The 52,169-nt window shown below is 37.8% G+C and carries 37 protein-coding genes and 1 pseudogene; 24 read left to right on the plus strand and 14 right to left on the minus strand.

The genetic code is table 11. The features are described 5' to 3' along the window. Positions 1-243: 243 nt before the first annotated feature. Positions 244-1,848 (plus strand): aminopeptidase P family protein, encoded by a 1,605-nt coding sequence (locus Q0X66_RS10365; RefSeq protein WP_297706095.1) that lies wholly within the window; start codon positions 244-246, stop codon positions 1,846-1,848. A 108-nt stretch (positions 1,849-1,956) separates the two neighbouring features. Here the strand turns inward: Q0X66_RS10365 and thrC are convergent, their stop codons facing one another. From thrC to thrA, 3 genes are read right to left on the minus strand one after another with little or no spacing between them, the layout of a single operon-like run. Next, positions 1,957-3,252 (minus strand): threonine synthase, encoded by a 1,296-nt coding sequence (thrC, locus tag Q0X66_RS10370; RefSeq protein ID WP_297706051.1) that lies wholly within the window; start codon positions 3,250-3,252, stop codon positions 1,957-1,959. Positions 3,253-3,282: 30 nt separating this feature from the next. Further along, the gene (locus Q0X66_RS10375) at positions 3,283-4,203 is read right to left on the minus strand and encodes a homoserine kinase (RefSeq protein WP_297706053.1); all 921 of its coding nucleotides are present in this window, start codon (positions 4,201-4,203) and stop codon (positions 3,283-3,285) included. A 4-nt stretch (positions 4,204-4,207) separates the two neighbouring features. Continuing rightward, a complete protein-coding gene (thrA, locus tag Q0X66_RS10380) occupies positions 4,208-6,652 on the minus strand; it encodes a bifunctional aspartate kinase/homoserine dehydrogenase I (RefSeq protein WP_297706055.1) in 2,445 nt (814 codons plus the stop codon). A 388-nt stretch (positions 6,653-7,040) separates the two neighbouring features. Here thrA and Q0X66_RS10385 point away from each other — a divergent pair, with 388 nt between their 5' ends. Continuing rightward, on the plus strand, positions 7,041-8,585 hold the full coding sequence (locus Q0X66_RS10385) for an NAD(P)H-hydrate dehydratase (protein ID WP_297706057.1): 1,545 nt from the start codon (positions 7,041-7,043) through the stop codon (positions 8,583-8,585). Between the two features lie 4 nt (positions 8,586-8,589). Here Q0X66_RS10385 and Q0X66_RS10390 read toward each other — a convergent pair whose 3' ends face one another. Together Q0X66_RS10390 and Q0X66_RS10395 are read right to left on the minus strand one after the other, a co-directional pair. After that, the gene (locus tag Q0X66_RS10390; protein ID WP_297706059.1) at positions 8,590-8,991 is read right to left on the minus strand and encodes an STAS/SEC14 domain-containing protein; all 402 of its coding nucleotides are present in this window, start codon (positions 8,989-8,991) and stop codon (positions 8,590-8,592) included. Positions 8,992-9,192: 201 nt separating this feature from the next. Continuing rightward, positions 9,193-11,727, minus strand: coding sequence for an ATP-dependent Clp protease ATP-binding subunit (locus Q0X66_RS10395; RefSeq protein ID WP_297706061.1), 2,535 nt, complete (start codon positions 11,725-11,727; stop codon positions 9,193-9,195). 260 nt (positions 11,728-11,987) lie between these two features. Between Q0X66_RS10395 and gyrA the strand changes: the two genes are divergently transcribed. Then, positions 11,988-14,501 (plus strand): DNA gyrase subunit A, encoded by a 2,514-nt coding sequence (gene gyrA / locus Q0X66_RS10400; RefSeq protein WP_297706063.1) that lies wholly within the window; start codon positions 11,988-11,990, stop codon positions 14,499-14,501. A gap of 33 nt (positions 14,502-14,534) precedes the next feature. After that, complete coding sequence (locus tag Q0X66_RS10405; RefSeq protein ID WP_297706065.1) at positions 14,535-15,791, plus strand: tetratricopeptide repeat protein; 1,257 nt, start codon at positions 14,535-14,537, stop codon at positions 15,789-15,791. Positions 15,792-15,843: 52 nt separating this feature from the next. On the opposite strand, the gene Q0X66_RS10410 is transcribed toward Q0X66_RS10405, so the two are convergent. Together Q0X66_RS10410 and Q0X66_RS10415 are read right to left on the minus strand one after the other, a co-directional pair. Then, positions 15,844-16,596: a C40 family peptidase gene (locus tag Q0X66_RS10410; RefSeq protein WP_297706067.1), complete on the minus strand. Its 753-nt coding sequence runs from the start codon at positions 16,594-16,596 to the stop codon at positions 15,844-15,846. A 21-nt stretch (positions 16,597-16,617) separates the two neighbouring features. Continuing rightward, positions 16,618-17,793, minus strand: coding sequence for an acetyl-CoA C-acyltransferase (locus Q0X66_RS10415; RefSeq protein WP_297706070.1), 1,176 nt, complete (start codon positions 17,791-17,793; stop codon positions 16,618-16,620). Between the two features lie 119 nt (positions 17,794-17,912). On the opposite strand from Q0X66_RS10415, the gene Q0X66_RS10420 reads away from it, so the two are divergent. After that, the gene (locus tag Q0X66_RS10420; protein ID WP_297706098.1) at positions 17,913-19,961 is read left to right on the plus strand and encodes an HDIG domain-containing metalloprotein; all 2,049 of its coding nucleotides are present in this window, start codon (positions 17,913-17,915) and stop codon (positions 19,959-19,961) included. Positions 19,962-20,028: 67 nt separating this feature from the next. Here Q0X66_RS10420 and Q0X66_RS10425 read toward each other — a convergent pair whose 3' ends face one another. The 4 genes from Q0X66_RS10425 to Q0X66_RS10440 all read right to left on the minus strand — a co-directional run bounded on the left by Q0X66_RS10425 (position 20,029) and on the right by Q0X66_RS10440 (position 23,631). After that, positions 20,029-20,682, minus strand: coding sequence for a tetratricopeptide repeat protein (locus Q0X66_RS10425; protein ID WP_297706072.1), 654 nt, complete (start codon positions 20,680-20,682; stop codon positions 20,029-20,031). Between the two features lie 344 nt (positions 20,683-21,026). Then, complete coding sequence (locus Q0X66_RS10430) at positions 21,027-21,743, minus strand: ribonuclease activity regulator RraA (RefSeq protein WP_297692915.1); 717 nt, start codon at positions 21,741-21,743, stop codon at positions 21,027-21,029. Positions 21,744-21,803: 60 nt separating this feature from the next. Then, positions 21,804-22,775 carry a TIM barrel protein gene (locus Q0X66_RS10435; RefSeq protein WP_297692914.1) on the minus strand — a complete coding sequence of 324 codons (972 nt, stop codon included), beginning with the start codon at positions 22,773-22,775 and terminating at the stop codon, positions 21,804-21,806. A gap of 37 nt (positions 22,776-22,812) precedes the next feature. Further along, entirely contained in the window at positions 22,813-23,631 is an 819-nt protein-coding gene (locus Q0X66_RS10440) for a hypothetical protein (protein ID WP_297706074.1), read from the minus strand. 197 nt (positions 23,632-23,828) lie between these two features. Between Q0X66_RS10440 and Q0X66_RS10445 the strand changes: the two genes are divergently transcribed. The 19 genes and pseudogenes from Q0X66_RS10445 (at position 23,829) to Q0X66_RS10540 (ending at position 49,595) form a co-directional block, all read left to right on the plus strand. Next, complete coding sequence (locus tag Q0X66_RS10445; RefSeq protein WP_297706076.1) at positions 23,829-26,135, plus strand: chondroitinase-B domain-containing protein; 2,307 nt, start codon at positions 23,829-23,831, stop codon at positions 26,133-26,135. A gap of 5 nt (positions 26,136-26,140) precedes the next feature. After that, the gene (locus Q0X66_RS10450) at positions 26,141-27,142 is read left to right on the plus strand and encodes a sugar kinase (protein ID WP_297692908.1); all 1,002 of its coding nucleotides are present in this window, start codon (positions 26,141-26,143) and stop codon (positions 27,140-27,142) included. A gap of 63 nt (positions 27,143-27,205) precedes the next feature. Then, on the plus strand, positions 27,206-28,243 hold the full coding sequence (locus tag Q0X66_RS10455) for a polysaccharide lyase family 7 protein (protein ID WP_297706078.1): 1,038 nt from the start codon (positions 27,206-27,208) through the stop codon (positions 28,241-28,243). 65 nt (positions 28,244-28,308) lie between these two features. Beyond that, positions 28,309-29,526 carry a D-mannonate dehydratase ManD gene (gene manD / locus Q0X66_RS10460; protein ID WP_297692904.1) on the plus strand — a complete coding sequence of 406 codons (1,218 nt, stop codon included), beginning with the start codon at positions 28,309-28,311 and terminating at the stop codon, positions 29,524-29,526. A gap of 42 nt (positions 29,527-29,568) precedes the next feature. Then, the gene (locus Q0X66_RS10465; RefSeq protein WP_297706081.1) at positions 29,569-30,708 is read left to right on the plus strand and encodes a Gfo/Idh/MocA family oxidoreductase; all 1,140 of its coding nucleotides are present in this window, start codon (positions 29,569-29,571) and stop codon (positions 30,706-30,708) included. Between the two features lie 12 nt (positions 30,709-30,720). Then, positions 30,721-32,481: a hypothetical protein gene (locus Q0X66_RS10470; protein ID WP_297692899.1), complete on the plus strand. Its 1,761-nt coding sequence runs from the start codon at positions 30,721-30,723 to the stop codon at positions 32,479-32,481. 293 nt (positions 32,482-32,774) lie between these two features. Next, the gene (locus tag Q0X66_RS15935; protein ID WP_366938685.1) at positions 32,775-34,829 is read left to right on the plus strand and encodes a polysaccharide lyase family 7 protein; all 2,055 of its coding nucleotides are present in this window, start codon (positions 32,775-32,777) and stop codon (positions 34,827-34,829) included. Between the two features lie 190 nt (positions 34,830-35,019). Further along, the gene (locus tag Q0X66_RS10485) at positions 35,020-35,391 is read left to right on the plus strand and encodes a cupin domain-containing protein (RefSeq protein WP_297692897.1); all 372 of its coding nucleotides are present in this window, start codon (positions 35,020-35,022) and stop codon (positions 35,389-35,391) included. Positions 35,392-35,481: 90 nt separating this feature from the next. Continuing rightward, positions 35,482-36,246 (plus strand): glucose 1-dehydrogenase, encoded by a 765-nt coding sequence (locus Q0X66_RS10490; RefSeq protein ID WP_297706084.1) that lies wholly within the window; start codon positions 35,482-35,484, stop codon positions 36,244-36,246. Positions 36,247-36,700: 454 nt separating this feature from the next. Continuing rightward, positions 36,701-39,880 carry a TonB-dependent receptor gene (locus tag Q0X66_RS10495; RefSeq protein WP_297706086.1) on the plus strand — a complete coding sequence of 1,060 codons (3,180 nt, stop codon included), beginning with the start codon at positions 36,701-36,703 and terminating at the stop codon, positions 39,878-39,880. A gap of 9 nt (positions 39,881-39,889) precedes the next feature. After that, on the plus strand, positions 39,890-41,221 hold the full coding sequence (locus Q0X66_RS10500; protein WP_297692891.1) for a RagB/SusD family nutrient uptake outer membrane protein: 1,332 nt from the start codon (positions 39,890-39,892) through the stop codon (positions 41,219-41,221). A gap of 239 nt (positions 41,222-41,460) precedes the next feature. Then, positions 41,461-42,168 (plus strand): FadR/GntR family transcriptional regulator, encoded by a 708-nt coding sequence (locus Q0X66_RS10505; RefSeq protein WP_297706088.1) that lies wholly within the window; start codon positions 41,461-41,463, stop codon positions 42,166-42,168. Positions 42,169-42,406: 238 nt separating this feature from the next. Continuing rightward, positions 42,407-43,693 carry an MFS transporter gene (locus Q0X66_RS10510; RefSeq protein ID WP_297692887.1) on the plus strand — a complete coding sequence of 429 codons (1,287 nt, stop codon included), beginning with the start codon at positions 42,407-42,409 and terminating at the stop codon, positions 43,691-43,693. A 42-nt stretch (positions 43,694-43,735) separates the two neighbouring features. Further along, a complete protein-coding gene (locus Q0X66_RS10515; RefSeq protein WP_297692884.1) occupies positions 43,736-44,500 on the plus strand; it encodes an SDR family NAD(P)-dependent oxidoreductase in 765 nt (254 codons plus the stop codon). Between the two features lie 14 nt (positions 44,501-44,514). Next, positions 44,515-45,270 (plus strand): glucose 1-dehydrogenase, encoded by a 756-nt coding sequence (locus Q0X66_RS10520; protein WP_297692883.1) that lies wholly within the window; start codon positions 44,515-44,517, stop codon positions 45,268-45,270. Positions 45,271-45,290: 20 nt separating this feature from the next. Beyond that, a pseudogene (locus Q0X66_RS10525) lies at positions 45,291-46,293 on the plus strand (sugar kinase). A 47-nt stretch (positions 46,294-46,340) separates the two neighbouring features. After that, entirely contained in the window at positions 46,341-47,558 is a 1,218-nt protein-coding gene (locus Q0X66_RS10530; RefSeq protein ID WP_297706090.1) for a 6-phosphofructokinase, read from the plus strand. Positions 47,559-47,570: 12 nt separating this feature from the next. After that, a complete protein-coding gene (locus tag Q0X66_RS10535; protein WP_297706091.1) occupies positions 47,571-48,239 on the plus strand; it encodes a bifunctional 4-hydroxy-2-oxoglutarate aldolase/2-dehydro-3-deoxy-phosphogluconate aldolase in 669 nt (222 codons plus the stop codon). Between the two features lie 81 nt (positions 48,240-48,320). After that, positions 48,321-49,595, plus strand: coding sequence for an Nramp family divalent metal transporter (locus Q0X66_RS10540; RefSeq protein ID WP_297692875.1), 1,275 nt, complete (start codon positions 48,321-48,323; stop codon positions 49,593-49,595). Between the two features lie 95 nt (positions 49,596-49,690). On the opposite strand, the gene Q0X66_RS10545 is transcribed toward Q0X66_RS10540, so the two are convergent. The 3 genes from Q0X66_RS10545 to Q0X66_RS10555 all read right to left on the minus strand — a co-directional run. Then, positions 49,691-49,885 (minus strand): cold-shock protein, encoded by a 195-nt coding sequence (locus Q0X66_RS10545; RefSeq protein ID WP_297692873.1) that lies wholly within the window; start codon positions 49,883-49,885, stop codon positions 49,691-49,693. Between the two features lie 54 nt (positions 49,886-49,939). Further along, positions 49,940-50,914 (minus strand): acyl-CoA desaturase, encoded by a 975-nt coding sequence (locus Q0X66_RS10550; RefSeq protein WP_297692871.1) that lies wholly within the window; start codon positions 50,912-50,914, stop codon positions 49,940-49,942. A 670-nt stretch (positions 50,915-51,584) separates the two neighbouring features. Continuing rightward, on the minus strand, positions 51,585-52,169 hold a 585-nt coding region (locus tag Q0X66_RS10555), incomplete at its 5' end, for an adenylate/guanylate cyclase domain-containing protein (protein ID WP_297706093.1).

Consider the following 52,169-nt stretch of genomic DNA (forward strand, 5'->3'; position numbering starts at 1 on the left):
AACCATTTTGGCTCCAAGTGCTTCATGGGTCATAGTTAGGGCTGTATTCTTCATATTTCGTCAATTTTAGCTGCGCAAATTTATAGAAAATTAATAACTAGGCTAGAGTGGTTTTTCATTGTTTTATATAAAATACTGTTAATATAAAGATTCGGGGCTAAAGGGTCTTGTTTTACGACTTTTCAGGCTAAGAAACCAAATAAATTATTTAATTTAAAGCCTTTAAAATTGCATCAAATGAAAATGACAACCTTCTTTCTTCTTTGTTTTTCTTTAATAGTGCTATCTGCACAAGATAAGCCTACTGATTATTTGTCGGCTGATTTTCACAAAGAGAGAAGGGCTAAGGCGCGTAGTTTGATGCCACCCAACAGCGTGGCTGTATTTTTCTCTAATGCAGAAAGGAACAGGTCTAATGACGTGGATTATATCTATCATCAAGATCCGGATTTTTATTATTTAACCGGGTATAAAGAACCCAATGCTGTACTGGTTCTTTTTTCGGAAGACCACAAAACAGCTGAAGGAAAAGTCTATAATGAAATTATTTATGTCCAGGAAAAAAATCGAAGGGCGGAGCAATGGAACGGGAAACGCTTAGGGGTGGAAGGTACAAAGGAACAATTGGGGTTTGAAATGGTCTTTAATGGAAGTGAATTTCAAAAATCCAATATTGATTTTGAGGGTTTTGACAAAATTTTATTCTTTGATTTCAAGAATGATTACAGGGATACCAGGAATAATGCCGATTTATTTGATTTGATTAAAACATTTAAAATTAAAATAGATTATCCTTCGGATTATAACGCAACCAGGCAGCAGATCTATAGTATGATTACTTCCACAGAAATTGAAAATAGTGCCAATGTAGCTCAAACATTGGGGAGGTACCTGAATTATTATGAAGATTTAAAATCTGATAATTTATTAGCGGGATATGTTGATGCAAAAGACAATGACAAACGTAAAGAGATACAGGACAAGGTTTCGCTGGAAATGAAATCCAATAATTTAAATTCCTTTCTTTTGGCTGAAATTATGAATAGCCTTAGGGAAACCAAGACTGCTGAGGAAATGGTTTTATTAAAAAAGGCAGTTGAAATATCTGCAGTTGGCCAATTGGAAGTGATGAAGGCAATGCGTCCTAATATGAGTGAAACAGAAATACAGGGGATTCATGAATACGTCTACAAAAAGTATGGGGCCGAATATGAGGGCTACCCTTCCATTGTTGGAGGAGGCAATAACGGTTGTATTCTGCATTACATTGAAAATAACAAACAGAAAGTGGGTAATGAGCTTGTGTTAATGGACCTCGGTGCAGAATATCATGGATATACGGCAGATGTTACCCGAACAATTCCCGCCAATGGGAAATTCACAAAAGAACAGAAATTAATTTATGATATCGTCTACAATGCTCAAGAGGCTGGAATAAAGGCTAGTGTCGTTGGAGCACCCTTTCAGGCGCCAAATGAGGCCGCTTCAGAAGTGGTGGCTGAAGGTTTGGTTGAACTGGGTCTCATTTCATCTCCAAGCGAGATCAAGACCTATTTTCCCCATGGGACTTCACATTATTTAGGATTGGATGTGCATGATAAAGGTACTTATGGTCCATTCCAAGAAAATACTGTTATAACGGTTGAACCCGGAATATATATTCCTGAAGGCAGTAATTGTGATAAAAAATGGTGGGGAATAGCCGTACGGATCGAGGATGATATTCTGATCACCAAAAATGGACCAATAAATCTTTCAGGTATGGCACCGCGTACTACACAGGATATAGAAAAGACCATGGCAATGCCAAGTGTATTGGATAGTTTTACTTTACCCGGGTTGGATTGAGTAATATTTTATTGATGTTTTTGCTAGTAGCGAATAGTATGTTATGCTTGTAGTCAAATTCTCAGCCCCTACCACATGAAAGAAAATAATATTACAAAAAAGAATTTTTTAGGTAGCCAAAAGATATTTCTTCAGTTCTTCATAAGTTGAAATCTGAATTTTATTTTTCTTTTTGGTCATCATTTTGGCAATCTTTTCAGGAAGATCAATTTTTTTCCCGATGGTTTCTTCCACGACATCCAAAAATTTTACGGGATGTGCTGTCTCCAGGAAAACACCATAAATATCGGAATTGGTTTTTTGATACTTCTTTAAACCCAAATAGCCTACTGCTCCATGCGGGTCAGCCACATATGAGTAATCATTGTATATTTTCAATAAGGCCTCCCTTGTCTCCTTATCAGTAAAGGAGTAGGAGGAAATATTTTTGGATAAGTTTTCAAAATCATTCTCGAATAAATGACGGATCCTGATAAAATTACTTGGATCTCCTACATCCATTGCATTAGATATGGTAGCTTTGGAAATTTTAGGAGAATACTCTTGCGTGAGCATATATTGTGGTACCGTATCATTTACATTTGTTGAAGCAATAAAATGTGCAACCGGCAAGCCTAGTTTTTGTGCAATCATTCCGGCACAGATATTCCCAAAATTGCCACTTGGAACAGAGAAAACAATAGACCGACCCTTATTTTTAAGTTTTTTATACGTAAACAAAAAATAGAACATTTGGGGTAGCCATCTGGCCACATTTATTGAATTGGCAGAAGTTAATTGCATTTCTGATTTCAATTCCGAATCTAAAAAGGCAGTTTTTACCATATTCTGGCAATCATCAAAGTTCCCATTAACCTCAAGGGCGGTTATATTCTGCCCCAAAGTGGTTAATTGCCGTTCCTGGATATCACTGACTTTACCACCTGGATATAAAATAACCACCTTAACGCCTTTAACACCTAAAAAACCGTTAGCTACTGCGCCACCCGTATCTCCGGAAGTGGCTACAAGAACAGTTACTTCACTACTGTGATCCTCTGAGAAATATTCAAGGCAATGTGCCATAAATCTGGCTCCTACATCCTTGAATGCCATGGTGGGCCCATGAAAAAGTTCTAAAGTTGCTACATTATTTTCCAATTCAATTACCGGAAAAGGAAAATCAAGCACGCTATTGATGATCTCTTTTAGTTTATTTTCCGGAATGCTTTCACTTACAAATTGTTCTATTGCCTTAAAAGCGATTTCATGATCTGTCAGATCTTCAATATTTTCAAAAAAAGAAGCAGATAGCGGTTTTATTTCCCGTGGAAAATATAATCCCTTATCGGGAGCTATTCCCTTAATTACAGCTTCTTTAAAGGAAACATCCGCAGCTTCTTTATTTAGACTAAAAAATTTCATTTGCCGGTTTTATGGAAGTAAAAGTCAAAATTATAATTTATGCATTCCTCTGGTATTTATTTTAGAGACATATACATCATAGTCCACACCAATATTTATATATACATCTCTCATAGCATTCGCCACATTTTCTGCAGTTTCCTTACCTTTACTCAAAGCGAAAATGGAAGGACCGGAACCCGAAATACCACTGCCAAGAGCCCCCGCTTTAATGGTTGCTGATTTTACTTCACTGAAACCGGGTATTAACATCGAGCGGATTGGTTCTACGATATGGTCTACTAAAGACCTGCCAATTAGTTCATAATCTTCAAGGAAAAGTCCGGATATAAGCCCGCCAACATTCCCCCATTGTTTTATCCCGTCTTTTAAAGAAATTGAGGTCTTGAGTATTTTCCTTGAATCTGATGTCTTTACTTCAATCTGTGGATGGATAACCGTAGCATACAGATCAGGAGGAGTGTTTATTTTAATAATATCCAGAGGTTCATAACTGCGCACAAGGGTAAATCCACCAAATAATGCGGGTGCTACATTATCCGCATGCGCTACGCCGCTGGCTAATGCCTCGCCTTGCATAGCAAATTTTACCAGCTCAATTGGTGAAAATGGTTTCTCAAGAAGTTCATTCATAGCCCATACAGCTCCTGCCGCACTTGCCGCACTACTTCCAATACCACTTCCGGCCTTTATCTTTTTATGTATTTCTATCTCAAATCCACCAGAATATTCACTTTCTTCCAATAAGGCTAATCCGGCAACACCGGCTACGTTATTCATAGTTTCTAAGGGGAGCGACTCACCAGTTATTTTAGAAATTTTAATACCCGGTTGTTTTGTCTTATGTACTATCATTTCATCCCCGATTGCATCTAATGCTAAACCAAGGACGTCAAATCCACACGAGATATTAGCTATTGTAGCCGGACAAAAGACTTTAATACTATTCATTTGATTAAAAATTTCCTATTCTAATAATATCTGCAAAAATTCCGGATGCAGTAACCTCGGCCCCGGCCCCGGCTCCTTTTATGATCATTGGCTGGTTGGGGTATCTTTCTGTATAAAAAAGAACAATATTGTCGCTTCCTTCCAAATTATAAAAGTCATGACCTTTGGGAATCAGTTCTAAGCCAACACTTGCTTTACCATTCTCAAATTCCGCAACATATTTAAGCTTACTTTCAGAAGATACTGCATTTTCATATAATTGCTGAAACGACTTCTCGTGGGCAGTTAGTGAAGCGTAAAATTCATCATTGTTGATTGTAGCCAGACTTTCTTCCGGTAAAAATGAGTTGTTCTTTATGTCTTCAATGTCAAGTACATAACCACTTTCTCTTGCCAATATTAAAATCTTACGCATAACATCAACACCACTGAGATCTATTTTAGGGTCCGGTTCGGTATAACCTTCTTCCTGTGCCCTTTTTACAACATCATGAAAGGTGGTCTTGTCATTAAAATTATTAAAGACAAAGTTAAGGCTGCCGGAAAGTACGGCTTGTATTTTATTAATTTTATCTCCCGAAGCTATCAAATGTTTTAAAGTATCTATTATCGGTAATCCTGCTCCCACATTCGTTTCAAACAGAAAAGGTGCATTGTATTCCCTTGAAAGTTCTTTCAGGTCATTATATTTTTCGTAGTTGGAAGAACATGCAATTTTATTACAGGTAACTATTGAAATACTCTGCTTTAAATAATCGGCATAAGAATTAGCTATAGTTTCACTAGCTGTATTATCAACAAAAATACTATTGCGATGGTTATTCTCCAGAATGGTATTAAAAAACACTTTTCTATCGGCTTTTTTGCCTTTTGCTAAAAGCTCATCCCAATTTTCCAATGGAATACCATCTTCATCAAAGATCATAGTCCTGGAATTAGATAATCCAATTACCCTTGGATTTAATTTTAGGATTTCTTTGAGGTATTTTTTCTGGTTTTGGATTTGTTTGATAAATCTGGAGCCCACATTTCCAACACCCATTACATAGATGTTCAATTGCTTAATATTTTCCTCGAAAAACTCTTCGTGTAAAGTATTAAGGGCTTTTTTTACATCATCTTTTTTTATGACTGCGGAAATATTCCTTTCTGAAGCCCCTTGTGCTATGGCTCTGATATTTACATTGTTTTTACCTAAAGCACTAAACATTTTACCGCTTAACCCTTGATGGCTTTTCATGTTATCTCCTACCAAAGCAATTATGGCGAGCTCACTTTCCACCAAAACCGGTTTTATTTTATGTGAGCTTATTTCATATTCAAAAGCTTTATTTACGAGTGATTCGGCAATAGCTGCATCTGCATCCGATATGCCAACACAAATTGAATGTTCTGAGGATGCCTGGGTAATAAGTACAACACTAATACCCGCCTGGGAAAGGACTTCAAAAAATCGTTTTGAGATACCGGGAATTCCTATCATTCCAGGTCCTTCCAGAGATAACAGTGTAATTTGTCCAACATTACTGATACCCCTAACAGATTTACCCGGGACATTTTCACTTTTGGCTATTAAGGTACCAGCCTCTTCAGGAGCAAAAGTATTTTTAATAAGAATGGGTATGTTTTTGGAAAGTACAGGATGTATTGTAGGTGGATACAGTACTTTGGCTCCAAAATGGGATAATTCCATAGCCTCTTCATAAGAGATTAGCGGAATTGCTTTGGCCTGTTTAACGATCCTTGGATTAGCCGTGTACATTCCACTAACATCGGTCCATATCTGTAATTCTTCTGCATCTATTGCCCCGGCCACTACAGCCGCAGAATAATCAGAACCGCCTCTGCCTAAGGTAGTGGGATTACCTTTGGCTGATGAAGAAATAAATCCGGGAATGACAGTTATTTTGTTTTTTGTATTTGAAAAATAAGCTTTGCATTTTTTATTAGTATTTTCAAAATCCACTACAGCCTTTCCATAGGTGTCGTCAGTTTGGATGAGCTCTCTGCTATCCTTAAAAGTCGCATTCATGCCTTCTGAGATAAAGAATTCACTAATAATGTAGGACGATAAAAGTTCACCGAAACTCACAATCTTGTCCGATAACTGAGGGGTCTTTTCTGCAATTAGGAATGCTCCCTCTGCCAGCGTTTCCAGTGTGTTCAGTTCACTTTTTACCTTACTCAAAATAGCACTTTGTAATTGAATTGGAATGAGTTCTTTGATCGTTTTAATATGCCGGTCTTCTATTTCCCTGAGACAGTCTTTATAGGTTTCATCATGATTTGATGCCAGATCAACTGTTTTTAAGAGTAAATCTGTAATACCGCCCAGAGCCGAAACCACAACCACAATCTTATTTGCATCTAAATTTTTGACAATATTCTGAACCTGCTTTATATGTTGAGCATTGGCTACTGAAGTACCTCCAAATTTTAATACTTTCATTATACTATTTTGTTAATTGCTTGATTTATACAGGTGTTGTTACTGAATATAAATGGATACGGACGTATATGTAGAATCTTACCCCTATGGGGTAGTAGTGTTGATGCTAGCAGCAAAATGGTGCCGGTTAGTAAGGGATGAGGCCCTTTTATTTATGTCCGATATGCTTTTCATAATGTCTATGATGACGATTCAAAAGTAGGACTTTTGAACCCCTTATCAAATAATTCATGCTATTTTTACGAAGTCGTTAATTTTTTTCAAATATTTTTACAAAAAACAGCACGATTTAGGGTGATTCATTGATATACAGTAGAATTTGAAATTAGCAGCAAGAATAGATGTCACTAAATAATAGAATCCTAAAAATCTAACCTTTAATAGGGAAATGAAGATATTTACAGCCAAACAAATATACGCAGCCGACCAATTCACAATTGAAGATCAGAATATCACTAGTGACGCGCTTATGGAAAGGGCGTCCGTGCAGCTTTTTAACTGGCTACATCACAGGTTACAGGGTGCTCAGGTTAAAATTAAGTTGTTCTGTGGGATTGGAAATAACGGAGGCGATGGATTAGCTCTGGCCAGGCATTTAAGGGAACATGGTTACAATTTTGAGGTATTTGTTGTAAATTATAGCGAGAAAAGGTCTCATGATTTTTTGACCAATTTAGAACGGTTAAAGGACCGTAAGATTTGGCCAAACTTTGTTAACCAGGATACTGAACTCCCTTCATTAGATCCTGAAGATATTATTATTGATGCTATTTTCGGGATTGGGTTAAACAGATCACCGGCTCAATGGGTTGAAAGGATTATACAGCATCTTAATAATTCAGCCGCTTTTGTCGTTTCAGTTGATGTCCCGTCGGGTTTGTTTTTAGATCAGGCCATCAAAAATTCAAAAGCGGTGGTGAGAGCTAATTATGTTCTGAGTTTTCAGTTTCCTAAACTTATTTTTTTCTTACCGGAAACCGGAATATTCTCCAATCAATGGGAAATTTTGAATATTGGTTTGTCTCAAAAATATATTGAACAAACCGAGGCCACCTTTGAACTTATTAGCAAAAACGAGGTTTTAAAATATTACCTTCCAAGGGAAAAATTTTCACATAAAGGTACATATGGGCATGCATTGATTCTTGGCGGCAGCTATGGTAAAATTGGTGCTGTTTCCCTTACTTCCAGGGCCTGCATAACCTCTGGGAGTGGATTGGTTTCGGCTTATGTACCGCAATGCGGATATATACCAATACAAAGTTCATTACCTGAGGTTATGGTTATTACAGACCAAGGCGAAAAAGAAATCACGAATATTTCTCTGAACATAGAGCCCAATGTAATAGGCGTGGGAATTGGAATGGGAACTGCAAAAAATACACTGGAAGCGTTCACAAAGTTTTTAGGAATAACTAAATGTCCAATGGTCATTGATGCTGATGGCATTAATATGATTGCCATGAATAAATCGCTATTAAAAAAGCTTCCTCCAAAAACGATACTTACTCCCCATCCGGGAGAATTGAAGCGCTTACTGGGAAGTTGGGAGGATGATTTTGATAAACTTCAAAAAGCCAGGGAATTCTCTAAAAAATACGACTGCATCCTGGTACTTAAAGATGCTCATACTATAGTGATCTATAATAAAAAAGGATATGTAAATACTACGGGAAATCCAGGCATGGCTACAGCAGGAAGCGGCGATGTACTAACAGGTGTGATAACATCATTAATTGCGCAGAAATATGAACCTTTGAAAGCAGCTATTTTTGGAGTATACCTCCACGGAAGGGCAGGAGATATAGCAATTGAAAACTTAGGATATCAGGCGCTAACAGCAACAGCTATAATTAATGGTATTGGCCCGGCTTATATTGATCTCTTTGATGTACCACCTGCAGATGATGAAAAAGAAACCAATGAGAAGTAGTTCCCTACTTCCTTTTAACTCTTCTTTGCACCCAGGCAAGTGCATTATTATAATCAATGTAAAATTTCATTGGTTTTTTGTAGAAGAGTTTTTCAATTTTAAAGTTATGCATATCAACTTCCTTAACGGAAACAATAGCAAATGCTTTAAGATTTTTTAACTCCCTTAAATAGCTGTAAATAGTGGGATCAACGGCATAAGAATTTTTTCTGAGACTAATAATGCCAAAGTTTGTATCTCTGAAATGTATCTCTGAAATTCCTATAATTTGATAAGCCCTTTCCAGGGTAAGTGTTGCCCCTTCGTCAAAGATTACAACCATATGATTTTTGAAAACCTGAACGGTCCCAATGTCTAAGTTGTATTCTTTAACTATAATTTTTTTCTTAGCCGGTCCGACTTTCATTTCATATAGTTTAGTGTGTCTAAGACGAAAGTATTCGCTTGGTCAAGGTTTCCGAAAAATATTAGATCAAAAGCGTATTTATCGTTTATATGGTTTACACCAGGTTGAAACTGTATTCTTATTCTTACTTGTTGTAACCTAGGGAAATAAAAAAAGGAATCAAATTACTTGATTCCTTTATAACTAAATTCTTACATTTTGTTATGCTTTGGAGCCCTTCTTGGATTTTTTTATCTTAATAGTCAGTTCATCTTTCTTTTCATCCAAATCCATATAAATACTATCCCCTTCTTCCAGTTTTGAATTTACAATTTCTTCCGCCAGGGCATCTTCAATATATTTCTGGATTGCTCTTTTTAAAGGTCGGGCACCGTATTGCTTATCAAAACCTTTATCTGCTATGTAATCTTTTGCTTTATCAGTTAAATTCAGTACGTATCCAATATCCTTTATTCTTTCATAAAGCTTATCTAATTCAATATCGATAATCTTATGAATATGTTTACGCTCCAATGGATTAAATACAACAACATCATCAATTCTGTTCAGAAACTCCGGTGCAAAAGCTTTTTTAAGCGCATTTTCAATCACACTCTTATGGTGATTATGCTCCTGCGATTTTTTTGCAGCTGTTCCGAAACCAACACCTTGTCCAAAGTCCTTAAGTTGGCGGGCACCAATATTCGATGTCATTATAATGATCGTATTTCTAAAATCAATTTTACGACCTAAACTATCTGTTAAAAAACCATCATCCAATACCTGAAGTAACATGTTAAAAACATCGGGATGTGCTTTTTCAATTTCATCCAAAAGAATTACAGAATAAGGTTTGCGCCTAACTTTTTCAGTCAATTGCCCACCTTCCTCGTAACCGACATAACCAGGAGGGGCACCTACCAATCTGGATATGGCAAATTTTTCCATATACTCACTCATATCAACGCGAATCAAGGCATCTTCAGAATCAAAAAGTTCCTGTGCTAATACCTTGGCTAATTGGGTTTTACCAACCCCTGTCTGTCCGAGGAAAATGAATGAACCTATAGGTTTATTTGGATCTTTCAGACCAGCCCTGTTTCGTTGAATGGCTTTGGCGACTTTGGCAACAGCTTCATCCTGTCCAACTACATTCCCTTTAATGAGATTTGGCAACTCAGCAAGTTTATTGCTTTCTGTCTGCGCTATTTTATTTACAGGGATTCCGCTCATCATAGACACCACATCAGCTACACTTTCTTCGCTAACGGTTTCGCGATGAAGTTTACTGTCTTCTTCCCACTTTTCCTGTGCAATAGACAGTTCCTTTTCCAGCCTTTTTTCATCATCCCTAAGCTTAGCGGCTTCCTCATAGCGCTGCTTCTTAACCACGCTATTCTTCAATTCACGCACATCTTCCAATTGATTTTCCAATTCAAGAATTTGTTTTGGAACATCCATGTTTATAATATGTACCCGCGAACCAGATTCGTCCAAAGCATCTATGGCCTTATCCGGTAAAAACCTGTCCGTCATATACCTGTTAGTCAGCTTGACACAGGCGATTATGGCTTCATCGGTATAATTTACATTGTGATGATCTTCGTATTTCCCTTTAATATTCATTAATATTTCTATGGTTTCCTCTACTGTGGTTGGCTCCACCATTACTTTTTGGAAACGTCTTTCCAGTGCACCGTCTTTTTCGATATACTGTCTGTATTCATCCAGTGTAGTTGCTCCAATACATTGAATTTCTCCCCTTGCCAAAGCCGGCTTAAACATATTTGAAGCATCCAAACTACCTGTTGCGCCTCCTGCTCCGACAATAGTATGGATCTCATCTATAAACAGAATTACTTCATCATTCTTTTCCAACTCGTTCATAACGGCTTTCATCCGTTCTTCAAACTGTCCACGATATTTTGTACCCGCAACCAGTGAAGCCAGATCCAAAGTAACTACTCTCTTATTATAAAGGATACGCGATACCTTCTTGTTAATAATTCTCAGTGCCAATCCTTCGGCAATTGCACTTTTACCAACACCGGGTTCTCCTATGAGAAGTGGATTATTTTTCTTTCTTCTGCTTAGTATCTGAGAAACACGTTCAATTTCTTTCTCCCGTCCAACAACAGGATCTAATTTGTTATCTTCTGCGAGCCGGGTTAAATCTCTTCCAAAATTATCCAAAACAGGTGTTTTGGATTTTTTACTTCCTTTTTGACCGGAAGCTGTTCCAAAAGATCCTTCCTTACCTTCTGCAGGTTCATCGGAATCACTGGGAAAGGATTCTGACGTAGGAGTATCAATATAATCATCTTCACTGGTGATCATTGATTTAAACTGATCTTTCACTCCATCATAATCAAGTAATTTTGTAGTTGGATCGTTTTCGTTTCTTAGGATACACAATAATAAATGTGCAGTATTTATTGAAGAGCTTTGAAATAATTTCGCTTCCAGGAAGGTGGTTTTTAATGCACGTTCTGCCTGTCTTGTTAGATGAAGGTTTTTTTTATCTTTTTGTGCACCTCCCGAATTTGGATTGGCCGGACTCAAAATTTCCACTTTGCGCCTTAAGTGATCCAGATCCACATCGAGTGCATCCAGAATACTAATTGCTTTTCCATTTCCATCGCGCAGCAATCCCAGCATTAAATGCTCGGTACCAATAAAATCATGGCCAAGTCTTAATGCTTCTTCCTTACTGTAAGCAATTACATCTTTTACTCTAGGTGAAAAATTATCATCCATAAAATTTTCTTATTCGGTAATAAAATTAGTAAATCTATTCTTAAGAACGACAAATACCGTACCTATATTCGACAAACTTGGACTAAATGACGAAAAAAACCCGGATTTACAAAAAAATTAACATGCTAATTATTAACGAAATCGCTATCCGGTTGTGTTAATAAATTCTTTAATAAACTGCTTTGAACTTGCTTTGTAAGCTATGATTTTGCGTATATTGGCCTGATATTTTAATTACAATAAAGCAATAAGATTTTTATATGGCTGAAGGAGAAAAATTGATCCCTATCAACATTGAAGATGAAATGAAATCAGCCTACATTGACTACTCAATGTCGGTCATTGTGTCACGTGGTCTAAAGCCGGTTCACAGGAGAGTTTTATACGGAATGCACGACTTAGGCGTTCGGTCTTCAAGTTCCCACAAAAAATCTGCAAGGATTGTTGGGGAAGTATTAGGTAAATATCACCCTCATGGTGATACCTCTGTTTATGATAGTATGGTGAGGATGGCTCAGGAATGGAGTCTGAGATACATGTTAATTGACGGACAGGGTAATTTTGGATCTGTAGACGGCGATAGTCCTGCTGCAATGAGATATACTGAGGCCCGCATGCGCAAGATTGCGGATGAGATGTTGGCAGATATTGATAAAGACACCGTGGATCATCAACTTAATTTTGATGATTCACTTAAAGAACCAACAGTTCTTCCTACCAGGATACCAAATTTATTGATAAATGGAGCCTCGGGTATTGCAGTAGGAATGGCAACTAATATGGCTCCACACAACCTTTCAGAGGTGGTAGATGGAACCATCGCTTATATTGAGAATAATGATATAGAGATTGATGAGTTAATAACACATATTAAAGCTCCCGACTTTCCTACCGGAGGAATCATATATGGTTACGATGGTGTAAAAGAAGCTTTTCATACTGGTCGTGGCAGGGTTGTTATGAGAGCTAAGGCCACTTTTGAAGAAGTTCAGGGAAGGGAATGTATCATTGTTACGGAGATTCCGTATCAGGTCAATAAGGCAGACATGATTAAAAAAACTGCCGATTTGGTTAATGATAAAAAGATAGAAGGTATATCATCTATTAGGGATGAGTCTGATAGAAAGGGGATGCGCATTGTATATATCCTTAAAAGGGATGCCATTCCAAATATTGTCCTTAATACATTATACAAATATTCGGCACTTCAGTCGTCCTTCAGCGTAAATAATATTGCTCTGGTAAAGGGAAGGCCAAAAATGCTTAATGTAAAAGAGATCATTCATTATTTTGTTGAGCACCGTCATGAAGTGGTTGTAAGACGTACCACTTTTGATTTGAAAAAAGCTGAAGACAGGGCTCATATATTGGAAGGACTTATTATTGCCTCCGATAATATTGATGAAGTTATCGCTATCATTAGAGCGTCTTCAAATGCAGAAGATGCCAGAGATAACCTCATTAAAAGATTTAAATTATCTGAAGTTCAGGCCAAGGCGATTGTAGAGATGCGTCTGAGACAGCTTACAGGTCTTGAACAAGATAAATTGCGATCTGAATACGATGAGATTATTAAGACAATTGCCGACTTAAAGGACATTCTTGCTAATAAAGATCGCAGAATGCAGATCATAAAGGATGAACTTCTTGATGTAAAAGAACGCTATGGGGATGCAAGAAGGTCAGAAATAAACTTTGCCGGGGGCGACCTGAGTATAGAGGATATGATACCTGACGAACAGGTAGTAATTACAATTTCGCATGCAGGTTACATAAAAAGGACTCCGTTAAGTGAATATAAAACACAGAACAGGGGAGGAGTAGGGCAAAAAGCCTCATCCACAAGGACTGAGGATTTCCTGGAGCATCTTTTTGTTGGTACAAACCATCAATACATGCTGTTCTTTACTCAAAAGGGAAAGTGTTTCTGGATGCGGGTTTATGAAATTCCCGAAGGTAGCCGAACATCAAAAGGCAGGGCCATACAAAACCTGATAAATATTGAACAGGATGATAAGGTTAAAGCATTCATTTGTACCAGGGATTTAAAAGATGAAGAATATGTGAATGGCCATTATGTAATTATGGCTACCAAAAAAGGTACAGTTAAAAAAACCTCATTGGAACAGTATTCCAGGCCACGCCAAAATGGTATTATTGCTATTAGTATAAGAGAGGATGATGAATTATTAGAAGCCAAACTAACCACTGGTACAAGTCAGATTTTACTTGGGCTTAAATCCGGTAAGGCTATCAGGTTTGAAGAAAGCAAGACCAGACCTATGGGCCGTAATGCTTCTGGTGTCCGTGGCATAAGATTGGCCGATGAAAAAGATGAGGTAATAGGCATGTTGTCTGTAAATAATTTTGATGACGAAATATTGGTAGTCTCGGAGAATGGATTTGGTAAAAGATCGAGCATCGATGATTACAGAATTACCAATAGAGGAGGTAAAGGTGTGAAGACCATCTCCATAACCGATAAAACCGGCGGTCTGGTGGCTATTAAAAATGTTTCTGATTCTGATGACTTAATGATTATAAATAAATCTGGTATAGCTATTAGGATGAGTGTTGATGACCTGCGGACTATGGGCAGGGCCACTCAAGGTGTAAAATTGATCAACCTGAAAGACACCGACTCCATAGCAGCCGTAGCCAAAGTAATGAAGGATGAAGATAGTCTGGAGGAGGTTGATATAATGGATATTGAGGTAAAAACAGAGGATGGCACGGCTCTTGATACTGATGATCCGGAAACCGATAAGGATTAATAAATAAACACTAATAATTAATACAATTTTAAAATGAAGACGAAACTTTTAATTATAGCAGCTATGTGCTATGCACTAGCCGGATTTTCACAGAAAACAGAAATGAAATCGGCTGAAAAAGCCTTAAAATCAGGTGATGCAGCCAGTGCGCAGGCAACATTAGACGGAATTCAGGGAATGATCAGCGGGGCTGATGAAAAAACCCAGGCAAACTATTATTTTCTTAGAGGAAAAACCTACGCTGATCTTGGCAAAAAAGGTAATAATGAGGCTTATAATGAAGCAATTACATCTTTTAAGAAGGTCTTAAGCCTTGAAGGTGACAAAGGAAAACATGCCGCTGAAACAAATCAGCAACTGACATCAATAACAGCCGATTTGGTTAATTCTGCTGTGGAGGATAACACCAATAAAGATTTCAAAGGAGCCTCTGAAAAGCTCTATTTAAGTTATACACTAAGCCCAAAAGACACTATTTATTTGTATTATGCTGCAAGTAGTGCCGTAAGTGGGGGTGATTACGAAGAAGCTCTTGGTTATTATGAGGAATTGCGAAAAATCGATTATGATGGCAGTGGTATGGTTTATAAAGCTACCAATGTTGAATCGGGCGAGGTTGAAGAAATGGAAAAGACACAAAGAGATTTGATGGTTAAATCAGGAACATATAACAGTCCTAAAGATGAAAAAACACCTTCAAAGAAATCCGAAATAGTTAAAAATATGGCTTTGATTTATTCTCAATTAGGTGACGACGATAAAGCACTTGCTGCTTTTTCTGATGCAAGAGCAAACAACCCTGACGATGTAAACCTGGTCTTGAATCAAGCTAACTTATATTACAAATTGGGTGATAAGGATAAGTTTAAAGAACTTATGGCAGAAGCGGCTAAAATGGCACCGGATAATGCGGATTTGCAATATAATATAGGTGTAATTAATATGGAACAGGGGAATATTGAAGCGGCCAGGGAAGCATATAGTAGGGCATTGGAGATAGATCCGAATTATGTAAATGCTCAGTTGAATCTCTCTACGACCTATGTAGATCAGGGAAATGGTTTAATAGATGAAATGAATACTTTAGGAAATTCTAAGGCAGATATAGCACGTTATGAGGAATTAAAAAGTGAAAAGGATGCCATGTTCAGAACAGCGGCCATAATCCTGGAACAATCTCTGAAAGTAAATCCTGACAATCAAAGCGTAATGACACAATTAAAGAATATTTATGGCGCTTTGGGAGATACTGAAAGTTTTATGAGAATGAAGAAATTACTTGGAGAATAATTTAGTTTATATTTCCAATAAAAAACCCTGGCAATCAATTTGTCAGGGTTTTTTATAAAATCTTTTTTATAACCCTTAATTTATGGGTATATTTTCTCTGTTCTGTATTGAAGATACCAGTGTGGTCCAATCTGTCAATTCTTACTTTACCATGTACATGGATGATAAAATTATCCTTCATAATAATACCTACATGATTTATATTACCTTCATTATTATCAAAAAAAGCAAGGTCTCCAGGTTCACTTTCTTCAATAAAACTAAGGGCTTCACCCTGAGTAGCTTGTTCTTCTTCGCGCCTTAATAATGTATAGCCATTTATCTTGTATACCATTTGTGTAAAGCCCGAAGCATCTATTCCAAAAGGCGATTTTCCTCCCCATAAATAGGGTGCATTTAAATAGTAAAGTGCAGTAACAATCAAATTGGATTTTCCCTTCTTGCCATTTATTGAGGCCCCGTCAAATTGATGTGAAAGTAAATATACACTCTTAACAGAGGAGCCAAGCACTATAGGAATCATTGCCTTCTTCTCATCATTAACATAAGATAACAGATCTGATGAAAATTTATTTTCACCTGAATTTTTCAGGGATTGGTAATCGGATTTTTCAATAGTAACAAATTGATTGTTGCGAATCCATCCTTCAGTGCCATCATAGGCATCGCGAATTTTACTCCAAAACTTTCTTTTTTCCAGAATTTTAAAATGATCACCATAAAGCAGTTGGGTCACCATTTCACTGGAATCTTCTGCAAGAATTCTAATTGATACAATATTAAGGTGACAAATACCGTGATGCATAGGCTACTGTTGCAGCGAAAATTAATTTCTTTCCAAAATAATAGCCGAAGCACCACCACCACCATTGCAGATAGCCGCAGCTCCTATTTTGCCATCATTTTGTTTTAAAACACTTAATAAGGTAATAATTATCCGGGCCCCGGAGCATCCTAAGGGATGTCCAAGGGAGACTGCGCCACCATTCACATTTACTTTGCCGTCATCAAGTTTTAATAGCTTCATATTAGCCAGACCTACAACCGCAAATGCCTCATTAAACTCAAAATAATCAACATCGTCTAAGGAAATTCCCGCTTTGGCAATAGCTATCGGAAGTGCTTTGGCCGGTGCAGTCGTAAACCACTTTGGTTCCTGAGCTGCATCTGCATAACTTTTTATAGTCGCTATGGGCTTTAAACCCATTTCTTTGGCCTTTTCAGCACTCATTAATACCATGGCTGCAGCGCCATCGTTAATAGTTGATGCATTAGCAGCGGTAACCGAGCCATCTTTAGTGAAGGCAGGACGTAATGCTGGTATCTTATCTAATTTTACATTCTTATATTCTTCATCTTCGCTAACGATAATTGGTTCACCCCTTCGCTGAGGTACTTCAACCGGAACAACTTCATCTGTAAATTTTCCCGATTTCCAGGCCTCGGCAGATCGTTTATAGGATTGTATAGCAAAGTTATCCTGATCCTCCCTGCTGAAATCGTGTTCAACTGCACAGGCATCTGCACACACTCCCATGGCATTCTGGTCATAAACGTCAACCAAACCATCTTTTTGCATGCCATCTACCAGTGTTGAGGGCCCAAATTTCTGACCCGTTCTCATATGAACATAATGTGGAATCAGGCTCATATTCTCCATCCCTCCGGCAATAACCACAGAGGTGTCTCCCAGCGCAATAGATTGTGCTGCCTGCATTACGGCTTTCATTCCCGATGCACAGACTTTATTTATAGTAGTACAAGGAACAGTGTCAGGGATGCCGGCAAATATAGCGGCCTGTCTTGCTGGAGCCTGTCCGGTTCCCGCCTGTACAACATTACCCATGAGTACTTCATCAACCTCATTAGGGCTCAGATTTATTTTATCCAGGGCACCTTTTATGGCTATAGCCCCTAACTTTGGAGCCGGAATAGTAGATAAAGAACCCATAAAACTTCCAATAGGTGTTCTGGCTACAGATACGATAACAACCTCTTTCATATGAAAAATCTATTAATTACGCGAAATTAATAAATTAAAGTGCAATGCATTGTGTTTAGTCTCTAAAAGGCAAGCGATGATGCTATTATTTTCTATTTTTGAAGAAGATACTTTCTGCAATGGGCAAAACCTTAGACGGCGTTTATAAAAACCAATCACTTATCTACAAATACATTCTCTATGTTATAACCATAGCCTGTATTGTATTTTTCTTTCCCAGAGGAGGTAAGTTCAAATATGAATTTCAAAAAGGAAAACCATGGCAGTATGAAAACCTTTACGCCCCCTTCGACTTTTCCATTAAGAAAACAGCCGAGGAAATTACCGAAGAAAGAAATGCGATTGAAAGTGATCAGGTAGAATATTATAGTTATGACTTAATAGTGGCTACGGAAGCCTACCAGGTTTTTGCAGATAAATTTCCGCTTGTTTTTAGTGCTGAAAAATTTAGTAACAGATCAAGGCGTATTTTAGAAGAAGTGGGGAAAGAGTTTCTTGATAAAGTATATACTTACGGAATTGTACAAAATGTTGATGACCATATTACCAAAAACAGCCTGTACCTTTTAAAAGATAACGAAGCAAGGCTCCTGCAATCTGATGTCCTTTACAGAATGGGAACTTTGGATGACTCAATTTCCAGGATGCTAATAGACAAGAGGCTTGGAAGTTATGACTCTGACTTCAAAACACTTTTTTTCGATGTATTACAGCCCAATGTTTCTTATGACGAAGAACTTACCAGAAGGGAGCTGGAGGAAGCTATTTCTGAAATCTCTCTAACAAGGGGTAATGTAGATGAAGGTAAACTTATTATTGCAAGGGGAGAGGTAGTAGAGGCTGAGAATTTGAAAATACTGGAGTCCTTAAAAGCGGAATATGAATCGGAACTATGGACTGAAAACAACTACTATTTTATCCTCTTCGGGTATACTATACTAGTTGCACTCGTGCTTATGATGCTGTTTTTGTTTCTCAAAAAATACAGGCCTGAAGTTTTTAGGAATAACGTAAAAGTGACCTTTATTTTCTTTAATATTTTACTCATGGTATTTATAACCACCCTCGTGGTAAAATACAATGAGGCTTATGTTTTTGTAGTACCGCTGTGTATAATGCCCTTAATTCTGAAAACCTTTTTTGATGCCCGCCTGGGACTTTTTGTACATGTACTAACCGTACTTATTTTAGGTTTTGTTGTTCCCAACAGCTTTGAATATATATTTCTACAGATCATTGCCGGGATCGTCACCATTCTAACGGTATCTGAACTCTATAAACGGGCAAATTTGTTTATTTCTGTTGGGCAAATAACCCTTATATACATTATTGGTTATTTTGCTTTTCATATTATTCATGAGGGCAACCTGGACAATGTGAACTGGTATACATTTGGCTTTTTCGTTTTAAATGGTATGTTGACTCTTTTTGCACAACCACTTATCTATATCTATGAAAAAATGTTTGGCATGGTCTCAGATGTTTCTTTGCTGGAATTGTCCGATACGAATTCTAAATTACTGAAGGAGCTCTCAAATAAGGCGCCGGGGACCTTTCATCATTCTCTGCAGGTTGCGAATCTTGCCGAAGCTTCGGCAAATGAAATTGGCGCAAATGCCATGCTCGTTAGGGTAGGGGCCTTATACCACGATATTGGTAAAATGAACAATCCCACCTATTTTACGGAAAACCAGGTAACCAGTATTAACCCGCACGATGATCTGGATCCTAAGGAAAGCGCCAGAATAATCATCAATCATGTAATTGAAGGAATAGAACTTGCCCGAAAGTACAATTTACCGGACCGGGTAATAGATTTTATTAGAACGCATCATGGAACCAGCTTTGTCTATTACTTCTATAAAAAACAAGAGGAATTGGATCAACCATTCAAGGAATCAGATTTCAGGTACCCGGGCCCCATCCCATTTTCTAAAGAGACTGCGATTTTAATGATGGCAGATTCAGTAGAGGCAGCCTCTAAAAGTTTAAATAACCCTACATATCAGATTATAGACCAATTTGTGGAGAAGATCATAAGCGGACAAATGAATGGGAATCAATTTTTAAATGCCAATATTACATTTAAAGAGATTCAAATGATAAAGAAGGTACTTAAGCAAAAATTGACTAATATCTATCATCTTAGAGTAGAGTATCCTGAATAGCCAGGGGAATATTTCAAATACTTCAGTTTAAGGGATCTTGTTGCTATTTCTTCTCGGTACTATTCTCTTATTTTGTCAAATACTTGTCCAACGGTACCAGCAGGTTTTTTGCAGTACTTAATTCTTCAGCGAGGGCCTGGGCTTCGCCGATCATCTCAGTCGATAAGCCGCGAGTAGCCGAAATATTTTGTTTAGCATGGTTTTGTGGTGAGGGATCCATTGTAGCCGAAACCAGAAGCAGCGCAACGCCTGCGACCTTATTTTCTTTCACACCCTGAGCCCGCACATACAGCATGCCTAAATTACCAATAGCCAGTGGATCTCCCTGCACGGATGCCTTGCGATACCACTCATTAGCTTTTGCAAAATCAATTGCAGTGCCCCGACCATTTTCATACAGTACCCCAAGATTAAACTGCGCTGCAGGATTCCCCTGAGAAGCCGATTTATCATACCAAACAACCGCTTCCTTCTCATTTTTGGCAATCCCTATGCCTTGCTCATACATCAAAGCCACATTGAATTGAGAGTCGGCGTGGCCGTCCTTAGCAGCAGTGAGAAACTCTTTGTAGGCGAGAGGCAGGTCGTTGGCCTGATAAGCTGCGATACCCGCTTCGAAATTGGCATTTTCTGCAGCTTGAGCGTGGGCCTCAACCATAAATGACATGGAGGCAATAAGGCACACTCTTAGAGCAAGATTTTTGAAGTTGAATGGTTTCATTTTGTATTGTTTCAAATACCGACGAATTTACGAATTAAAAAGCAATTTTTTGGTCAAACTAGGAGACGTTGGAAGTTAGAAACATCGATAGTTTCACTTTTCAGATAAGTGGCAATGGATTGTTGTAAGTCCTGCTCATCTTTGCAATCAACACTTTCATACCATAAATTGTGCCTTTAAAAATAAAGCTACATTCTAAGGTAAATTTAAAGCAAAATAGATTTCAGACTTCGACTAAAATTCTTTACCGGAGAAATTGTGAGTTTAAATCTAAATTCCGGTTACCTCCGTGATTGGCTGTAAATCAATTTCCATGAGTGGTCTGTAAAGCAGGCCTTGAAAACTTATTTCTTGTCTTTTAACCAGATCTCAAATTCTTTTTTGGATCGTTCATTGGTAAGCGGATAGAGACCAATTATTTCCTGCCCTTCCAATACTTTTTCCATAACAAATTCTTCATACAGAGTCATTTTAAGGCACTCATCTGCTACTTCATCTGCAAGATTAAAAGGAATAATTATGACGCCGTCATCATCGCCAACAACGACATCCCCGGGAAAAACAGCAACATCTCCACAACCTATAGGTATATTTATGTCAATTGCCTGGTGCAATGTCAGGTTTGTTGGTGCAGAAGGCATATTATGATAAGATGGTAGGGGCAAGGAAGCGATTTCAGCGGAGTCCCTGAATCCGCCATCAGTTACGATTCCTGCGGCCCCTCTTACCATTAAACGAGTAGCCAAAATAGATCCGGCAGAGGCCGCTCTTGGATTCTTTCTACTGTCAATAATTAGTACAGCACCCTCCGGGCACTCCTCAACTGCCACACGTTGCGGATGTTTAGGATCTTTAAACACCTCAATAGGGTTCAAGTCTTCTCTGGCCGGAATGTATCTAAGAGTATAGGCTTCCCCAACCATGGTTGCCTTACCCGGCTGGAGTGGTTTTACGCCTTGTATAAACTGATTCTTTAAACCTTTTTTAAACAGGCAGGTGGCAATAGTCGCCGTACTCACTTTCTTTAGTTTTTCTCTGGTTGATATAGTTAATTTTGACATGAATTCATTTTTATAATTGTTTTTCATAAATGACACTTGGTCAATGATAAAAAATTGACTCTAGGATGCTCTTTTCCAAACTTCTCTTAAATAATGGAGATCCTTTTTCATTTGCTTAAATACTTCTTTTTTGTCCATTGACAACTTCGTGCTTCCATGTTCGGCCCCACCCAAATCGTATTCTAAATGAAGCGAAACGGGAACGTTAATCTGATTTTTCTTAAGCAAAGAGAAGTAGCGTTCAAAATCCACCATGCCTTCCCCTAGAGGGGTATTGACAGGTTTCCACTTTCCATCTACCTTGCCCCATTTAAAGTCTTTAATAACGATAGTTTTGATAAACGGTTTAATTATCCTTAACCCAAGCTCCCAACTACTCCCACCTTCTACCACAGCATGTCTGATATCATATTGGCAACCCAAATTTTCGTTATCGGTAGTCGACAGTATTGGTGGCAAATCCCAAATCGGCGCACCTACATGATTACCAGCGTGATTTTGATAGCATCCGATTAGTCCTAATTTTTTGTTGAGTACTTCTAAGTTTTTGAACTTTTCCTTATATATTGCCTGACTTTCACTTATGGTCCTATCCTCAGGATAGGTCAACCAACCTGTGCGGTAATGTGTAAAACCTAACTTACTTGCCGTTTCCAATACGATTTTGTCCTCTTGGTTTTCGGAATCAAGAACGTTCGTAGTAATCATCTTCGGATTTAGGCCGTATGATTTCATTGCGGCCACTGCTTTGGGTAAATCAACTGTTACCCTTTCTGGCAATACATGACCTTTTGGTCTTACCGTAAGGTCTAGACCATCAAAACCCATTTCAGCAGCGGCTTCAGACATATCAGTATAATTAAGGAATTGTAAGTGTTTTGAAAACAAATGTACTTTTAAACCATTGTCTACTGAGTTTTTAGATCCAAATAAACCATTAGGCATGCTATTTATTGGGAAAATAAGAGCCGAACCGGCAATAGTCGATTGCTTAATAAAATTTCGTCTTGTTCTTAGTGTCGATTTTTTCATTTCAGTCGATGCTTTACTTTTAACTATTAATACATGATCATTGGTCTTGCAAGGATCTTAGTCCATCAATATTCTGAAATAAAACCTTTTTTACATCTGAGTTTTCAACATGTCCCAATATTCCCCAAGGTCCCCTAAATCCTGATTTTATAAATATCTTAATCATCTCTTTTTCATAATCTCCCTTACCAATGGCTAAGATTTTGTTTCCATTCTTTTCCATACCATTAAGATTCACAGCTTTTAGATAAGGTATGACGGCATTCGCTATCTGAGGAATATCTTCAATACTGCCATGCGCGTGATGAAAATTATAGACCATACCCAATTCATGCTGTGGCAGGGCTTTGATTACCTCTAATTGGTAATATGGATTTCCGAACCATCCGCTATGGTTATATAAAGCAACCTTGCAATCAAGTTCGGCCGCTCTCATGGCTATAACATCAATTATTTTAACAGCCTTTGATAGCGATTGTTGGTGGTTGAGGTCCTTGAAGAAATTTTCACTAAGACTTACCCAAAATGTAGTTTTAAGGTTTAATTGTTCTATAATTTTGAACAATCTTTCGTTTGCATGGCTTAGCTGCTCAATACCGTCCCTCTTGGCATTTAACCAAATCCAGACAGATAAAATTTCGATATCGTTATCCATGGCAAGTTGAAGTTCTAAAGATGTATCCTCAAGGTGCCTATCCCGCCAATCATATGCGTACTTGTTAAATCCTATTTCTTTTATCAATGCGATTCTTTCTTTTGGGGAACGCTCCAAAGAATCATATGCGACTATACACCATGGGTAAGTATCTTTTAACTCAATTTTATAAAAATCCTGGGCACTGGAGCATTGGACCATTAAGAACAAGAAAGACAGAAAAAAGTTCAGTAAATTTAGGTTTATTATGCTATAATGCGTTTTTACCATTTTGATTTTTCCGAATTGACAGGATATTAGTAAAACTATTGGCAATTCAACAAATATACATATATTTGGTAAACCAAACTGGTAAACCAATCTTAGATGTAAGTTGTGCCTTCAAAAATTTATTAATTATGAAGAGAATATTAACTGTACTGTGTTTGTTATTTATTTTCAACGCTTGTGAAAATAAGACCAATCAGAATACCAAAATAGTAAGCAATCCTGAAGAATTAGGAGAAGCGATAAAAAATGCGCAGCCTGGCGATGACATTGTGTTGGCTAATGGCATTTGGAAAGACGTTCAAATTAAATTTATAGGAGAAGGTACTGAAGACAAACCAATATCAATAAAAGCAGAAACTCCGGGAAAAGTTTTTTTGGAGGGTGTTTCAGATTTAAAATTTGGAGGAAACTATTTAATAGTTGAAGGGCTACATTTTAGGAATGGTCATTCGCCTTCTGATGCAGTAATTGAATTTAAAGTTGATAAGACAAAAATAGGAAACCATTGTATTGTTACTAATTGCGTGATTGAAGATTTTAATAAACTAAAACGTGACAATTCAGATCGTTGGGTTCAGTTTTGGGGAAGGCATAATGCCTTAAGTAATTGTTATATTGCCGGCAAAACTAATAGAGGCCCAACAGTTAGAGTTGATCTAAGCGGGAATGAAAATATAAATAACTATCATCAAATAGTAAATAATCATTTTGGGCCAAGACCACCAAAAGGAGGACCAAGTGGTGAGACTATTCAAATAGGTAATAGTTATACCTCAATGACTCCAAGCTATACAATGGTTGCCAATAATTTGTTTGAGGAATGCAATGGTGAGGTAGAAATTATTTCAAGCAAAACCAATTTTAACGAGTTTAGAAATAACGTGTTCTATAAAAGTGAAGGTTCTTTAGTGACCAGACATGGAAATTATTGCACTATAGATGGCAATTATTTTATTGGTGATGGTGTAAATCAAAATATTGGAGGTATCAGAATCATCAATACAGGACATTGGGTTACAAATAATTATTTTTTTAATATCAAAGGGAAAAATTTCAGAAGTCCATTAGCGGTAATGAACGGAATTCCAAAATCACCATTAAATAGGTACAACCAGGTAACAGATGTTGTTGTAGCTTATAATACGTTTGTTAATTGTGACTCACCCTGGCAGTTTGGTGTTGGATCCAACATTAGCCAAAAAGATGTGTTGCCTTTATCTGAAATCAGATCTGCAAGACCATTACGTATGCTTGTAGCAAACAATGTTATTTATAATGAAAAAGGTGATCCCTCACCGATTATCGAACATGACAAAGCCGATGGCGTAACGTTTAAAAGCAATGTCATCAATAATCAAAATGTAGCGTTTAAAGCTTTTGAAGGATTAGAAGCAAAAAGTTTTGAGATGAGTGAATATGGTGAAAATATATTAATGCCTTCAAGCAGTTTTGAAGTTGAGCCTTATGAAGGTTTTGGATTCGAAACCATTTCAAATGACCTTTTTGGAAACTCAAGAGAAAACAATAATATTGGAGCTGTTGTAGACATTAAAGCTAAGGACCCAATGATTTTAGATAAATCTAAATATGGAACATCCTGGTATCCTGGTGAAGTGGAGGCTAAAGAATCTAAAACTTTCGTTGCAACAAATAAAACAGATGACCTGGAAGCAAAAATTGGGGAAGCTGAAAATGGAGATATTATTACATTAAGTCCGGGAATATATACTCTTAACCAACCTCTGGCGATTAATAAAAATATTACAATTCAATCACAGGGTGAAAAAGCTGAAATTATATTTACAGGAAGTGAAGACACGCCAGCTTTTGAATTACACCCAAAAGGATTTCTAACCATTAATAATGTTTCCTTAAAAGGAACAAAATCACAATACGCATTCGCTAGTTTAAAAGAAAACATGTTTACACATTTTGGGCTGTCAGTTTCCGATTGTGATATCGCTGATTTTAAATATGCGTTGAAAGTGTACAAAGAATCGTTTGCAGAACGTATCACTTTTGACAACACATCATTTTTGAACTGTGAAAATGGTTTGGAATTATCTGAAGAAACCAACGATAAAGGAGATTATAACGCGGAATATTTAACCATAAATAACTGCAATTTTAATGGCGTTAAAGCTAATGTTATAGATTACTACAGAGGTGGATATGATGAGTCTACAGTGGGGGGCAATCTGGTGGTTGCCAATAGCATGTTTACAAAATGCGGTGCTAAAGAGGAAAATGGAATTTTAATCAACACTTACGGTATCGTTAATGTGGATATTTCCGGAAACCAATTTATGGACAACAGAGTAAAGTTGATTGCCCGCCTATGGGGAGCAAAAAATAATACCTATTCGAATAACGAAATAAAAAACTCAGGGGAGTTTATAGTTGAGGAAAATCTTCCCCTTAAATTGATGTACTAGAAATTATGGCTAAAAAAGTAATAACCTTTGGTGAAGTAATGATGCGATTGTCCCCACCGGGCTATGAGAAATTTTCACAGGCTTCTTCATTCGAACTTGTTTATGGAGGTGGTGAGGCGAATGTGGCCATTTCATGCGCTTATTTGGGCATGAAAGCCGCCCATGTGACCCGTTTTCCTGATAATGCCCTTGGCAAAGCGGCCACACAATTTTTACGTAAACATTGGCTAAGCACCGAACACGTTATTTATGGCGATGACATGATGGGTAAGTATTTTCTTGAAAAAGGTGCAGTGCATAGACCAAGTGAGGTGGTTTACGAAAGAGAAGGCTCATCTTTCTCCTTAATTGAACCTTCAATGGTAAATTGGGAAGTTGTGCTCAAAGACGCCGATTGGTTCCATTGGACAGGGATTACCCCGGCCATTTCGGAAGGTGCCTACCAATGTTGCTTAGATGCCATTAAAACAGCGAACAAATTGGGAATAACTGTTTCAGGAGACATTAATTCGCGCAGCAACATGTGGAAATATGGCAAAACCATGCAGGAAGTTATCTCCGATTTAGTGCAAAATTGCGATGTTGTGATTACCAGCAGCCGGGGAATTCGCGAAACGTTCGGCTTGGGACAACCTGAAGATAATTTTCAGTTTTTAGCCAAACAGTTGATAAATCTTTTTCCCAATGTCAAGAAAGTGGTCAAGAAAACCAGAAGGCTCATAAGTGCTTCACACAACCAAATACAAGGTAAAATGTGGAACGGGGAAGCGTATATTAAAAGCGAAATGCTGAACATTACCCACATTATAGACCGTGTGGGTACTGGAGATGCCTTTGCCGCTGGCCTCATCTATGGTCTATTACATTATGATGATGAAAAGGCTTTGGATTTCGCATCGGCTGCCTGTGCCTTAAAACATACGGTTCCCGGGGATGTAAATTTAGTGTCTTTGGAAAACGTATTAGGTTTAATGGAAGGGGACACTTCCGGTGAAATAAGAAGGTAGTTTTTTAATGAACAATATACCCCACGTTCCATTTCAAAAAGAATTAATCAAAAATCTAATATGATGGGCAATAAAACTCTTAAATCATTAGTGCAATCTCTTTTAATGATTGGCCTTGTATTATTCATAAACAGTTGCTTTGATAAAGCCAAAAAATCTAAAAATGAAGACTCTAAGGCCACAATTTATCCGAGCGATGTAATTCCCTTTATGGATGAATGGAAAATTCTTTTAGGTGATGGTACTCGCTCTGAGGAATTAGTGAATTATGAGAAGAAAGATTTCTTTTATGTTGCAAATGATGGAAAAACAGATTGGGTAGTTTATAAAACACCTAATTCTGGTATTACCTCACGCACATCAAGTAACACAAGAACAGAATTAGGGCAAAAAGCACATTGGGTTCCCGAAACAGGGGGTAAATTAACAGGTACATTAAAAGTACAGCACGTTTCAACCACAGGTGATGCAAGAGTTCCCTCTTCTTATTCAGTAGTGGTTGGGCAAATTCATAGTGATGAAGGACACGAAAACGAACCTTTAAAAATCTTTTATAAAAAATTTCCAGGTCATACAAAAGGCTCAGTTTTTTGGAATTATGAAATCAATACAAAAGGTGATAATTCTGGAAGATGGGATTTTTCAACAGCAGTTTGGGGATATGATTTTTCAGTTGTTGGGACAAATCCAACGACATATCCAGATGAACCAGAAGATGGTATTGCCTTAGGTGAAGAGTTCACCTACGAAGTAAATGTTTATAACGGTATTATGTACCTCACTTTTACTAGTAATGGACATGAGACTAAAACATTCACAAAAAGCTTACTGAAATCAGATTTTGCGAAAAAGTCTGACATTCCACAACAAGTTTTGACCGTATACGCGTCAAAAGGACGAGACGGAATTGAACGTGAAAATGCCTATGCTGGTGAAATTCAGTATTTTAAACAAGGTGCTTATAATCAGGCTAACGGGAAAAGTACTAAGTCAGAAACTTTTGATGGTGATATAGCAAAACAATATGCCAATGGAAGTTATGCAGAGATTTGGTTTAAAGACGCTTCTGTAAGTTCTGGTACATTGCCAGGAAAAGAATAATTTCTATGGATTACTTTGGCAAAATTCTTCATTAAAACCAAATTGGAATTCCAAAAGATACTAGGATGAGAATAAAGGATATAAAAGTTTTTGTTTGCAGACCGGGGCGCAATTTTGTTACCGTTAAGATTATAACAGAAAATGATACTTACGGGCTGGGAGATGCCACTCTTAACGGTAGGGAAATGGCTGTAGTAGCTTATTTAGAGCAACATATCGTTCCCTGTCTTATAGGAAAGGATGCCCATCAAATCGAGGATATTTGGCATTACCTATACAAAGGAGCCTATTGGCAAAATGGTGCTGTGAGTATTGCTGCTATTGGTGCCATAGATATGGCGCTTTGGGATATCAAGGGAAAGCTTGCCCATATGCCGGTCTACCAACTACTCGGTGGAAAAAGTAGAAAAGGAGTTAGGGTATACGGTCATGCCAATGGGGAAACCATAGAAGAAGTTCTGAAAAACCTGGGTACTATGATAAAAAAAGGATACAAAGCTGTGCGCTTACAGTGTACCATTCCCAATACGAAGGGTACGTACGGTACCATGGAGGGCAAAAAAAACTATTATGAATTACAGGGGAATCGACCTTTACCGCCAGAACAAAAGTGGTCGACCACCAAATACATGAATTTTATTCCTGAACTCTTTAAACAGGCAAGAGAGAAATTTGGCTATGAAATAGAGCTATGCCACGATGTGCATAGCAGATTGACCCCTATCGAGGCATCACGATTGGGCAAACTATTGGAACCTTATAAGTTACTTTTTATAGAGGATCCAGTGACCACTGAAAATGCCGAAGGCTATAAAATCATTAGAGAACATACCAATACACCTTTGGCTGCAGGAGAAAAATTCAACACCCTTTGGGATGCCAAAGAGATGATACAAAACCAATGGATAGATTATGTGCGAACTGCGGTCACACATGGCGGAGGATTAACACCGCTAAAAAAATTGGCAGACTTTGCATCTTTATATCATGTGCGAATGGCACCACACGGAGCACCAGACCTTTCGCCCGTTTGCTTAATGGCACATATGCATTTTAATCTTTGGGCCCCTAATTTCGGTGTCCAGGAATTTATCGGTTTCGGCACTCCTGAGCTGAACGAAGTGTTCCATTACAAAGTTGAATTAAAAGAAGGGTTGTTGTATATGGATGACAAACCCGGATGGGGCGTTGATTTCGACGAGGAAGCAGCAAAGAAATACCCCTACAAGCGATCGTACCTTCCTATAAATCGGTTAGAAGATGGCACCTTATGGAATTGGTAAAACGCAGCCATCAGAGAAAGCAATAAATCAAAAGCTCAACAAATGGATAGGAAGTTAAAAGTACTTATATCGGGAACCGGATTTGCCGGCCAAGGTCATGCAGATGCGTTTCGGGCTGTAGGTGCTGAAGTAGTGGGCATTGTTGGAAGAACGCCAAGGGTAGTAAGTGAGGTGGCCAGGAAAATGGAGATTCCCTATTCTGGAACAGATTGGCAACGAGCATTGAAAGATTGTCAACCCGATATTGTTTCTATCGCGACTCCTGGTGGCGCCCACTATGAAACAATAATACAGGCAATCGAGTTCGGATGTCATGTATTTTGCGAAAAGCCCCTCACAAATAGTGGAGATTCAGCAGTGGAGTTGTATGAACTTGCCAAAGAGAAAAAAGTAAAAACGGCATTTGCTTCTAGCTTTCGTTATATGCCATGTGTCATTCATGCTAAGCAACTAGTGGCAAATGGCTTGATTGGCGAACCTGTGGAAGCCGAGTTTATATCGCACTTCAATCTGGAGCGGGATATTCCCTTCGGATGGTCGCATAGAAAAGAAGATGGTGGTGGTCGTTTGAACAACAACTTTACCCACATGATGTCCATTGCTACGTCGGTAATCGGCGAAAAAATCTTGTCGATAATCGGAGAAGTGCGCGACGACTTGGGCAAAGCACCCATCGTTGAAGGTGTACATAATTTCAAGACGAGAAGAGACTATATTCCCAAAGATCTCAACGACCCCGCACTTAAATGGGGAGAAAGTAATGTCGAATGGTCCTATACCGTACTGGCGCAGCTGGAAAGCCCAATGGCCACAAAACCAGTTTCCGTTCTGTTTAAACATGGTGGGCTTAATCCTAGGTTTAATGAAGACCATATCGTGTTTTACGGTACGAAGGGAGCTATATATATTAAAGGACACTATGGCATGGGTCCGTTGTATGTTTGGGATGAAAATAAAACTTGGCAAGAGCTGCCGTTACCTCAGGAAATTGTTGATGACCAGCCAAAAGTTAATGGCGATACGGAGCGCAATTGGCATTACTTGGTTAGAGAATTCGTAAAAGATATTAAAGGAGAAACTGTTGCTCCTTACCAATCCTTCAAAGAGGGAAGTCTGTACCAGCAACTCATTGATTTAATCAGAAAGAATGAGAACTGGACAGATGTTCGTCATCTGCAATAAAAAGGCAAAATTATGTTTTATGACTATCTGGTAATAGCTATCTACTTTGTATTAATCCTTGCAATTGGTGTGGTGTTTTCACGGATGGCTAGTAAATCTACAAGTGATTATTTTCGCGGCGGCGGAAGAATGTTGTGGTGGATGGTAGGGGCTACTGCTTTTATGGCGCAATTTTCAGCAGTGACTTTTACTGGTGCGGCAGGTAAAGCCTTCAACGACGGTTTCGCCATTTGTGCCGTCTATATTGGTAATACTTTTGCATTCTATTGTGGATATTTATTCTTCGCTCATAGATTCAGACAAATGAGGGTAGATACGCCAACAGAAGCAATAAAAAGGCGATTTGGATCTGGAAATGAACTGTTTTTTTCCTGGGCGTTAATTGTATTTTCCTTCATAAATGCCGGAGTTTGGTTAAACGCTCTAGGGGTTTTTACCAGTGCCGTTTTCGATGCCGACATCTTTACAACCATTATTGGGATTGGTTTGACGGTTGTTTTTGTATCGGTACTATCAGGAGCCTGGGGGGTTGTAGCTTCTGACTTTGTTCAAACTTTGGTTGTAGCTGTTGTTTCGGTGGCTACCGCGATAGTGGCATTGGTAATGATTGATGGCCCGGTTAATTTGGTTAAAAATTTTCCAGGCGGTTTTCTCATAGGTCCGAATATGAACTACCCTTTAATATTGTTCGGTACTTTCATCTTCTTTTTACCGAAACAGATTATAACCATGATGAATCTTCATGATTCATTTCGATTTCTCGGTGCAAAAGACTCCATTAACGCCCGTAAAGCGGCCTTATTAGCCATGACGCTAATGGGCGTGGGAACTATTATTTGGTTTATCCCGCCGTGGGCAGCTGCTACTATATACCCGGATGCCCCTGATGACTATGCACAACTGGGAAACAAGGCGACAGATGCCGTCTATTTAGTATTTGCCCGTAATGCCATGCCTATTGGGACTGTTGGGTTATTGATGGCCGGCCTTTTTGCCGCTTCTATGTCTTCTATGGACTCAGCGCTGAATAAAAACGCGGGTATCTTTATCAGAAGTATCTATCAACCGTTTCTGGCTAAAAAGAATAAACAAAAAAAAGACAGTAAAATACTGAGAATCAGTCAACTGGTTAGCTTTATAAGTGGTCTGGGAGTTATCGGTGTTGCGATGTATTTCGCATCGCTTAAAGAACTCAGTTTATATGAACTTATGATGAGAGTTTCAACTATGGTACAGCTGCCAATGATGGTTCCATTAGTAGTTGGTATCGTTGTTAAAAAGACCCCTAAATGGGCACCTTGGGTTACTATTGCTCTAGGTTTAGGTGTTTCCTGGATGATTGATAATGTTATTACTGCGAATGTTTTTGTTTCATGGTTAGGTGTCGAATCTTTAACTAGTCGTGAAATTGTTGACATGAATATAATTCTAACTATTGCCGGGCATGTGTTTATTACGGGAGGTTTTTTCTGGGCAACTTCATTGTTTTACAATGAAGCAAAAGACAATCACAAAGAAGAAACTGATCGCTTTTTCGAGGATCTAAAAAGACCAGTTATAGCAGATGATCAGCAAGACGAGGTGGACCGTCAACAAAGAAATAAATTGGGAGGCATGGTGCTTGTAATGAGTGTTGGTATTATGCTTATGGCTTTAATCCCCAATCCATTATGGGGTAGATTGATATTTGTGCTTTGTTCACTAAGCATTGGTACTATAGGCTATTTGTTTAGACGCAGTACCAAAAGCAAAATTTCTTCAACCCAACCCTAGATCACCATTCAATTTGAACTTATCTAGTGCACATATTCCGGCGGTGTTCTACAATGAATATACTTATTATGAAATTCTTCTTTATAGTCCCATATTATTGACTTCGCTCTTGATAAATTAGTAATCAATGATATTATCGACCGATTTGATGTTAAATATTTGTTAGTTTTACAAATAGCCGTATATTTGGTAAACCAAACTGGTAAACCAGTTTAGAATAACTAAAAGGGCTGTTGAAAAAGCTAGTCGAGGAGCTATTATTACTTTAAATTGTAACCAACATAAAGAACAACATGAACTTTAAATCAACTTTTCTACATTATACCTTAATGGCAGGAGTTATCTTACTATTGCATAGTTGTGGAGATATGAATAAAAAGCAAAACGACACAAAAGAGATTGAGAAGTCAGCTCTGGGGACTACTGCAAACGACATCATACCATTTTTCCAACATTGGAACTTAATCTTAGGTGATGGTTCTAATGTAGGTCAGGCAACTGACTATGAGAACAAGGATTTCTTTTATACCGCAAGCGATGACAATGGGGATTGGGTAGTATTTAAGTCACCTAATGCAGGCAATACCCATGGTTCTTCCAACAACACAAGAACCGAGCTGGCCCAATTAAAAAAGTGGACACCAATGACGGAAGCCAAAATGAACGCGACCCTTAAGGTAATGAATGTGTCAACTACCGGGGATGCCCGCGTTGCTGCCACGTATTCAGTAGTGGTTGGTCAGATTCATAGTGCAGACGGCCACGAGAACGAACCGCTAAAAATATTTTACAAAAAATTCCCTGGGCATACTAAAGGTTCGGTCTTTTGGCATTATGAAATCAATACCGCGGGTGATGATAACTCGCGTAGATGGGATTATTCCTATCCTATTTGGGGTTATGACTTTTCTGTTGTTGGAACAGGTGAAAATACTTTTCCACCAGAACCACAAGATGGCATTGCTTTAGGTGAAGAATTCAGTTATGAAGTGGATATTAAGGATGGAATTATGAATCTAACGTTCACTAGTGAAGGGCATGAGACCAAAACATTTACTAAAAATCTCATTTCCTCTGAATATTCACAACGCTCAAATATACCAGAACAAGTCAAAAAATTATTCGTACCCATAGGTCAAGATGGACTAGAGCAGGAAAATGCTTATTCCGGTGAAGGCCTCTTTTTTAAGTTGGGAACTTACAACCAAACGAACGGAAAAGACCCTAAAGTAAATAAAGTATGGTGTTCAGGAGCTGAAACCCATGGTGGTGATCTTCATAAGCAATATGCAGATGGTAATTATGCTGAAGTTTGGTTTAAATCAGCAAATATCACAATCAGTGATGATGCCGTATCCAATGCAGGGTACTTTCAAGCTAATGATGACTTAAGTACAAAAACAGTTTATCCAATTGAGGTGATTCCATTTATGGATAAATTTAAAATATTACTAGGCGATGGAACAACTTCGGAAAACCTTGTCGACTTCGAACACAAAGATTTTTTCTATACTGTAATCGATGGTACAAGACGCTGGGTAGTCTACAAAGCACCAAACTCAGGTGTCACTTCAAAAAACTCCAGTAATACAAGATCAGAGTTACACGAAAAAAGAGAATGGACGCCTGAACAAGGGGGTAAACTAACCGGCACTTGTAAGGTCATGCAAGTTTCTACTTCTGGCGATGCCAGAGTTGCGGCCTCTTACTCAACAGTAGTTGGGCAGATTCATAGTGGTGAAGGACATGAAAATGAACCGCTAAAAATATTTTATAAGAAATTTCCGGGCCATACCAAAGGGTCTGTATTCTGGAATTATGAAATCAATACAGCAGGCGATGATAATTCTGGAAGGTGGGAATATTCGGCCGCAGTATGGGGAAATGATATGTCCGTCATTGGAACAAGCAAAAATGAGTATCCTGCTGAGCCTGCGGATGGAATAGAATTAGGAGAAGAATTCAGTTATGAAGTAAATGTCTATAAAGGTATTATGTATCTCACATTCAAAAGTGATAACCATAAAACAAAAACATTTACAAAAAATCTCGTCGAGTCTGAATACCTAAAAAAATCAGACCTACCAGATCAAGTGCAGCAACTATTTGTACCTATAGGACAAGATGGGACCGAGCGTGCTACTGCCTATAGCGGAGAGCTGAATTATTTTAAACAAGGTGCTTATAACCAATCAAATGGTAAAAGTCCCGAAACAAATATGGTATGGTTCGCAGGTGCGGAAACCTATGGCGGTGATATCGCTAAGCAGTATGAAAATGGCTGCTATACCGAAGTGTGGTTTCTGGAAGCGACAGTGGGTCCAGGTACAATACCTAACAATAAGTGATTTTGGAGTTAGTCCTATATTCGCAATAATGTGTAGCGCAATACTCAAAAGTTGGAGGTCTCCGGCGGTCAGAAATATTCGAATAGCAATATAGATTCGTGTAAAAAAAAGTACACATAAATTAAATAGAAACGGACATGATTGCCAATAATCAGATCCTTATTATTTTAAATAGAAATATAGAAAAATTATGGAACGATTTAGTGAAAAGTACATTACCTCAAAAGAAATGGAATGGGAAGAACTTGGAGGGGGAGTATCAAGAAAGTTTTTAGGTTACGATAACCAAATCATGATGGTAAAAGTGAAATTTCAGGAAGGAGCATTAGGCGCCCCACACCAACATTTTCATACACAAGCTACCTATTGTGTTTCAGGTAAATTTGAATTTGAAATTGATGGAGAAAAGAAAATTGTAGAAGCCGGAGATGGAGTTTACATTGAGCCTAATTTATTGCATAGCGCAGTTTGTTTGAAAGAAGGGATACTAATTGACACATTTAGTCCTGTAAGAGAAGATTTTTTAAGTGGTGACGGGGTATCTTATTTTGGAGATAAATAGTGATAATAAAAAACTAGCTCAACTCGGAAAGATTCTATGACGAAATAGGAATCGGTTTAAGATCATCAATAATAGTATTATCTAAAGAATATGAACAACAAATTAGCCGGAAAAAACGTACTTATCACCGCGGGTGCTCAGGGAATAGGTGAAGCAATCACCAAGCACTTTATCGATAGCGGTGCTAATGTTGCCATCCACTATTTTTCCAGTTCAGATACTGCGGACCAATTGACTGAATATGCAATTGGCAAAGGACAAAAAGCGGTTGCCATAAGTGGTGACCTAACGAAAGAAGTTGACGCGAATGTTTTGGTTGAAAAAACAGTAGCGGAAATTGGGGGTTTAGACATACTTATTAACAATGCAGGTTCACTTGTAGCTCGTAGAATGCTAAGTGAAATGACGGTGGAATTCTGGCAAAAGGTAATGGACATCAACCTCACATCTATGATGTTTGTAACGAGAGCTGCAGTTTCTCATCTTGCGAAAAATGACAACAGCAGTATTGTCAATTTGGCATCACTTGCGGGGCGCAAAGGCGGTCACCCTGGTTCGCTGGTTTATTCTACCAGCAAAGGAGCCATACTAACATTCACAAGAGCGCTCTCTTCAGAATTGGGCCCTAAGGGTATACGGGTCAACGCGGTTGCTCCAGGTCTTATCCTGGGAACTTCATTTCACAATACGCATACGACAAAGGAATCAGCAGCGGAGACAACGGCAAATATTCCAATCCAACGAGCAGGTAGGGCCGATGACGTAGCAAGAGCGGTTTTATATTTGGCGTCAGAATATGATGGCTTTATTTCGGGTGCTACCCTCGATATAAATGGTGGGGTTTATAACATGTAGCTCCATATGCAAACGTATGTGGCGAGCTCATTTCAAAACATTAATGCCCGAGAATGTTAAATTTCCGATTAAATTTTTTTTAACGAAAAAATAACATATATTTGGTTATCCAATTTGGTAAACCAGTTTGGATAACCAAAAAACAATCAATTACAAATACCAATTAAAAAACTAGAATCCATGCTAAATAACTCATCATAATAAAAAAAAGGATGTGTGCACGCCCATCCTTCTAAACGGATTACTTCTTATTAGAGGGAAGTAATACTCAAAAACATGTTATGCTTTACTATAAACATGTATTCTGCAAAAATTACAACATTACGGATACTTCGCGGAATTAGTTAGATGGTAAAGTAAAGAATTAAATGAGAACATAATAATTCTCATTGTTTTAATAATGCCGGAAATAGGCATTCAGAAAATTAATTTGTACTCACAAAAACCAATTCAAATGAATTTATTAACAAAATTATTCCTGATAGGATTATTGCTTGTCAGTATTCCCATAGTTGCGCAGGATAGCTTTACCGTCTCGGGTACGGTAACTGATGCAGATAATCAACCGATACCCGGGGTAAATATCTTGGTTGTGAACACCACCAGGGGGAGTCAGACAGATTTTGACGGAAATTACTCCATTAATGTTTCAAGCGGCGAATCGCTTCGTTTCTCTTATTTAGGATTCGTGAGTGAGACCGTGGAGATTATCAATCAAAGAACTTTGAATATCACGCTTCAGGAAGACACGGCACAACTCGATGAGGTGGTCGTCATTGGTTATGGAACTCGAAAAAAATCCTCCTTAACAGGTGCTGTTGCCAAAGTAAAAGGTAGTGAAATTGCAGCTATACAATCAACTCGTGTTGATGATGCACTAGGAGGTAAGTTAGCTGGTGTATTGATTCAACAGCAGGATGGGGCGCCGGGTGCGGATCCAAAGATCCAGGTTAGAGCAGCATCATCGGTTAATGGTAATTCAGATCCACTGATTGTTGTGGATGGGTATCCTATTTCAGGAAGTTTAGCAACTGTTAACCCAAACGATATACAAAGCCTGGAAGTATTAAAAGATGCTGCCTCAGCTGCTATTTATGGTTCCAGGGGAGCAAATGGTGTTATTCTGGTTACAACCAAAAAGGGAACAACGGGTAAACCTACTTTTAGTTTTAATACTTTCGCGAGCGTATCAAACAGGTATTTGAGTGATAATGAACAACTTAAGACAGCTGGAGAATGGGCCAATATATTAGAAACCGGTATAGCCAATGGCACTTATGATGTATCTGAATTGGACCCTGCATTTTTAAATTATAAGATAAATGCCTATAAAAATTCACCCGATGTAGTGGCTGTAGAAGATTGGCTTTTTCAAACTGGATTTAGTGAAAACTACGACTTCAGCATGAGTGGAGGAACCGAAAATGTAAATTACTTTGGTTCAATTGGTTATCAAAATACGACTGGTATTGTACAAACACAAGGGTATGAAAGAGCAAACATACGTTTGAATATCGATGCTAAATTGGGGGACAGGTTTAAGACAGGATTAAGTTTCAATGGATTTTACTCTAATAGAGATATCGTTGGTTGGGACCAGAGAGATCTCTTAAGAGCGTATAGCGTTCATCCTATTTACCATACAGATGCGTCTATTGCATTCGTTCAACAATTAGATTCTCAAGCACAGGCCCTGGGACTTGCTTCATTTGACTCTGGGTATAGAGGAGGTGATGCACCTTTTAATAATAGTATCTATACTTTAGAGCCCGGTGATACGGCTCAAGACTGGCACTATGGAAGAAGTGGTAATGGTATTGGAGGATCAGGTGATTCAGGTCCTGCAACGAAGCTTGACAATACAGACCGATATGAAACAACGTATTTCGGTAACCTTCAGTCTTATTTGCAATTCATGATCATAGAAGGTTTAAATATAAAAACCGTTCTGGGAGCTGATCTTACAGATACCCAGAACTTTTACTGGCGAGGACAGGAGTTTGATTCCAGGGCACGTTCAAATCAAACTAATTTGGATCAAACAGATTTAAAACGAACTTCCATTTTAAGTGTAACTACCTTGGATTATACGAAGACAATTGGTAAACATGACATAGGTGCAGTAGCTGGAGTTGAATTTCAAACTTTCTATACCAATGGAACCACTTTAGACGGTACTAATGTGCCATATACCGATATTATAAATTATAACCTGTTAGATCCTGCAGATATCAACGTAACAGAGAGGAAAGAGAAAGTTGTAAGAACTGGCATTTTTGGAAGAATTAACTATGCTTATGACGATCGTTATTTGCTATCGGCATCATTGAGAAGAGACGGAGCTTCACTCTTTGGTGAAAATAAAAAATATGCAACATTTCCAGCACTTTCCATTGGATGGAATTTACATAACGAATCTTTTTACAACTCAGACGCAGTAAGCTTAATAAAACCAAGGTTTAGTACCGGGTCTTTAGGTTCTACCTCTGATTTAGGGGCTTATAATTCATTGAGTCTTTTGAACCCTGCACCAACAATATTCGGGATTGGATATCTAATCCCGTCAGACGTGGCAAACCCGAATTTAACCTGGCAAACTAATACTGAGACTAACTATGGAATTGATTTAGGTTTTGCAAAAAATCGTGTTAGATTAAGTGTAGACTACTACACTTCCGATATTGAAGACATCTTGATTAATCAAAGTGTATCTGAAGTTCTCGGTACCACTTCAATAAGGCTTAATTCCGGTGATGTTAGAAGTTCTGGTTTGGAGCTTGAACTCTCTGCAGCCATTTTCCAAAAACCAGATTTCTCCTGGAATATTGGTGCCAACTTTTCTACGGTTAAAACAGAAATTACAGACCTGGGAGGTCTGGATCAATTACCTGATGTAATATACGGCCAGAGTGGTAGAGGTCCTGTGTTTAGAAATTATGTAGGTGGAGAAATTGGAGAAATGTGGGCAGTAGAAACCATTGGCAGAGTTGAAGATAGCTTTATAGAAGATCCCACGAGAGTTGTTGGTTTGAATAGTTCAGAATATTATGTCGTAGATCAAAATGGTGATGGTGTAATAGATAGGACAAGAACAGTTGAAGATGGTGGAGACTTAGTGAAAGCAGGACAAAATACACCAGATTTTTACTATGGTCTGAACAGTTCAATGAGATATAAGCTTTTTGACTTTTCGTTTCAATTCCAGGGATCCCAGGGAGGTGATGTTATCAATATTGACCCGATTTACTGGCAATCAGAATTTGGTGGAAGATTACGAGATAGCTTTGATGCTAATGACGATGGCATTGCTGATGCTAATGGACAGTTTTATGACCAGTCAAGAAATCAACTAGACGCGCAGATACAAGATGCGTCTTATCTGGCATTGAGAAACCTGACTATAGGTTATACGATTGATGCAGATGTGACTAGCAAAATAGGTATAAGCCGTTTGAGACTATATCTTGCAGCCTCTAACTTGTTGTATTTATGGGGTAATGATTACACCTCTTTCAATCCAGAGGGTGTTGAAATTACAAACACTGGTTATTTAGGACCAACAACATATGGGGTGCAAGTAGGTGCAAGTCCGATTGTGAGAAGCTTTACGTTTGGTTTAAATGTTAATTTTTAAAATAAAAAAATGAAAACAGTATATAAATTATTATTGGGATCATTGTTGTTAATAACAGCATGTGAAAATGATTTGGATCAGGTTCCATCAAATATTGCCAGTTCAGATTCTTTGGAAGATTTTGATGGAGTTGTGAATGCGGCATATTACTATCAGCTCGGCGCTGTTACGCCAATGGCAGTGATGGGCGACTTCAGAGCAGACAATGCTCTAATGGACGAAGAACCATATCCTGAATTTGATAGATACGGTCCTAATTTAACGGTTATGGAAGATCAATTTTTCGGACCTTTCTATACGGCATTATACAAGGCTATATTAAGTGCGAATAATGTAATTGAAAATTCTACAGATCCTGGTGATATTGGTGAAGCTAGTTTTTTAAGGGCTTTGTCTTACTTTAAACTAGTGCTGGTTTTTGGTGATGTGACAGTAAATTTAGTTCCTAACCCTAGTACAACAGATCCATCTATTTTGGTAAGACAACCGGCTGCTGATGTTTATAATAACGTGATTATTCCTGATTTGCAAAATGCAATAGCAGCTTTAGGTACAGAAATAGTAAATGGAAGGGCGTCTAAATACGCAGCTCAAGGATTGCTGGGCAAAGTATATATGCACAGAGGCAATTTTGGCAGTGCGGAATCACATCTGGCTGCTGTTGTAAACGGAGCTGCTGCTGCAGGGATTAGTTTACAAGCCAACTATGCTGACATTTTTGGTGAGATTAATGATTTGAATTCAGAAATCATATTTGCAACCCAGGTATCAAGTTCTATAGTGGATGAATATCCAGATTCGGAGTTTTGGTCATGGTATGGTGGACTTGATACAAAATCTCTGATGCCTTTAGATCCGGATTTAATTGCTGCTTTTGATGCTAGTGATGCTAGTGGCGGAGGTACAGATTTAAGAAGAGCGGTAAATATTGATGAGCTACTTATGGCGTCTCCAAAATTTCCTCAAACAGGAGGTCCTGATCACGACTGGATAGAACTGAGATTAGCAGATGTTATTCTGTTATATGCAGAAGCATTGAATGAGAATGGTGCTTCTCCTGAAGCCGTACTAGATCTGTTAGATCCTATACGAACCAGGGCTGGCTTAACACCTTTGGATCATACGGTCCTAAATACTACGGCTTTGGTTAGACAGGCTATCTATGATGAAAGAAGATTAGAGTTGGCCTTTGAAGGACACAGATGGTTTGATTTGGTTAGAACAGGTACTGCAGATGCTGAAATGGGAGAAACGATTGATAGTAATTATCTTTTATTTCCAGTTCCAATTTCAGAAATTCTTGCGACCAATGGAGTGATTACTCAGAATCCTGGGTACTAGGGCATTATTATAAGTTGATCATTATTATGGTCAAGAAATATAAAAATAGTTGTTTGAGTTAGTTTTTTACAAGTGGTATAGCCGGCCCTTGGCAGGGCCGGTTTACCCATAAAATACTAAATTGGTAAGTAATCAGTTTTTTTATCCAATAGATGTTTTGTATTACGAGATTAATTGTTATAAATTTCACCAACCAATCTGGTTAACCAATTTTAATACGAAAAATAATTTATTGATATATGAAATTAGAAATCCTAACAAAAAGTGAGAATCGTGAAATTCAAAATACGATAATAACTAAAATCCGGGATTTGATCAATTTTAAGAATTTGGAACCTGGTGATAAGTTGCCTTCCGAAAGAATGCTATCTGAAAAATTTGGAGTAAGTAGGGGTAATGTCCGAGAGGCAATCCAAACTTTAGAGTATTATGGAATTTTAAAAACAATTCCACAAAGTGGCACATTTGTAGCCAATATTGGAGTGATTGCAATGAATGGTATGATCGAAGATATTCTTCGGTTGGTAGATCCGGATTTCAAATCCCTGGTTGAAACCAGAATACTCCTGGAATTAAAAACCGCCAGGCTTGCAGCTTTAAGGAGAACCAATGTGGACCTGCAATCAATGCGGAACGCTTTGGATGCTTATACAGCGAAGGTACTTAATGGAGAAGATGCCGTTCAGGAGGACTTGCTTTTTCACCTGGCGATTGCAGAGGCGTCTGGTAACAGTACCATGATTAGGTTAATGCTCATTATTACTCCAGGGATATTAACAAATTTTGAAAAATACCACGTTTGTGATGTTAACCAGGCATTTATAGGGATACAGGAACATGAAGATATTTATAAGGCCATTGAAAGTAAAGATCCTAAATTGGCTAAAGAGAAAATGAAAGTTCATTTTAAAATGCTTTACCAGTATTGTTATAACATAAAAGACTAAAGAAATACCTGAGTATAAGAATGCACGCTTTTATCTTCAGGAAATGGTAATGGAGGGAAATCTATACTTAATCATTTTTACTATAAAAATTCTTTGTATTTGATTCAGTTGAATACTCCCAGTGTTTTTCGGTAATATTATGTAATTCTAACAGAAGTAGGTCTCTGACTTATTTAACGGTGCATGTTTTTGTTAGGTTAAATACGATCTGGCATCCACATTAATTAAATATCAAATTATGAAAGTTAAGGGATTAAGATGGTGGATTATTGGGTTAATATTCTTATCAACAGTTATTAACTATATAGACAGAAGTGCGCTTGGTATTATGTGGGGAAGTGAAGATCTCGAAGGTTCAATTTCGTATTCATTAGGCCTTACAAAAAGTGATTATGGTAATATTCTTAACATATTTATGGTTGCCTATGCTCTGGGGCAACTTTTTTCAGGTAAATTATTTGATAAAGTAGGAACAAAAATAGGATACGTTTTAAGTATAGGAATTTGGAGTTTATCTACAATGCTACATGCAACAGTAACAGGATTTAAATCTCTTGCTTTTTTTAGAACTACTTTAGGTGTTTCTGAAGCTGGAAACTGGCCAGGAGCTGTAAAAAGTAATGCCGAATGGTTTCCAATTAAAGAACGGGCCATAGCGCAAGGTTTGTTTAATGCCGGGGCATCTATAGGCTCAGTTATTGCTCCTTTACTAATAGCAACTTTCTATGTTGCCTATGGATGGAGAATCACATTTATAATTGTTGGAGCTATGGGTTTGCTATGGATTATACCTTGGTTAATTATTAATAAAAAAGGACCAAAATACCATCCCTGGATTACAGAAGAAGAACGACAGTATATCGTTGAAGGGCAAAGCGAAGCAGATCAAAATGAAACAGAAGATACAAAAGGAAAATCTTTAACAGAGATCCTATCATTTAGAGAATCCTGGGCTGTAGTAGCTGGTAGATTCTTCTTAGAGCCAATTTGGTGGTTATTTGTAGGCTGGATGCCAATTTATTTATTTGATGTATATGGATTTAATGTAAAAGAGGTTGGTATGTTCTTATGGGTGCCATATGTAGGTGCAGCTATTGGAAGTATTGCAGGAGGATATGTTTCAGGAAAAATTATTGCCAAATCAAATTCAATTGATAAGGGTAGAAAAATAACAATTTTAATTGGCGGAATTATCATGTTATTAGGTCTAATAGCAACTGTACTTATTGGTGATACTGCTGAAAAATTTGTAGTCATTGTGTTCTTTGTGTTATTCGGATTCCAATTTGCTATTAGTAATGTGCAGACACTTCCAAGTGATTTCTTTGGCGGAAAATCTGTAGGATCATTAGCAGGATTAGGAGGAATGATTGGCGTATTCTCTGTAATTATTATGAACTTTTTAGTTCCTATAGTTGTAGATAAATTCTCTTATACTCCAATTTTTATAGCAATAGCAATATTTGTCCCTCTTGGCGTAGGATCTATATATTATTTCGCAAGAAAAATTAAATCAGTTGAATAAAAAAATCGATAAAAAATATTTAAAAACTAAAGAAAACCTAAAATGAATAAAAACAAAGATAAAGTAGCAGTTGTAACAGGAGCAACTGGGGGTATTGGATTCGCAGTGGCAAAAAGATTAGGTGAAGATGGATATACCGTGGTATTAAACGGAATTGAAGATGAAGCGGGAGCTAAACGAGTTGAAGAACTTGCGGCGGAAGGAATTGCTGCAGAGTATTATGGATTTGACGTTACTAAAGATGAACAAGTAACATCAAATATCACTAAAATTGGAGAAAAGTATGGCAGAATTGATGTGCTGGTTAATAATGCCGGAGGTTTAGGGGGAAGGTCCAGGTTTGAAGAAATGACAACAGATTTTTACAGATTTGTAATGGCGCTAAACCTTGATTCTGTATTTTTTGCTTCAAGAGCTGCGATACCGTTTCTTAAGAAGGGAGATCACCCTTCTATAATTAACTATACCTCAAATGCAGGATGGACCGCAGGAGGACCTGGAGCTGGTATTTATGGAACATCTAAAGCCGGAGTACATGCTTTAACAAGAGCATTGGCGAAAGATTTAGCTGAATATGGGATTAGAGTAAATGCCGTATCTCCTGGTACAATTGACACGCCTTTCCATGCTCAAATTAAAGCAACTAAACCGGAAGTTTTTGCTTCTTGGGCAAATAGTATTATGTTAGGAAGATTGGGCCAGCCAGAAGATGTAGCTTCTGTTGTTTCATTCCTGGCAAGTAAGGATGCATCTTTTATAACAGCTGAAACTATTCAAATTGGTGGTGGGCAAGCATTAGGAATTTAGTATTTAACATAAGAATGAGTAAATTAAAAGGTAAAGTAGCAATAGTTACCGGAGGTGCAAGAGACATAGGCCTAGCGATATCTGTTAAACTTGCAAAAGAAGGTGCCAAAGTAGTGGTAAACTACTTTAATTCTGAATCTGAAGCAAAGGAAACAGTAGATAAAATAAAAGCTGCAGGAGGTGAAGCTATGGCAGTAAAAGCTGATGTATCAAAACTAGATGATATTGAGAAACTAAAGGCGAAATCGGTTGAAGCATTTGGAGATAAAGTCGATATTTTGGTTAGTAATGCAGGTGGTCTTTTTGCGCGTAGAACATTACAGGAATTTGATGAAGCATTTTATAATTTGGTTATGGATGTCAACTTCAAATCTGTAGTGTTTATAATGCAGGCATTTGTACCTTTAATGGGTAAAGGTTCCTCTATAATTAACCTTTCTTCACAAGCTGCAAGAGATGGCGGCGGTGGCGGTTCTTCTTTATACGCTTCTTCCAAAGGTGCTGTATCTACCTTTACAAGAGCCATGTCAAAGGAGCTTGGGCCTAAAGGAATTCGAGTAAACGCGCTCTGTCCAGGTTTAATAGGAACTAAATTCCATGATGACTTTACAAAAGATGACGTTCGTACAAAGGTTGCTGCAATTACCCCGCTAAGAAGAGAAGGTTCAGCTGCTGAAGTGGCAGATTTAGTTGCATATTTAGCTTCAGATGAATCCTCATTCCTTACTGGAAATAATGTAGATATAAATGGAGGATTAGCATTTAGTTAATCACTAAAAATGAAAATAAGATGAAAAAAGTTGTGACTTTTGGAGAGATAATGTTACGTTTAGCTCCACCCGGATTTTTACGTTTTTCTCAAACTAACAGCTTTGATGTCATTTATGGTGGGGGAGAATCTAATGTAGCTGTGTCATTGGCAAATTATGGAGTGCCGGCATTGTGCTTTAATGGAAATGCGCAAGAGGGGTGTTAATACTCAAAATATAATTTTTGGCGGTGAACGCTTAGGTATTTACTTTTTAGAAACAGGTGCCGTAAGTCGTGGCAGTAAGGTGGTCTATGACAGGGCACATTCTGCAATTTGCGAGATTGAACCAGGCATGATCGATTGGGCAAAGGTATTCGATGGGGCAGGTTGGTTTCATTGGACCGGTATTACTCCTGCAATTTCACAAGGAGCAGCAGACGCTTGTCTGGAAGCAGTGAAAGTTGCCAGCAAGATGGGCATTACCATATCAACGGACTTGAATTACCGCGCAAAATTATGGCAATACGGAGGAGACCGTGAGGCAATTATGACTGAATTGACTTCATACTGTGATGTTATTCTTGGCAATGAGGAAGATGCCGAAAAACATTTTGGTATTAAACCCGAAGGGCTCGATATTACAACCCAGGGACATGATGTAAAAGCTGAGGCCTTCTTATCAGTCTGCAAACAGATGATAACTAAATTCCCTAAAGCTAAAAAAGTGATTACCACCTTAAGAGGATCCATTTCAGCTTCACACAATACCTGGGCGGGGGTACTTTACGATGGAAAGAAAATGTATGAGACCAGACAATATCAGATAACACATATTGTGGATAGAGTAGGAGGAGGCGATTCTTTTATGGGGGGATTAATTTATGGCTTATTAAAATATCCTGAAGATGATCAGAACGCCCTTGATTTTGCTGTAGCGGCTTCCTGTTTAAAACATACCATAAAAGGCGATGCCAACCTGGTAACGGTAGATGAAGTACAAAAACTAATGGGTGGAGATGCCTCAGGGAGGGTAGCAAGATAGGTCCATATTATTAATAAGATTACCTAACGATTATAAATTTTTCTTAATTGTCTAAGAACAAATCAATACTGATAATTTGCGGAGGTGGTCCGGCACCAGGAATTAATTCTGTAATCAGCACGGTCGCCAAGGCTTTTTTGAAGGATGGTTATAGGGTATTAGGTCTTCATGAAGGGTTTAAAGGTATATTTAGTGAGAATCCGGATATAAAAGAGTTCGATTTTGACCATGCCGATAGAATTTTCAGCCGTGGAGGCTCTACCTTAATAATGAGCCGTTTTAAACCGAGGAATGAAAAACTCAATACGAATCTTTTTTTGGAAAACAACGTAAAACTATTGGTTAGTATAGGCGGTGACGATACCGCATCTACTGCAAATAGAATAACAGCATTTTTGGAAAAGGAGAATATTTTCATCTCAAATATCCATGTGCCCAAAACAATTGATAATGATCTGCCCTTACCTGATAGAAATCCAACTTTTGGATTTCATTCAGCAAAAGATGAAGGGGTGCGTATAGCAAATACAACATATGAAGATGCGCGTACAAGTCAAAATTGGTTCGTAATGTGTGCCATGGGAAGATCGGCCGGGCATTTGGCATTCGGGATTGCGACAAGCTGCCATTTTCCTATGATGATCATCCCAGAAATGTTTGATAAGACCAGCATTACTTTGGATAAAGTGGTTCGGCTTATAATTTCATCCATCATTAAAAGGAAGGTTGAAAATATAAATTATGGGGTAGCAATGGTAAGTGAGGGAGTTTTTCATTCAATGCCAAAATCCGAATTAGATAAAATTGGTATTAATTTTACCTATGATGATCATGGTCACCCTGAATTGGGAAATGTGAGCAAATCGCATATTTTTAACATGCTTCTCCAAAAGGAATTAGAAGAACTAGGAATAAACGTTAAGAGCAGACCAGTAGAATTGGGTTACGAGCTTCGTTGTTGTCGACCCATAGGATTTGACCTCACCTTGTGTACCCTTTTAGGACTTGGGGTTAAAAAATTATTTGATAAAGGTCTTAGTGGTTGTATGGTCACGGCAAATTCCAGAGGGGAGATAACACCACTTTTTTTATCCGAAATACAAGATGAGGATGGAAAAATACCTCCTCGATTGGTGGATATAAACTCTGAATTTGCAAACCTATGTTTTCAAAATCTGGATTATTTAAGCGAAGATGACTATGCAGCTGCAAAGAAGTATTTAAATAACCCTGCTAAGTATGATTTTAAAAGAATATTAAACTAAATATAAAATATAGTGGCACAGTATTCAAGAATTGAAGTAGCATCGGTAATGAAGGAAACAGGAATGGTTCCTTTGTTTTATCACCCTAATGTTGAATTGGGAAAAAAAGTATTAAGGGCCTGCTATGATGGTGGGGCAAGGCTTATGGAGTTCACTGCTAGAGGTGATTATGCCTTTGAAGTGTTTTCAGAGCTGAACAAATATGCGATAAAAGACATGCCGGGAATGATTATGGGCGTAGGATCTATAACAGATGCCGGAGCTGCAAGCATGTTCATGCAAATGGGAGCCAACTTTATTGTGACCCCATCACTAAGAGAAGATATTGCAATTGTCTGCAATAGAAGAAAAGTATTGTGGTCGCCAGGTTGCGGTTCCTTGACAGAAATCAATAGGGCTGAGGAATTGGGATGTGAGATCGTGAAGTTATTTCCGGGAGATCTTTATGGCCCCGGTTTTATAAAAGCAATTAAAGGGCCACAACCCTGGACTAGTATTATGCCAACCGGTGGTGTGAGTACAGAAGAAGCAAATCTTAAAGCATGGTTCAATGCCGGGGTTACATGTGTGGGTATGGGATCTAAACTTATTAGTAAAGAAATTTTATCAAATAAGGATTATACCGGATTAGAGAATAAGGTTAAAGAAACCTTATCCCTTATTTCTAAGCTCCGAGCTTAAATTCAAAATTTTTCCATCTAAACTATATTCTCAGATATAGTAATAATCCTAACAGAAAAATATCACGCTAAAGAATCTACTATGGGTGAAACCAAAAAGAGTAAATCAATTTTTAAGAGGCTTCTGGCGCTGATTTTAGCTTTCGGCCCCGGTATTTTCGCTATTGGTTATACCATTGGAACCGGAAGCGTCACTTCAATGATAGTAGCCGGCAGTACTTACGGGATGCAATTGTTATGGGTACTCCTAATTAGCTGCATATTTTCAGGACTACTGATGTATGCCTATGGGAATTATGCACTGATTTCAGGTGAAACGGCACTTTACAGTTTTAAAAGACATATAAAAGGAGGAAGGCTAATTGCCATACTCATTATAATTGGAATTTCTTTTGGTCAATGGAATTCTCTTATGGGTATTTTAGGAATCTCAGCAACTATTATTTATGAAATATTTCTAATATATTTCCCTCAATTAGAAGGGGTTAGATATGAAAGCGTTCTGTTAATTGCAGTTGTGGTTATTGCAATTATGTACGCCTTATTGCTCGTTGGTAAATACACTTTTTTTGAAAAGATTCTGGTCATATTTGTAACCATAATGGGGCTTTCTTTTATAATATCCCTTTTTATGGTACATCCACTGCCGGAAGAAGTGATACGGGGATTGGTACCATCTATCCCCGATGTTAAAGGAGGTAAAATGATGGTGGCGGCATTCGTTGGTACAACCATGGCTGCAGCTACATTTTTATCAAGACCCCTTTTTGTTAAAGGAAAAGGCTGGAATATCAATAATTTAGATCAACAAAAAAAAGATGCGATTATTGCGGCTATTCTGGTGTTTATAATAAGTGGCTCCGTAATGGCTGTTGCAAGTGGTGCGCTGTTTCATCAGGGCCAACCTGTTACCCGGGTACTGGATATGGTGAATACTCTGGAACCAATTGCCGGTAAATTTGCATTAACACTTTTTTTCTTTGGAACCCTGAGCGCCGGATTATCTTCCATTTTCCCTTGTTTACTGATAGCTCCTATTTTATTGGCCGATTATCAATCGGGAGAATTAGATACGAATTCACGTCAGTTTAGAATTATTACGGCAATTGCCTGCTTGTTTGCTTTAATCGTGCCTGTATTTGGTGCTAATCCCATTGAAATGCAAATTTTATCACAAGTCTTCAACGTTTTTGTTTTACCAGTAGTGATATTTGGAATTCTTCTACTGATAAACAATAGGAAAATAATGAAAAACCATAAAACCAGCATTTGGATTAATCTTGGTTTAGGCGCTTCTTTACTTTTTTCATGTATTATTTCTTATAATGGCGTACTGGCACTTCTGACGTACTTTTAAACACACAATGATTTAAGCAATATTTTAGTTTAATTGTGGCAAATAAAAAAGCCATCAGTTATGATGGCTTTGAATTTAGTTTTGGTATTCAGGACTTAGTCGATGACTTCCACATTTACTGCGTTCATTCCCTTTTGTCCTTTTTCCAAATTAAACTTTACGTTGTCGTCCTCATTAATTTCATCAATAAGACCACTTTGGTGTACAAAAATGTCTTCTTCAGAATTAACTGGTTTTATAAAACCAAATCCTTTGGCCCTATTAAAAAATTTCACTGTTCCTTCTTCCATTACTTTGATATTTATTATTAATTATATTATTTAATTCTTGTTTTTATATTTTTGTCAATTCTTTAGTGCTATTACCTTTAAAGGCGATACTTTGCCTAATTCTTTTAACATTTTGATATGGTCCCAAATAGCGGATGCAAGAGTGCTTTTGGTATGATACGGAATGCCGTATTCCTTAGCCGTAAGTTCTACAATACCAGATATTTTTTTATAATGGATATGACAAATATTAGGCAATAGGTGATGCTCTATTTGGTAATTTAACCCCCCAATTAACCATGATAAGAACCCGCTTTTTGGCGAAAAATTACTGGTCGTTGCCAATTGATGTGCATACCAGTCACCTTCCAGCATGCCATCTCCATCAGGTAAGGGAAATTCTACGCTGGGCGTGATATGTGATACCTGAAACACAATACTGATTAAAATACCAGTCATAAAGTGCATACTAAAAAAAGCCAGAATAATGATCCATGGTGCAAGAGGTACTATCAAAATTGGTAAGATTAATGCATACGAATAATAGAAAAGTTTCCATCCTATTAATTTTGCCAGTTCCGTTTTAAATTCATTTTTTTTACTAAAAAAACCTTTTTTTCTATAACGATTTATTCTGACAAAATCCTTAGAAGTGATCCAGGAAATGGTAGACAGACCGTAGAAAAACCAGACATATATATGCTGAAACTTATGTAGCCGGTTCTTTTTCGCATGCGGTGAAAAACGCAGGACAGACGGAGGATTTATATCATCATCTGATTGATCTATATTTGTATATGTATGATGTAAAACATTGTGCTGTATCCTCCATACTGTGGAGTTTGCACCAATAAGGTTCATGGTGTAGCCAAGGTATTTGTTAACGTATTTATTCGTGGAATAAGAACCGTGAATGGCATCATGCATAATACCCATACCAATTCCTGCCATTCCTAGGCCACTAATAAGGTATAGTATAAATAGCATTCCTGCACCTGTTATAAAACCACTATTGATAATTATAATTGGTAAAACAAATAAGGATAACATAAGTATGGTCTTTAAAACCATGCTCTTGTTTGCATGTTTACTAAGTTCATTTGTTTTAAAATATGTATTGACTCTTTCTTTTAATGTCTTAGAAAAATCTGAACTTCTTCTTTTTGAAAATTTTGGATTTTTAATACCGGAATATTTTAATTTTATAGCTTTTTCCCGGCTTTTGAGATTAACGAACGTATTTATTCCTTGTTCATTAAAAACGTTGGGGCGGTAAATAATTTGAGAATTTTTGGAGAAACTAATTGAAGTATATGAGGAAAATTACTTTTCACTTAAAAGCACTTCTAAATCAGAATCTCTTTTTCCTATTATTGGCGTATAAAATGGTTTTAGCACTATTGCTATTAAAAAACTGAAGAGAGCGGGAGTAAATTAAAGATCCGGGTAGATCAAAATAAAGGTAGGCTTTCTGACCTTCTAACGTTGCAAAGGTACCTTTTATTTGAACTAGCATTCCAAATAATGTGTTAAAGTGCTAAAAATGAACAATTTATTTGTAAGTCTGGTTATTCAAATTGTTCTTCCACATCTATTAAATTGTCGTCCGGGATGCGATCAATCATTTTATTATAAGGATCTATTCCAGCCTTTATTGGTAATTTTCCCATTGTATAAGTAAAGGAAATTTTGCCTGGCATTATGGCTATCTGATCTAAAATCAAATATTGATTATATTCTCCTTCTTAGCTTTAATGGTGGGTTCATCTTTCTTCTCATTTACAAAATACATATCCATCATCCCTTTGTTTTTAACATGTATCTGCCCCCGATGTTCACATGCATAGCTATCTCTGATAAGTAAGTAGGTACTTTGAGAGACATTTACCCTTCCCGGTTCCGATAAGGATTCCATACGCGCCGCTACGTTCACCGTATCGCCCCAGATGTCATAGGCAAATTTCCGGGTGCCTACGACGCCGGCAATAATGGTTCCTGTATTGATGCCAATACGGACATCGAAGGGAACAATATCCTTAGGTGGGTTGAGTTTAGTTTCTTCCATCACCTGTGCAATTTCAAAAGCGGCCTGTACCATTTTATAAGGATGGTCTTCGGTAGGAAAGGGTAATCCCCCTGCGCACATATAGGCATCACCTATGGTTTTAATTTTTTCGAGCTCATATTTTTCCATAATGGCGTCGAACTTCGAAAAATAATAATCCACCGTTTTAACCAGTAACTCCGGGGATAGATTCTGTGAAAAACTGGTAAATCCTTTAAAATCTGTAAACATGACAGTCAC

The sequence above is a fragment of the uncultured Eudoraea sp. genome, assembly GCF_947260015.1.
Classification (GTDB): Bacteria; Bacteroidota; Bacteroidia; order Flavobacteriales; family Flavobacteriaceae; genus Eudoraea.

Coding starts and splice junctions, on each gene's coding strand:
- Q0X66_RS10490 (WP_297706084.1), top strand. CDS start 35,482: ATGAACAACAAATTAGCCGGAAAAAACGTACTTATCACCGCGGGTGCT.
- Q0X66_RS10385 (WP_297706057.1), top strand. CDS start 7,041: ATGAAGATATTTACAGCCAAACAAATATACGCAGCCGACCAATTCACA.
- Q0X66_RS10390 (WP_297706059.1), bottom strand. CDS start 8,991: ATGAAAGTCGGACCGGCTAAGAAAAAAATTATAGTTAAAGAATACAAC.
- Q0X66_RS10420 (WP_297706098.1), top strand. CDS start 17,913: ATGGGCAAAACCTTAGACGGCGTTTATAAAAACCAATCACTTATCTAC.
- Q0X66_RS10520 (WP_297692883.1), top strand. CDS start 44,515: ATGAGTAAATTAAAAGGTAAAGTAGCAATAGTTACCGGAGGTGCAAGA.
- Q0X66_RS10445 (WP_297706076.1), top strand. CDS start 23,829: ATGAAGAGAATATTAACTGTACTGTGTTTGTTATTTATTTTCAACGCT.
- Q0X66_RS10540 (WP_297692875.1), top strand. CDS start 48,321: ATGGGTGAAACCAAAAAGAGTAAATCAATTTTTAAGAGGCTTCTGGCG.
- Q0X66_RS10405 (WP_297706065.1), top strand. CDS start 14,535: ATGAAGACGAAACTTTTAATTATAGCAGCTATGTGCTATGCACTAGCC.
- Q0X66_RS10455 (WP_297706078.1), top strand. CDS start 27,206: ATGGGCAATAAAACTCTTAAATCATTAGTGCAATCTCTTTTAATGATT.
- Q0X66_RS10365 (WP_297706095.1), top strand. CDS start 244: ATGACAACCTTCTTTCTTCTTTGTTTTTCTTTAATAGTGCTATCTGCA.
- Q0X66_RS10515 (WP_297692884.1), top strand. CDS start 43,736: ATGAATAAAAACAAAGATAAAGTAGCAGTTGTAACAGGAGCAACTGGG.
- Q0X66_RS10395 (WP_297706061.1), bottom strand. CDS start 11,727: ATGGATGATAATTTTTCACCTAGAGTAAAAGATGTAATTGCTTACAGT.
- manD (WP_297692904.1), top strand. CDS start 28,309: ATGAGAATAAAGGATATAAAAGTTTTTGTTTGCAGACCGGGGCGCAAT.
- Q0X66_RS10425 (WP_297706072.1), bottom strand. CDS start 20,682: ATGAAACCATTCAACTTCAAAAATCTTGCTCTAAGAGTGTGCCTTATT.
- Q0X66_RS10550 (WP_297692871.1), bottom strand. CDS start 50,914: ATGTTATCCTTATTTGTTTTACCAATTATAATTATCAATAGTGGTTTT.
- Q0X66_RS10415 (WP_297706070.1), bottom strand. CDS start 17,793: ATGAAAGAGGTTGTTATCGTATCTGTAGCCAGAACACCTATTGGAAGT.
- Q0X66_RS10440 (WP_297706074.1), bottom strand. CDS start 23,631: ATGGTCCAATGCTCCAGTGCCCAGGATTTTTATAAAATTGAGTTAAAA.
- Q0X66_RS10510 (WP_297692887.1), top strand. CDS start 42,407: ATGAAAGTTAAGGGATTAAGATGGTGGATTATTGGGTTAATATTCTTA.
- Q0X66_RS15935 (WP_366938685.1), top strand. CDS start 32,775: ATGAACTTTAAATCAACTTTTCTACATTATACCTTAATGGCAGGAGTT.
- gyrA (WP_297706063.1), top strand. CDS start 11,988: ATGGCTGAAGGAGAAAAATTGATCCCTATCAACATTGAAGATGAAATG.
- Q0X66_RS10495 (WP_297706086.1), top strand. CDS start 36,701: ATGAATTTATTAACAAAATTATTCCTGATAGGATTATTGCTTGTCAGT.
- Q0X66_RS10465 (WP_297706081.1), top strand. CDS start 29,569: ATGGATAGGAAGTTAAAAGTACTTATATCGGGAACCGGATTTGCCGGC.
- Q0X66_RS10545 (WP_297692873.1), bottom strand. CDS start 49,885: ATGGAAGAAGGAACAGTGAAATTTTTTAATAGGGCCAAAGGATTTGGT.
- thrC (WP_297706051.1), bottom strand. CDS start 3,252: ATGAAATTTTTTAGTCTAAATAAAGAAGCTGCGGATGTTTCCTTTAAA.
- thrA (WP_297706055.1), bottom strand. CDS start 6,652: ATGAAAGTATTAAAATTTGGAGGTACTTCAGTAGCCAATGCTCAACAT.
- Q0X66_RS10470 (WP_297692899.1), top strand. CDS start 30,721: ATGTTTTATGACTATCTGGTAATAGCTATCTACTTTGTATTAATCCTT.
- Q0X66_RS10450 (WP_297692908.1), top strand. CDS start 26,141: ATGGCTAAAAAAGTAATAACCTTTGGTGAAGTAATGATGCGATTGTCC.
- Q0X66_RS10435 (WP_297692914.1), bottom strand. CDS start 22,775: ATGAAAAAATCGACACTAAGAACAAGACGAAATTTTATTAAGCAATCG.
- Q0X66_RS10375 (WP_297706053.1), bottom strand. CDS start 4,203: ATGAATAGTATTAAAGTCTTTTGTCCGGCTACAATAGCTAATATCTCG.
- Q0X66_RS10505 (WP_297706088.1), top strand. CDS start 41,461: ATGAAATTAGAAATCCTAACAAAAAGTGAGAATCGTGAAATTCAAAAT.
- Q0X66_RS10500 (WP_297692891.1), top strand. CDS start 39,890: ATGAAAACAGTATATAAATTATTATTGGGATCATTGTTGTTAATAACA.
- Q0X66_RS10410 (WP_297706067.1), bottom strand. CDS start 16,596: ATGCATCACGGTATTTGTCACCTTAATATTGTATCAATTAGAATTCTT.
- Q0X66_RS10430 (WP_297692915.1), bottom strand. CDS start 21,743: ATGTCAAAATTAACTATATCAACCAGAGAAAAACTAAAGAAAGTGAGT.
- Q0X66_RS10485 (WP_297692897.1), top strand. CDS start 35,020: ATGGAACGATTTAGTGAAAAGTACATTACCTCAAAAGAAATGGAATGG.